The organism is Kitasatospora sp. HPM-01-4 (assembly GCF_051374625.1).
GTDB lineage: Bacteria > Actinomycetota > Actinomycetes > Streptomycetales > Streptomycetaceae > Kitasatospora.
The window spans coordinates 7,371,559-7,429,229 of record NZ_JBPQGP010000005.1; the positions used below are offsets into that span (position 1 = coordinate 7,371,559).

General features: G+C 72.0%; 35 protein-coding genes (2 of these 35 only partly in view). 22 read left to right on the forward strand and 13 right to left on the reverse strand.

Going from position 1 to position 57,671, the window contains the following annotated elements:
- Both ACSMTC_RS32180 and ACSMTC_RS32185 read right to left on the reverse strand, forming a co-directional pair.
- Positions 1 to 175, reverse strand: the 5' portion of a protein-coding gene (locus ACSMTC_RS32180; RefSeq protein WP_436563249.1) for a P-loop NTPase family protein. Its footprint begins 1,457 nt before the window's first position; the window shows 175 of its 1,632 coding nt (coding positions 1–175); the start codon lies at positions 173 to 175; the stop codon falls past the left edge of the window.
- A gap of 91 nt (positions 176 to 266) precedes the next feature.
- The gene (locus ACSMTC_RS32185; RefSeq protein ID WP_436563250.1) at positions 267 to 461 is read right to left on the reverse strand and encodes a hypothetical protein; all 195 of its coding nucleotides are present in this window, start codon (positions 459 to 461) and stop codon (positions 267 to 269) included.
- A gap of 310 nt (positions 462 to 771) precedes the next feature.
- Between ACSMTC_RS32185 and ACSMTC_RS32190 the strand changes: the two genes are divergently transcribed.
- A complete protein-coding gene (locus tag ACSMTC_RS32190; RefSeq protein WP_436563251.1) occupies positions 772 to 1,203 on the forward strand; it encodes an ankyrin repeat domain-containing protein in 432 nt (143 codons plus the stop codon).
- A gap of 44 nt (positions 1,204 to 1,247) precedes the next feature.
- Positions 1,248 to 1,733, forward strand: a complete 486-nt coding sequence (locus tag ACSMTC_RS32195; RefSeq protein WP_436563252.1) for a GNAT family N-acetyltransferase — start codon at positions 1,248 to 1,250, stop codon at positions 1,731 to 1,733.
- Between the two features lie 53 nt (positions 1,734 to 1,786).
- Here the strand turns inward: ACSMTC_RS32195 and aspS are convergent, their stop codons facing one another.
- From aspS to ACSMTC_RS32210, 3 genes are all read right to left on the reverse strand, one after another.
- The gene (aspS, locus tag ACSMTC_RS32200; protein ID WP_436563253.1) at positions 1,787 to 3,061 is read right to left on the reverse strand and encodes an aspartate--tRNA(Asn) ligase; all 1,275 of its coding nucleotides are present in this window, start codon (positions 3,059 to 3,061) and stop codon (positions 1,787 to 1,789) included.
- Positions 3,062 to 3,450: 389 nt separating this feature from the next.
- On the reverse strand, positions 3,451 to 4,269 hold the full coding sequence (locus ACSMTC_RS32205; protein ID WP_436563254.1) for a DsbA family protein: 819 nt from the start codon (positions 4,267 to 4,269) through the stop codon (positions 3,451 to 3,453).
- A 211-nt stretch (positions 4,270 to 4,480) separates the two neighbouring features.
- Positions 4,481 to 5,116, reverse strand: coding sequence for a hypothetical protein (locus ACSMTC_RS32210; RefSeq protein WP_436563255.1), 636 nt, complete (start codon positions 5,114 to 5,116; stop codon positions 4,481 to 4,483).
- Between the two features lie 330 nt (positions 5,117 to 5,446).
- Between ACSMTC_RS32210 and ACSMTC_RS32215 the strand changes: the two genes are divergently transcribed.
- Positions 5,447 to 6,304, forward strand: coding sequence for a hypothetical protein (locus tag ACSMTC_RS32215; RefSeq protein WP_436563256.1), 858 nt, complete (start codon positions 5,447 to 5,449; stop codon positions 6,302 to 6,304).
- A gap of 201 nt (positions 6,305 to 6,505) precedes the next feature.
- On the forward strand, positions 6,506 to 7,345 hold the full coding sequence (locus tag ACSMTC_RS32220; protein ID WP_436563257.1) for a CHAD domain-containing protein: 840 nt from the start codon (positions 6,506 to 6,508) through the stop codon (positions 7,343 to 7,345).
- A 61-nt stretch (positions 7,346 to 7,406) separates the two neighbouring features.
- Here the strand turns inward: ACSMTC_RS32220 and ACSMTC_RS32225 are convergent, their stop codons facing one another.
- Entirely contained in the window at positions 7,407 to 8,162 is a 756-nt protein-coding gene (locus ACSMTC_RS32225; RefSeq protein WP_436563258.1) for a uracil-DNA glycosylase, read from the reverse strand.
- Between the two features lie 114 nt (positions 8,163 to 8,276).
- Between ACSMTC_RS32225 and ACSMTC_RS32230 the strand changes: the two genes are divergently transcribed.
- Both ACSMTC_RS32230 and ACSMTC_RS32235 read left to right on the forward strand, forming a co-directional pair.
- Entirely contained in the window at positions 8,277 to 9,344 is a 1,068-nt protein-coding gene (locus ACSMTC_RS32230) for an SPFH domain-containing protein (RefSeq protein ID WP_436563259.1), read from the forward strand.
- 81 nt (positions 9,345 to 9,425) lie between these two features.
- A complete protein-coding gene (locus ACSMTC_RS32235; RefSeq protein WP_436563260.1) occupies positions 9,426 to 9,854 on the forward strand; it encodes a CBS domain-containing protein in 429 nt (142 codons plus the stop codon).
- Positions 9,855 to 9,958: 104 nt separating this feature from the next.
- Here the strand turns inward: ACSMTC_RS32235 and ACSMTC_RS32240 are convergent, their stop codons facing one another.
- Positions 9,959 to 10,714: a Mut7-C RNAse domain-containing protein gene (locus ACSMTC_RS32240; RefSeq protein ID WP_436563261.1), complete on the reverse strand. Its 756-nt coding sequence runs from the start codon at positions 10,712 to 10,714 to the stop codon at positions 9,959 to 9,961.
- A gap of 269 nt (positions 10,715 to 10,983) precedes the next feature.
- Here ACSMTC_RS32240 and ACSMTC_RS32245 point away from each other — a divergent pair, with 269 nt between their 5' ends.
- The gene (locus tag ACSMTC_RS32245) at positions 10,984 to 11,940 is read left to right on the forward strand and encodes an adenosine kinase (RefSeq protein WP_436563262.1); all 957 of its coding nucleotides are present in this window, start codon (positions 10,984 to 10,986) and stop codon (positions 11,938 to 11,940) included.
- A gap of 123 nt (positions 11,941 to 12,063) precedes the next feature.
- Here the strand turns inward: ACSMTC_RS32245 and ACSMTC_RS32250 are convergent, their stop codons facing one another.
- Complete coding sequence (locus ACSMTC_RS32250; protein ID WP_436563263.1) at positions 12,064 to 12,594, reverse strand: NTPase; 531 nt, start codon at positions 12,592 to 12,594, stop codon at positions 12,064 to 12,066.
- Positions 12,595 to 12,741: 147 nt separating this feature from the next.
- Positions 12,742 to 13,689, reverse strand: coding sequence for a formylglycine-generating enzyme family protein (locus ACSMTC_RS32255; RefSeq protein WP_436563264.1), 948 nt, complete (start codon positions 13,687 to 13,689; stop codon positions 12,742 to 12,744).
- Positions 13,690 to 14,182: 493 nt separating this feature from the next.
- Between ACSMTC_RS32255 and ACSMTC_RS32260 the strand changes: the two genes are divergently transcribed.
- The 6 genes from ACSMTC_RS32260 (at position 14,183) to ACSMTC_RS32285 (ending at position 20,439) form a co-directional block, all read left to right on the forward strand.
- Positions 14,183 to 16,540: an arylsulfatase gene (locus ACSMTC_RS32260; RefSeq protein ID WP_436563265.1), complete on the forward strand. Its 2,358-nt coding sequence runs from the start codon at positions 14,183 to 14,185 to the stop codon at positions 16,538 to 16,540.
- 355 nt (positions 16,541 to 16,895) lie between these two features.
- Positions 16,896 to 17,522 (forward strand): DUF6230 family protein, encoded by a 627-nt coding sequence (locus ACSMTC_RS32265; RefSeq protein WP_436563266.1) that lies wholly within the window; start codon positions 16,896 to 16,898, stop codon positions 17,520 to 17,522.
- A 45-nt stretch (positions 17,523 to 17,567) separates the two neighbouring features.
- Positions 17,568 to 18,089 carry a DUF6114 domain-containing protein gene (locus ACSMTC_RS32270; RefSeq protein ID WP_436563267.1) on the forward strand — a complete coding sequence of 174 codons (522 nt, stop codon included), beginning with the start codon at positions 17,568 to 17,570 and terminating at the stop codon, positions 18,087 to 18,089.
- Between the two features lie 703 nt (positions 18,090 to 18,792).
- The gene (locus tag ACSMTC_RS32275) at positions 18,793 to 19,194 is read left to right on the forward strand and encodes a hypothetical protein (protein WP_436563268.1); all 402 of its coding nucleotides are present in this window, start codon (positions 18,793 to 18,795) and stop codon (positions 19,192 to 19,194) included.
- Between the two features lie 69 nt (positions 19,195 to 19,263).
- Positions 19,264 to 19,935 (forward strand): hypothetical protein, encoded by a 672-nt coding sequence (locus ACSMTC_RS32280; RefSeq protein ID WP_436563269.1) that lies wholly within the window; start codon positions 19,264 to 19,266, stop codon positions 19,933 to 19,935.
- A 138-nt stretch (positions 19,936 to 20,073) separates the two neighbouring features.
- Positions 20,074 to 20,439, forward strand: a complete 366-nt coding sequence (locus ACSMTC_RS32285; protein WP_436563270.1) for a YidH family protein — start codon at positions 20,074 to 20,076, stop codon at positions 20,437 to 20,439.
- A 16-nt stretch (positions 20,440 to 20,455) separates the two neighbouring features.
- Here the strand turns inward: ACSMTC_RS32285 and ACSMTC_RS32290 are convergent, their stop codons facing one another.
- Positions 20,456 to 21,013, reverse strand: a complete 558-nt coding sequence (locus ACSMTC_RS32290; protein ID WP_436563271.1) for a hypothetical protein — start codon at positions 21,011 to 21,013, stop codon at positions 20,456 to 20,458.
- Positions 21,014 to 21,380: 367 nt separating this feature from the next.
- Here ACSMTC_RS32290 and ACSMTC_RS32295 point away from each other — a divergent pair, with 367 nt between their 5' ends.
- From ACSMTC_RS32295 to ACSMTC_RS32330, 8 genes are all read left to right on the forward strand, one after another.
- Positions 21,381 to 21,905, forward strand: coding sequence for an RICIN domain-containing protein (locus ACSMTC_RS32295; RefSeq protein WP_436563272.1), 525 nt, complete (start codon positions 21,381 to 21,383; stop codon positions 21,903 to 21,905).
- Positions 21,906 to 22,265: 360 nt separating this feature from the next.
- Positions 22,266 to 23,750 carry a Dyp-type peroxidase gene (locus ACSMTC_RS32300; RefSeq protein ID WP_436564878.1) on the forward strand — a complete coding sequence of 495 codons (1,485 nt, stop codon included), beginning with the start codon at positions 22,266 to 22,268 and terminating at the stop codon, positions 23,748 to 23,750.
- Between the two features lie 16 nt (positions 23,751 to 23,766).
- The gene (locus ACSMTC_RS32305; protein WP_436563273.1) at positions 23,767 to 25,878 is read left to right on the forward strand and encodes a flavin monoamine oxidase family protein; all 2,112 of its coding nucleotides are present in this window, start codon (positions 23,767 to 23,769) and stop codon (positions 25,876 to 25,878) included.
- Positions 25,875 to 27,707, forward strand: coding sequence for an alpha-keto acid decarboxylase family protein (locus ACSMTC_RS32310; RefSeq protein WP_436563274.1), 1,833 nt, complete (start codon positions 25,875 to 25,877; stop codon positions 27,705 to 27,707). The genes ACSMTC_RS32305 and ACSMTC_RS32310 overlap by 4 nt, the downstream gene beginning before the upstream one ends.
- A 325-nt stretch (positions 27,708 to 28,032) precedes the next feature.
- A complete protein-coding gene (locus tag ACSMTC_RS32315) occupies positions 28,033 to 29,658 on the forward strand; it encodes an alpha/beta hydrolase (RefSeq protein WP_436563275.1) in 1,626 nt (541 codons plus the stop codon).
- 86 nt (positions 29,659 to 29,744) lie between these two features.
- Positions 29,745 to 29,993, forward strand: a complete 249-nt coding sequence (locus ACSMTC_RS32320) for a hypothetical protein (protein WP_436563276.1) — start codon at positions 29,745 to 29,747, stop codon at positions 29,991 to 29,993.
- 42 nt (positions 29,994 to 30,035) lie between these two features.
- A complete protein-coding gene (locus ACSMTC_RS32325; RefSeq protein WP_436563277.1) occupies positions 30,036 to 31,496 on the forward strand; it encodes an MFS transporter in 1,461 nt (486 codons plus the stop codon).
- Positions 31,493 to 31,915 (forward strand): MarR family winged helix-turn-helix transcriptional regulator, encoded by a 423-nt coding sequence (locus ACSMTC_RS32330; RefSeq protein ID WP_436563278.1) that lies wholly within the window; start codon positions 31,493 to 31,495, stop codon positions 31,913 to 31,915. The genes ACSMTC_RS32325 and ACSMTC_RS32330 overlap by 4 nt, the downstream gene beginning before the upstream one ends.
- Before the next feature lie 230 nt (positions 31,916 to 32,145).
- Here the strand turns inward: ACSMTC_RS32330 and ACSMTC_RS32335 are convergent, their stop codons facing one another.
- The 3 genes from ACSMTC_RS32335 to ACSMTC_RS32345 all read right to left on the reverse strand — a co-directional run bounded on the left by ACSMTC_RS32335 (position 32,146) and on the right by ACSMTC_RS32345 (position 35,319).
- On the reverse strand, positions 32,146 to 32,922 hold the full coding sequence (locus tag ACSMTC_RS32335; RefSeq protein WP_436563279.1) for a DUF427 domain-containing protein: 777 nt from the start codon (positions 32,920 to 32,922) through the stop codon (positions 32,146 to 32,148).
- Positions 32,922 to 33,971, reverse strand: a complete 1,050-nt coding sequence (locus ACSMTC_RS32340; protein WP_436563280.1) for a PfkB family carbohydrate kinase — start codon at positions 33,969 to 33,971, stop codon at positions 32,922 to 32,924. Before ACSMTC_RS32340 ends, ACSMTC_RS32335 begins: the two co-directional genes overlap by 1 nt.
- Before the next feature lie 178 nt (positions 33,972 to 34,149).
- Positions 34,150 to 35,319, reverse strand: a complete 1,170-nt coding sequence (locus ACSMTC_RS32345; protein ID WP_436563281.1) for a cytochrome P450 family protein — start codon at positions 35,317 to 35,319, stop codon at positions 34,150 to 34,152.
- Between the two features lie 851 nt (positions 35,320 to 36,170).
- Between ACSMTC_RS32345 and ACSMTC_RS32350 the strand changes: the two genes are divergently transcribed.
- Positions 36,171 to 57,671, forward strand: partial view of an SDR family NAD(P)-dependent oxidoreductase gene (locus ACSMTC_RS32350; protein ID WP_436563282.1) — the 5' portion only. Its footprint extends 1,362 nt past the window's final position; 21,501 of the gene's 22,863 nt are visible here — the first part of the coding sequence; its start codon is at positions 36,171 to 36,173; its stop codon lies beyond the right edge, outside the window.

Consider the following 57,671-nt stretch of genomic DNA (forward strand, 5'->3'; position numbering starts at 1 on the left):
AGAGGGTGGGGCCCCGGTGGTCCTTCGGGGTGGCCGCCCACCGGCCCCTGGCCCAGTCGGCGTGGGCGCGCAGTCCGCGCCCGATCACGGTCAGCGGGGCGAACATGTCGGAGGCGAAGTCGCCTGCCGAGCGGGCGAGATCGCGGCCTCGGTTGAAATGGCGGGTGAGGGACATTCCTGACTCCCCGGGCGGATGGGACAAGCGGGACGGTGGCAGAAAGGCCCGGGGCGGTGGGATCCGCGCCCGGGCCGTGACTCGGGGCCGGTCAGAACTTGATGCCGCTCAGCAGGCTGGCCAGACTCGCGCCGCCCGCCGTGATGCTCGGGGCGATCGAGGAACCCGCGATGTAGAAGCCGAAGAGGGCGCAGACCAGGGCGTGCGAGATCTTGAGGCCATCCCGCCGGAAGAAGAGGAATGCGATGGTGCCGAACAGGACGATGCCGGAAATCGAGAGGATCACGTGCTCTGCTCCTCGGTGAGGGGGGACAGGGGACGGCGCGAAGGGCGTTACCGAAAGCGAACTAATCGTGACAAAAAGTAATAGATGATGGAACGAGGCAAACGGGTGTTGTTGGCGCTCGGGTGAGCATCGGATGTATACGACCGACCCGCTGCTCAGGCAGGGAACTCCGCTCTCTCGGGTCCCCAGCGCGCCCGGCCCCGCGCGCATCCGCCAGGAAAAATCCACTCGAACGGATGCGTTACATCCGCTCTGGCGTGCCATCCGCTACGGTGCCGTACGACACTGCACCGGATCCGAAAGGGACGTCATGACCGACTCCGCTTCGCAGACTCCGCAGGACCCGCAGGCCGGCCAGGCGCCGGACGACGAGGTGATCGAGCTCGCGCGCAGGCTGTTCGACGCCGCCCGTACCGGCGACACGGCGCTGCTCGCCGGATACCTGGATGCCGGCGCCCCCGCCGACCTCACCAACGACCGGGGCGACACCCTGATCATGCTCGCCGCCTACCACGGCCACGCGGAGACCGTCGAGACCCTGCTGGCCCACGGCGGCGACCCGAACCGGATCAACGACCGGGGCCAGAGCCCGCTGGCCGGGGCCGTGTTCAAGGGCGAGGAGAAGGTGATCGCCGCACTGCTGGCCGGCGGCGCCGACCCGCGGGCCGGCGCTCCGTCCGCCGTGGACACCGCCCGGATGTTCGGCAAGGACGAGCTGGTGGCCCGCTTCGAGGGCCGCTGACCCCGGGCCCGAGCCGGGGCGGCGGCGACGTAGGCTTGCCGGTCATGGAGATACGCGCCACCGGTTACGGCCACCCTGACGCCGTACGGCTGTCCGAAGAGGTCCAGCAGGAGTACGTCCGCCGCTACGGCGACGTGGACGTGACCGTCATGCACCCGGACCACTTCGAGCCGCCGGCCGGGATCTTCGTGGTCGGCTACCTCGACGGGGAGCCGGTCGCCTGCGGCGGCTGGCGGGCCAAGGAGGAGGACGGCGCCGGGGTGTGCCGCGGCGACGCGGAACTCAAGCGGATGTACGTCGCGCCGTCCGCCCGCGGCCGGGGCCTGGCCCGCGCGGTGCTGCGCCACCTGGAGCGGGCCGCCGTCGAGGCCGGCCGCACCCGGCTGATCCTGGAGAGCGGCACCGAGCAGCCCGAGGCGCTGGCGCTGTACGCCTCCGAGGGGTACGAGACGATCACCAAGTTCGGTGTCTACAAGGACCATCCGCAGAGCATCTGCATGGGCAAGTCGCTTGTGGGCGCCGAGGTCTGACGCTCCGTCATGGAGGTGCGGGCCCGGGGGCGTCCGGGCCCGCACCTCCGTGATCAGGGTGTCAGGCGGTGCAGGTCGCGCGGGAAGAGCGTGGCGCGCCGCACGTTGTCGGCCCCGGTGAGCCGGGCCGTCCAGCGTTCGAGGCCGAGGGCGAAGCCGCCGTGCGGGGGCATCCCGTGGGCGAAGGCCTGGAGGTAGCTCTCGTACGGCTCGGCGGGTTCGCCGCGTGCCGCCAGGGCGGCCAGGTAGTCCTCGTGGCGGTGCAGCCGCTGGCCGCCGGTGACCAGTTCCAGGCCGCGGAAGAGCAGGTCGAAGCTGTTGGAGTAGGCCGGTCTGGCCGGGTCCGGGTGGGTGTAGAACGGGCGCTTCGCCATCGGGTAGCCGACCACGAAGAGGAACTCGCTGCCGTGCTCCCGCAGTGCCCACTCGCTGAGCCGGCGTTCGTGGGCGGGCGCGAGGTCCGGTTCGTCCGCGCCCAGCATCCGCATCGCCTCCGCGAAGTGGACGCTGGGGATCTCGGCGGGTACCTCGGGCAGCTTCACCGGCAGCGACTCCACCGCCTCGGAGGCGCGTTCGGCGACCGAGGCGGTCATCCCGGCAACCGCCTCGCGCACCACGGCCATCACGTCGCGGTGGTCGGTGATGAAGCCCAACTCGGCGTCCAGGCTGGTGTACTGGGCGAGGTGGCGGGCGGTGTCGTGCGGCTCGGCGCGGAACACCGGGCCGGTCTCGTAGACCCGCTCGAAGACACCGACCATGGTCTGCTTGAAGAACTGCGGGGACTGCGCCAGATACGCCGTGCTGCCGAACCAGTCCAGCCTGAAGACGTTCGCGCCGGACTCGGTGGCCGAGGAGACCACCTTGGGAGTCTGGATCTCGGTGAACCCGAGGCCGTCGAGGGCCGCCCGGAAGCCGGCCACCGAGGCGGCGGAGATCCGGTGGACGGCGGCCAGCCTCGGATGCCGCAGGGTGACGGGAGCGGTGTCCAGGATCACCGGCAGGGCGGCCGGGACCACCGGCCGGAACAGGCTGACCGGCGGCGGGGCGGCGAGGCCGGACAGTAGGGTGATCTCGGGTGCGGTGAGCTCCACACCGCCGGGGGCCTGGGAGTTGGCGGTGACCGTGGCCCGGATGCGGAGCACGGTCTCCTCGGGGAAGTCCACGCCGGTTCCGGCCACCACCTGGGCCAGCCCGGAGCGGTCCCGGATCACCAGGAAGGTCACGGACTTCAGTCCCCGGCGGCGGTGCAGCCAGCCGGAGATCTCGACGGTTTCGCCCACGTGGCCGGGGAGTTCGGCGGCCAGTACGCGGGTGGTTCGGTGGATCATCGCTGCCCTCCAGGGGCGTCGTCATGATCCCTTCGGAGTGCGGGCGAGAAGGGGAACTCGCGGTGCCACCGCACTTGCGCCGCCGCCGGGGCCGCGGCCTCATCGCGGCCCGGTGACGGGGGCCGGCCGGCGAGGCATTTCCTCCTCGCACTCAGGAGTGTCTTCCCGCCGGGACGTGAGGCCGCCTTCCCAGCTGCCGGCGGCTCTCTGTGCTCACGTGGATCCCGGAGGTACTCGTCTCCCTCAACGTGTTGCCGGAGAGGCTACGGCTGACGTCCGTGGACCGCAACAGGGTTCATCCGGACGTCAGCCGTACGGCGGGCGGGCGGCCGTGCCGGGACCGTTCGGGCGCCGGCAGGGCGGAGCCGGGCTCCCGGAGGGCCGTCGCCTCAGCCCCCGACGGTCTGGCGGACCACGGCGGTGAACTGCTCGCCGGTGATCGGGGCGCCCTGGGAGTCGAAGAGCTCCAGCGGCTTGCCGTCGAGCCTGACCGTCGGGGTGCCGGTCACCCCGCTGTTGTTGAAGGCGGTGGCGACCTTGACCGCCCAGGGGCGGTAGGTGCCCTCGGTGACGGCCTTGGTGAACGCGTCGGTCTTCAGGCCCGGAACCTTGTCGGCCAGTTCGAGGATGTGGTTCACGTCGCCGAAGCCGTCCACCTTCTCCTCGGGCTGGTTGGCGTACAGCACGTCGTGGAACTGCTTGAACTTCTCGGGGCCGCCCTCGTTGAGGGCCGCGCCGACGGCGGCCAGCGCGGTCTTGGAGCCCTGCCCGCCGAGGTTGTCGTCGAGGAAGGCCGCCAGGTGGTACTCGATCTTGTACGTGCCGTCGTCGGCCAGCTGCTGGACGGCCTTGCCCGCAGAGCCCTCGAAGATCCTGCAGACCGGGCAGCGGAAGTCCTCGAACACCTGGAGAGTGTGCGGGGCGTCGGCCTTGCCGTAGACGATCACGGTGCCGTTCTGGCCCGAGGTGTTGGCCGGGGTGGTCACCGCGGCGGAGGCCGAGGCGGTGTCGGAGGCGGTGGCGTGGCTGCCGCCGTCGCTCGAGGCGGTGAGGATGAGGGCGGTCGCGGCGGCGGCCAGGGCGAGGACGCCGACGGCCGAGCCGGCGACTATGGCCCGGCGGCGGACGGTGGCGGTGCGGGCCTCGCGCAGCTGGGCCTCGCGCAGGCGCTCGCGGGGGGTGGGCCGGTGGGGCTGCTGGGTGCTCATGGTGATCGTCGACTCCTGGGAGCGGGGCAGGGCGCGGTGCCGATCGGGCGGGGCGCCGGACCGGTGTCGCGGGTGTGGCCTGACGGGCCTGCCCGATGGGGTGGGTGAGGAAGGAAGCTGACGGACTGTCAGTTTTGGCGCGCGCCGGGTGAGTCGGGGACGGCGGCCCGGGTGGGCCGCGGTCCCGGCGGGATCCGGGTGGCGGACGCCGTCAGCTGGTGAGGGCGAACACCGGGGCCGGCGGGCCGCGCCGGGGCGCGGGGGTGAGCACCACATCCGCGCGGCGGGGGCGGGAGTTCTCGGCTCCGGGGCCCGGTGCGAGCGAGGCCGGGCAGTTCGGCAGCGGCGCGGACGCCAGCAGCGCTTGCAGCCGGGTGGTGAGCAGTTCGCCGAGCGCGCGTTTGGCCTCGGCCAGATCGTGCAGCGCCGCCTCGCCGAGCCGGAGCCAGAGCGCGGCGGCGAAGGCGAGCAGCACGTGCACCATCAGTACCAGCGCCTGGGCCGTGCCCGGGGCGCTCGCGGTGAGGAAGGACTCCTTGACCGAACTCCCGCCGCAGACCAGCAGGTCGACCCCGCGCGAGGGCGCGGAGCAGGCGTCCTGGCCGAGGTTGAAGGCGGTGTTCAGCAGCAGTTCGACCGGTACCAGGACCGCCGAGATGTGCAGGAAGCGCCGCTCGCCGCCGCAGGCGGGCAGTGCGACCAGGAAGACGGCCGCCGTTGCGACCGCCACCAGGCTGAGCGGCAACGGCTGTCCGGTGATCATGACTTGGCCGAGTGCGGACAGCGGAACGGCGAGCGCGGTGAACACCGCCGCTCGCAGAGCCCTGGTCGCCTGGCCGTCAGTCATGGTGCTTCGGAGTATGTCACGGGGGTGTCGCTTCGCACGAAGACGGTTCGGGAGGGTGCGGGGTCCGGAGTTCGACGGTGACGGCCGGCCCGGTGGGAGAGGGGTGCGGTCGAACGTTCTTTGCAGGTCAAGCCCCTTGGTTCGCAGATGAGTTCGGATGCGATCACTCACGAGGGCGACCGTGCGGCAGCGGACGGGTGATCCGCTGCCGGGCCGCTGCGGCCGGATGGACAATCGGCCGATGGACGATCCTCCCGACTGTCCGCCCGACATTCCGTGGCCGCCCTACATCCCATGGCCACCTGACATCCCGTGGCCGCCCCTGCTCGTATGCCCGACGCCCGAGCCGCCGTGCCCGCACCCTCCGCATCCCTCGCCACCGCCGACACCGATGCCGACACCGACACCGACACCGACACCGACACCGACACCGACAACACCGCCGCCACCGTCGCCGACGCCCTCCCCGGTGCCTTCGCCGTCCGTGTCGCCGAGTCCGGTGCGGCCGCATCCCTCGCCCACGCCCGCCCCGACGGCCGCCAGGAGCTCGGCGGCGGCCGTACCGCACGCGAAGAAGCCCTCCGCGCCACCCAGGGCGGAACCGAGCCCCGTCCACAGCGTTCTGCCGACACCGTCACCGGTGGTGACCTCCGCCGTGGCCGTGCCGCCACCGCCACCCCCACCGGCGGCCGCACCGCACCTCGATCCGGTGGTGTGGACGGCGGTCGTCCTGGTCACCGTCCTGCTCCCGGCCGCGCTGGCCGCCATCGGACACTCGTTCCCCGTCATCCGGAGCCGCAGTTGAACCCCATCCCGATCATCGGCGCCGCCGCGGCCGCCACCGTCGCGCTCGGCAGCCTCGCCGTCGCCCAGCGCCTGCGTCCCGAACCGTCCCCGGGCGGAGAGGAGGACTCGCCGCACCCCGCGCTCTCCAGCATCGGCGCGGGCCTGCTCTCCGGTTTCGTGCTGCTCACCGGCTTCCTGGTGGCCTCCGGCTGGGCCGCGCGCACCACCGACGTGGTCCCGCCGACCGGGCTGTACGTCGCCGACGGCGCCGCCGCGATCGCCGTACTGCTCTATCCGTCGCTCGCCGCCCTGCCGTTCACCGCCCGGCACGCCACCGCCGTGGCCTTCTTCGGCGCACTCGTCGGCTACACGCTCTCGCTGGCGGTGCAGCTGCGGCCGTAGCCCCGGCATCTGGCGCACCCGCACGCGACGGGGTCCCGGTCTTCGGGCCGGGACCCCGTCGCGTGCGGCCGCGCCGGTGGGCGAGGGCCACCGGCTGTGGCGGCCGGTGCACGCTGAAGTCGCTGCCCGCGAGCCGAGGCGACGGTCGGTCTTAACCTGGAAGCCCAGCAGGAGCTGGCAGCCCGGGAGAAGGCGGAGCGCATGCCGCACACGGCAGTTCGGACGGCGGGGCCCCTGCTGCAGGCCCGGATCGCCGAGCAGGCCGAGGTCCTGGCCGGCCTGGAACCGGAGGTCCGGGCCGACGCGCCGGACGCGGTGCACCGGATGAGGGTCGCCAGTCGCCGGCTGCGCGCCGCACTGCGCCCGTACGGCCGTCCGCTCGCCGGCACCGGAGACGAACTGCGCTGGCTCGCCGGCTGCCTCGGGCAGGCCAGGGACACCGAGGTGCTCGGTGAACTGCTGATCGCCCAGGCCCGCGGACTTCCCGCCGAGTGCGGGCCCGAGGCCCTGGTGGCGGCGCTTGAGAGCTGGTGGCGGGAGAGGTACCGGCGCGCCTGGCCCGCGGTGCCGGCCGCTCTCGACAGCCCCCGTTACGCCGCGCTGCTCGATGCGCTGCGGGAGTTGGCGGCGGGGCCGCCTGCCGCCGGGCTGCCCACCATCGGGGAGGTGGCGAGGCGGGAGCAGCGCCGGACCGCGTCCAGGCTCGAGGCGGCCCGGCAGGCGGCCCCCGGGGAGGAGACCGACCTGGCGCTGCACGAGGCGCGGAAGGCCGCGAAGTGGGCCAGGTACGCGGGGGAGACGGCCGGTGGCCAGGGGGAGCGGTTCACGGCACGGATGAAGGCGCTGCAGGAGGTGCTGGGGGAGCACCAGGACAGCGTGGTGGCGCGGGCCGCCCTGCGGGAGCTGGCCTCAGGGGCCGGGGCGGGGCAGGGGTTCGGGTACGGGGTGTTGTACGGCGGGCAACTGGCCGTGGCCGAACGGGCGCTGGAGCGGTTGCCGGAGGTGTGGCGCCAGGCGCGGAAGCCGCCGGGGTTCGAGTAGGAGCGGCTCGGCGGCCTGGACGGCCGTCCGCCGCTGTCGCCTCCGTGCCCGCGCCGATCCGCTAGCGGGTCCGCAGACCGGCGGCGTGCGCGGCGTCCGCGAGGAGCCGGCGCAGCATGGCGGTGGTCAGGCGGCCGGTGTTGGTGTTGCGCGGGCTCACGTGGTAGCAGCCGAAGAGCTCCACGGACGGGCCGCCGTCGGTGGCCGGGAGCAGTACGCGGGCGCCGTGGCCGAACACCGGGCGAGGCCGGGGCACCTCCCAGCCGGCGGCGGACAGCGCGGGCAGCAGCGACTGCCAGGCGAAGCCGCCGAGGGCGACCACGGATCGTATCGTCGGCCGCATGAAGGCCAACTCGCGGGCCAGCCAAGGCCCGCAGGTGTCCCGTTCGGTGACGGACGGCTTGTTGTCGGGCGGTGCGCAGCGGACCGGGTCGGTGATCCGGACGCCGTAGAGCTCCAGGCCGTCGTCGCGGCTGACGGAGGTCGGCTGGGAGGCCAGGCCGATGTCGTACAGGGCGGCGTAGAGCAGGTCTCCGGAGGGGTCGCCGGTGAAGATCCGGCCGGTCCGGTTGCCGCCGTGGGCGGCCGGGGCGAGGCCGACCAGGACGAGGGCGGCGTCACGCGGGCCGAAGCCGGGGACCGGGCGGCCCCAGTACTCCCAGTCCTGGTAAGCGCGGCGCTTGACCCGGGCCGCCTCCTCGCGCCAGCCGACCAGCCGCGGGCAGGCCCGGCAGTGGGTGACCGCTTCGTCCAGCTCGGCGAGGGAGTGCACGGAGTCGGCCGGATGCCGTGACGGCGGGAGCGCGGCGGCGGTCATGCGGCGAATCCTATGCGGAGCGCGGGGCGCTGCGGGCTGCGGTGATCGCCCCGGGCCCGGGCGGAGTAGCGTGGTACGGGTCAGCGCTAAATCGGGTAGGCCGAGGTGACGGCGATGCTCATCGTTGACGCGATACTGGCTGCGGCCGGTGTGCTGGGTGTGTGGGCGGGGCTCAGCATCCGGGTGGTGCAGCAGTTCCAGCGCGGCGTGGTGTTCCGGTTCGGCCGGGTGCGACAGCACATCAGGCAGCCGGGCCTGGTGATGCTGATGCCGGTGGCGGACCGGATGACCAAGGTGAACGTGCAGATCGTCACCATGCCGATCCCGGCGCAGGAGGGCATCACCCGGGACAACGTCACGGTGCGGGTGGACGCCGTCGTCTACTTCAACGTGGAGGACCCGGTTCGGGCCGCGGTCAATGTGCAGGACTACAAGTTCGCGATCTCCCAGGTCGCGCAGACCTCACTGCGTTCGATCATCGGCAAGAGCGAGCTGGACGACCTGCTGGCCAACCGCGAGCCGATCAACCAGGGTCTGGAGCTGATGCTGGACAGTCCGGCGCTGGGCTGGGGCATCCACATCGACCGGGTGGAGATCAAGGACGTCGCCCTGCCGGAGTCGATGAAGCGCTCGATCGCCCGGCAGGCGGAGGCCGAGCGCGAGCGGCGGGCGCGGATCATCACGGCGGACGGCGAGTACCAGGCCTCGACACGGTTGTCCGAGGCGGCCACGATCATGAGCGAGGCACCGGCCGCGCTGGAACTGCGGCTGCTGCAGACGGTGGTGGAGGTCGCGGCGGAGAAGAACTCGACGCTGGTCCTGCCCTTCCCGGTGGAACTGCTGCGTTTCCTGGACAACGCGAGCAGGATCAGGGACAGGACCTCGACAGGGGGCGGGGAGGAGAAGAAGGGCGGTGGCGCGGCGGCCGCCGGGCCCGAGCTGCCGGCGCCGCCGCCCACGGCGCGCGAGGTGGAACAGCTGGAACTGCCTTCGCTGGACGAGGTGCTCGCGGACTCCCCACCGCCTGAGGCCGTCTCGCCCGAGGCCGTCTCGCCCGAGGCCGTCTCCCTCGACCGGCTGTCCGCCGAAGCCGTCGAACCCTCCGAGGGGCCCGCCGGACCCGACGGCTCGGTGCCGTCCGCCGATCCGGGGCAGGCCGGCGAGGAGCGGGCGGCGAAGTAGGACCGACCCCGGTGGCGGCGTCAGGGGGCCCGGACCACGATGGAGTAACAGGGCTCTGCACTCACGGCAGGAGGCCGGACAATGACCACCGCAAAAGACATCATGCACTCCGGTGCCGAGTGCGTCCGGGAGCACGAGACCCTCGCCGAGGCGGCCCGGATCATGAAGGAACGCGATGTCGGCGCACTGCCGATCTGCGGGGAGAACCAGAAGCTGCTGGGCATCATCACCGACCGGGACATCGTGCTGAGGTGCGTCGCCGACGGCCTGGACCCGGAGCGCACCACCGCGGGTCAACTCGCCCTGGGGCGGCCGCTGGTGGTGGAGGCGGACGAGGACGTCGAACAGGTGCTGGAGGTCATGGAGGAACACCGGATCCGCCGGCTACCGGTGATCAACCACCCCGAGCACAAGCTGGTCGGCATGATCAGTGAGGCCGACATCGCCCGTGGCCTGCCGCAGGAGCGGGTGGCCGAGTTCGTCACGGCGGTGTGCGGGGAGAAGGTGTGAGGGGAATGGCCTGACGGGGCGGGGCGGCAGGAGGAGCCGGGGACGGCGACCGCTCCGTCCCGCCTGCCCGGCCCGGTCCGGGTGGTGGTGCCTGCGGGGCCGGGTCAGCTCAGGGCCGTGGTGGGCCGCGGCGGGGGCGGTGCGCCGAACTCGTTCAGGGCCTCGTCGACGATCGCGTTCAGCCGGGCGTGGTGCGCACCCCGCCAGTACGCCTGTCCGCAGTCGGTGCACTGCGCGAACGTGTCGTAGGAGCGCTCGGTGCCGTCCTTCAGCTGTCCGTACACCGACTCCTTGGCAGCCGTTCGGAGCGTTCCGTTGCAGGCGGTGCACCTGGTCCAGGGCGCGAGCGTGGGGGCGAACCGGGAGAGCACGTCCCGCAGTTGGTCGGCGGGGCGGTGGCTGTAGATGTACGCGCCGGCCCAGATCTCGCGCCGCCTCAGCAGGCCCCGGTCGCGCGAGAGCAGTACCCGCTGCTCCGCGGCGGACCGCGCGGCCAGCGCCGCGTCACCGATGTCGGGATTCTCGTAGGCGGCGTCGATGCCGAGCAGCCGCAGCCGCCTGGCGAGTGTCCCGAGGTGGACGTCGAGCAGGTACCGGGCCGGGCCCGCGAGCTGCTGCGGCCTGGCCACGGCCCGTACCGAGATCTCCTGCCCGCCCCTGGGGACGTGCGAGGCGCGCACCGGCCGGCCGTCCGCGAGCAGCGCGCCGACCTCGGTGAGGGGGACCCCGAGCGACTCCACGACGTGCCCGAGGGTCGAGGCGCCGTCGGTGCGTACCGCCGATCGCCCCGCCCGTTGCGCGGCGGCGAGGAACACGTGCAGCTCAGGAGCGAAACTGAGCCAGATCTCCGGTCTGTCCACGCGGCCAGCATGCCAGCGGACCACCGGCCGCTGCCAGCGTTTTCCCGCCGGGCCGCAGCTCGCGGGCGGGCTGTGCCCGGCACCCGGCCCCACGGCGTCGGCGGGGACGGGCGGCTCTCCCCTGAGCCCTTTCCGCAAAGAGTTGCGGAATGATTCTGCAAATTCTTGCCAGTCATCGGTTCGGCTGCTTGACTCACCTGTCATCAACCGCAGTTGACGGTTGGTCCGACGGGATGGGCCGGTCCGATCAGGGCCGGAGAGGAGCACCGATGAGCACCGAGACCGACGTCCTCGTCCTGGGAGGGGCCGGCGTCGACACGGTCGTGTACGTACCCGAGCTGCCGGTTCCGTTCGCCGACAGCCACATGGTGCCCGGGATCGAGATGCGGGCGGGCCAGACCGGGGACTTCGTGGCCCTGGGTGTGAGCGCGCTCGGGCTGCGCACGCACCATCTCGACATGATCGGCGACGATCCCCAGGGTGAGCTGGTCCGGGCGCTGCACCGCGACCGGGGCATCGCGCTCACCGAGGTCCCCCTGCCCGGCGGCACCAGGCGCGCGGTGAACCTCGTCGGTCCCGACGGGCGCCGGCTGTCGCTGTACGACGACAGCCGCTCGCAGCCGGCGGACCGGCTGCCCGAGGCGACGGTCCGGGCGCTGGCCTCGGTGAGCCGGCACGCCCACGTCTCCATCACCCACCCCTGTGCCCACGCCCTCCCGGTGCTGCGCGAGGCGGGGGTGACCATCTCGACCGACCTGCACAACTGGGACGGCGACAACGCCTACCACGAGCCCTTCGCCTACCAGGCCGACCTGGTCTTCGTGTCCACCACCGCCCTGGCGGACCCGGAGCGGACCATGCGGCGGATCGCCGAGCGGGGCCGGGCCCGGGTGGTGGTGGCGACCGCCGGAGCCGAAGGCGCGTTCCTGCTGGCCGACGGCGAACTGACGCATGTACCGGCCGTGACGCCGCCCGCGCCGGTGGTGGACTCCAACGGCGCCGGCGACGCCTTCGCCTCGGGCTTCCTGTTCGGCTGGCTGGCCGGGGAGCCGCTGCGGCGCTGCGGCCGGTACGGAGCGATCGCCGGAGCCTTCGCCTGCGCCGTGCCGGGGACCCGGACCGATGTCATCAGTCGGAGCGAACTCCTCGCCCGGGCAGCCGAGTTGGAGTCGGAACCGGTGGCCGGTCGGTCCGGTGGCACCGAGCCGGTCGGGGAGCCCGTATAGCGGGCGGCGGCCACGACGTCGTCCTCGGCGGGGAAGCGGCGGGCCCCGCACCGGCGGAGGCGGCCCCGGCCGTCGTAGCCGCCGAACGGCCGTGCCCGCGCTCCGCCGCGACCGGGGCCGCTCTCACCGGTCGGAGAGGACTGCCGCCAGCTCCTGCGCGAGGCGTTCCCGGTTCGCCGGGGTCACCTGGATGAGCTCGACGTCGGCACGTCGCCTGAGGGCGTCGGTGAACGGGTCGTGGTGCGCGTGGACGGTGGCCACCACATCGGCGTCGGCTTCGAACAGGGCCCGTACGGCGTCCCGGAACGCGACGCTGCTCAGCTCCATCCGGCCGAGCTCGTCGACGAGTACGAGCGGCCGGGGAGAGCGGGCCTTCGACGCCTGCTCCAGACACGGTACGGCGAGCCGTTCCATGACGTCCGTGTCGACGCCGTAGCGCCCGACCCGCGGCGGCCCGGGGAAGTCGACGTGAGCGAGCACCTCTCGCTCGCCCGTCAGCGTCTCCAGCGTGAAACCGACCCGGGTGCCGCCCTGCCGGATCTCCTCGGTGGTGAAGCCGACGGCACCACGGGGACCGAGCAGCGCGGCGAGGCGGCGCAGCACGGTCGTCTTGCCGACGCCGGGGCGCCCTTCCAGCAGGATCCTCATCGGCATCTCGGGCTCCGCATCTACGGTCCGCCGTGAGCCCCTCGGCCACACGCCACAGCGCGGCCGGCCCGTCCCGGCCGGCGGTGCGGACCTTCTCGTCCCAGGTTCGCACCGCGGGGCCACGGCGGCGAGGGGGCCGCACCGGAGCGCGGTTCAGGCCCGCGCCGCGCAGCGGAAGCCGATGTTGCCGGTGGAGGTCTCCGGGGTGTTGGGCATCCTGGCACTGACCCGGTAGCGACGGCAGTAGGAGGCGTGGCACAGGTAGGAACCGCCGCGCAGGGCCCGGGCGGTGCCGGTGGGCGGGCCGGCCGGGTTCGCCCGGGGGCCGCTCGCGTGCCAGGTGGGGTGGAACCAGTCGGCGGTCCACTCCCAGACGTTCCCGGTCATGTTGTACAGGCCGTAGCCGTTCGGCGGGAACGCGTCCACCGGGCAGGTGCCGAGGTAGCCGTCCGCCAGGGTGTTGAGGGTGGGGAACTCGCCGTTCCAGACGTTCATCCGGTGCCGGCCGCCCGGCCGCAGGTCCCCGCCCCAGGGGAAGGGCTCGCCGTCCAGTCCGCCGCGCGCGGCGTACTCCCACTCGGCCTCGGTGGGCAGCCGCAGGCCGGCCCACGCGCAGTACGCGGCGGCGTCGTTCCAGGAGACGTGCACCACCGGGTGGTCCTCACGCCGCGCCAGGTGGGACTGCGGGCCCTCGGGGTGGCGCCAGTCGGCTCCGGGGACCTCCCGCCACCACGGTGCGGCCGCCACCGCCCTGGTGGGCGGGAAGTCGTCGGGCAGCAGCCCGCCGAAGACGAAGGAGGCCCCGTACCGCTCGGCGTCACTGACGTGCCCGGTGGCATCGGCGAAGGAGCGGAACTGCGCGTTGGTCACACACCGCGCCGCGATGGCGAACGGGTCGACGCGGACCCGCCGTACCGGCCCCTCACCGTCCTGCGGGTAGGCCGACGCGTCCTCGCTGCCCATGGTGAACCAGCCGCCGTCCAGCCGGACCGTCTCCTGCCGGGTGCGGGCACCGGGCGCACCCGCCGTGGACGCGGGGAGCGGCCGGGGCGGGTCGCCGCCGCGGCCCGGCGTGCAGCAGGCAGGGGTGTCGGATGTCATGGCGCGCTCCGCCCTTCTCCGGGTCTCGGGCCGTCACCTCCCGCCGGGGAGCCGACTGCCGGTTCACCCACCGGTCTGCCGCCCCCGGACGCGCGCCGCAACCCGGGCGCGCCGGTCCGGGTGAGGCCAGCCGTTGCCGACACCTCCTCAGGCCCATACGCTGGAATCCGGTCCACCGCACATCGGACACGGGTGCTACGCCGCCGGTCGGCGCACCGACGCGGCCCGGACGATCCGGTGCTGCCCGCGGCGGGCTCTGACGGGTACGCCCGTACCGGGTCGGCGGCTGCGGAGTCGCGGCGGTACTCGTCGGAACCGGATCAGGCCGTCCGTGATCACCCTCAACCATGCCGCCGGTCAAGTGACATTTCCCAACTCGACCGCCCGGGTGAGTCGTTGAGCAGCGGCCGCCGGTGTCCTGACTACGCGTGAGGTGCCTCGGCCGCGCGGTCGGCGAGGCCCGAAACCGGACGGTGCGTGAGGAGGCAACCCCATGCCCAAGCCATTCCGAGGTGTCGTCAACCTCGACATCCGCGACTCCGTCCCGGACTGGGGCCCCTACGAGCAGCCGAAGGCCAGAGGCGGGACACCGAACGTCCTCTACATCGTGCTCGACGACGTGGGCTACGGCGCCATGAGCTGCTACGGCGGTCCGATCGAGACACCGAACATCGACAGGATCGCCGCGAAGGGCCTTCGCTACGCGCAGTGGCACACCACCGCGCTCTGTTCGCCCACCCGCTCCTGCCTGCTGACCGGCCGCAACCACACGGTCAACGGCATGGCGTGCATCAGCGAGGCCGCGGTCGGCTTCCCGGGTGCGAACGGCCATGTCCCCCCGCAGTGCGCCACCCTCGCCGAGATGCTGGTCGACCAGGGCTTCAGCACCGCGATGGTCGGCAAGTGGCACCTGTGCGCCGAGGACGAGATGAACCTGGCCTCCACCAAGCGGGACTGGCCGCTCGGCCGCGGTTTCGAGCGCTTCTACGGCTTCCTGGGCGCCGAGACCAGCCAGTACTACCCCAACCTCGTCCATGACAACCACCCCGTCGAGCAGCCCGCCACGCCCGAGGAGGGCTACCACTTCAGCGTCGACATCACCGACAAGGCCATCCAGTACATCGACGACGTCAAGGCCATCACCCCCGACCGGCCGGTCTTCCTGTACTACGCTCCCGGCTGCGCCCATGCCCCGCACCAGGTGCCCAGGGAGTGGGTCGAGCGCTACCGGGGGCGCTTCGACGCCGGGTACGAGGAGATCCGCCGCCAGACCCTGGAACGGCAGAAGCGGCTGGGCCTGCTCCCGCAGAACACCGAGATGCCGCCCGTCAACCCGATCGGCACCCCAGAGACCCGCAGCGGCCCGGAGGGACAGCCCTTCCCGGCCCTGGACTACACCCGGCCGTGGGACACCCTGAACGACGACGAGAAGCGGCTGTTCGCCCGGATGGCCGAGACCTACGCGGGCTTCCTCACCCACTGCGACGACCAGATCGGCCGGCTGCTCGCCTACCTGGAGGAGATCGAGCAGCTGGACAACACCATCATCGTGGTGGTCTCCGACAACGGCGCCAGCGGCGAGGGCGGCCCCAACGGCTCGGTCAACGAGAACAACATCGCCAACAGCATGCCCGACGACCTGGCCCAGAACATGGCCCTGCTGGACGACCTGGGCAGCACCAGGACCTACAACCACTACCCGAACGGCTGGGCGATGGCCTTCAACGCCCCGTTCAAGATGTGGAAGCGCTACTCCTTCAACGGCGGCATCTGCGACCCGTGCGTCATCTCCTGGCCGAACGGCATCAAGGCCCACGGTGAGCTCCGCGAGCAGTACCACCACGCGATCGACATCGTGCCGACCCTGCTGGACTGCCTGGGAGTCGAACAGCCCGACACGGTCAAGGGCTACACCCAGCACCCCATCCAGGGCATCAGCATGCGCTACAGCTTCGACACCGGAACCATCCCGACCGCCAAGCACACCCAGTTCTACTCGATGCTCGGCACCCGGGGTATCTGGCACGACGGGTGGAAGGCCGTCACCACCCACCCCGCCATCAGCGGCTGGGGCCGGTTCAGCGAGGACACCTGGGAGCTCTACCACACCGACCAGGACCGCTCCGAGATGCACGACCTCGCCGAGCAGGAGCCCGGCAAGCTCGCCGAGCTCATCGGCCTGTGGTACCACGAGGCCGGCGCCAACCAGGCGTACCCGCTCGACGACCGCTCCGCCGTCGAGATCCTCACCACCCCGCGCCCGCAGATGACGGCGCCGCGCAACCGCTATGTGTACCGCCCCGGCGGCTCCGAGGTGTCGGAGTCGGCCAGCCCGAGCGTCCGCAACCGTTCGTACGTGGTCGGAGCCGCGGTCGACCTGCCGGAACCGGGCGCGTCCGGGGTGCTGTTCGCGCAGGGCAGCCGGTTCGGCGGCCACGCGCTGTACGTCAAGGACAACCGGCTGCACTACGTCTACAACTTCCTCGGCAGGGAGATACAGCACCTCAGTGCCACCGAGGACCTGCCGACCGGTCAGAACCTGATTCTGGCGGCCTCGTTCGACCGGGAGGGGGAGGACGGCCCCGGTATCGCCCGCGGCACCCTCAGCCTCTACTACGGCGCGCGCAAGGTCGGCGAGCGGAGCATCAGGACCCAGCCCGGCAAGTTCGGCATCGCGGGTGAGGGCCTCAACGTCGGCTGCGACCGGGGCGATCCCGTCACCGACGACTACCCCGGCACCGCCCCCTGGGCCTTCACCGGAGGAACCCTCAAGCGGGTCGCGGTCGACCTCAGCGGCGAACCGTACGTCGACCTGGAACGCGAAGCCGCCGCCATGCTCTCCCGGGACTGACACGCGTACGACGCACCGCGGACCGGGCCGGAACGCCGGCTCCGCGGTGCGAGCGCGCCGTGGGCCGGTCGGACTGGGCCGACCGAGTGGCAGGGAGCACCGGCCCGGCGCCACCGCTTGCGTGGCCGGACGGGGTAACCCATGATCGGCCGTGACGGACCGTCGTCAACCGACGACGCCGGTATTCACCCTCCCGGTCATTCCAGGCCCCCGTAGTGCCACGGGCGTCGGCCCGCCCCCGGGAGCGGCCACCGGACTGAGGCCCTCCGCACGGATGCGAACGACCGGCAGGTACACCCGCCGGCGGTGGTTCCGAGCCGAGCGGGTGCCTGGGTACGAGAGGAGAAGAGAAGGCATGCCCGGAGACTTCGGCAGAACCCGGTGGAAGCGTTTCGCCTGCGTGCTGGCACCGAGCATGGTCGCCGCCGCGGCGGTCACGGTCAGCCTGGCCCAGGGAGCGCTGGCGGCCTCGTTCTTCATCTCCGGCCAGGAGTTCAAGATCTTCGCGAGGTCGCTGACCGGTGAGGGCCTGAGCCTGTACGGCATGGTGGACACGACCCGCAGCGGGGAGCACATCCCGGTCCTGGTCACGGGGGTCGAGCGGGCGTCGATCAAAGGGCTGTGCCAGTCCCTGGTCGTTCCGATCCCGCTCCTCGGCCCGTTCACGCTCAGGCTCACCTCGGCCGAGGACGGCACCCCGGCCAGGGCGAAGGACCTCTTCCTGGACATCACGGTCCTGAGTGCCGGCCAGGCCTCCCTCCACAACGTCGACATCGGCATCGCGGCGGGCTCACTCACCACCGGTGACGTCAACCCGGGCGACCGGCGCTCGCCGTTCTTCGACCCCAACGGCTTCGCGGCGCAGTCCACCGCCGCGACGCTGACCGACGTACGTGCGACCGGGGTGGCCGGTTCGGCCGCCACCCTGGACCTGCCCGGGACACGCCTGACGCTCAAACCAGGCACGCACGAGTGCTTCTGAGACTGCGGCGGAGAAGTGGGCACGGCGCGGAACAGGAGCTGCCACGTGACGAACACGACCACCCATGACCTGTCCGGGCCGCTCGGCCGAGCCGCCGGAGTGCGGCGAAGGTTCCGGATCTGGCGCGGCACCCGCCCCTTCTGGGCCGGAGCGCTGACCATCTCGGCGAGCGCCCCGATCATCTACTTCCCCTACACCCACCTCTCGCTGGGCGGACTGCCGCTGGCACTGTCCACCACCGCCGGAGCCGGAGCACTGCTCATCGGGATCCTGCTCATCGTGCTGGGCGTCACGCTCTGGCTGCAGCAGCAGTCGCGGGTCTTCGCCGGAGCCGCGGCGATCGTGCTCTCACTGGTCTCCGTCCCGGTCGCCAACTTCGGCGGTTTCCTGCTGGGCATGCTCCCCGGGCTCGTCGGCGGCTCGCTCGCCTGCGCGTGGTCTCCGCCGGACGAGGCGTGGTGGGCCGCCGAAGCGCCGACCCTGGTGGAGCGGTTCGCGGGCTCCGAGGCCCAGAGCCCGGGCATGGCTTCCGTGAACCACGCGGGAGGGGGGCACGGTGGGGAGTGACCGCGCCCGGGACAGCCGGACCGACGCGGTGCCGGGCGCGCGGCGCGCCGGTGGAGCCGCCCCGCAGCCGGTGGCCCCTCCACCCGTCCGGCCGCGGCGACCGATGGGGAGCGTGCTGGCACTGACCGCCGTGCCGGCGGCGCTGCTGATGGCCGCGATGGCCCCGCCCGAGGCACCGTCCGGGGCCGGGCAGCCGGCCCCGAGCGGTACGGTCACGGCCAGGTCCGGTCCAGCCGACGGGTACCACGGGGACGGCTGCGCCCCTGGCCCCGCGGTGCCCTCGCAGCGCGGGGCCCGGCCGACGGCGGAGGGATCACCGGAGCCGACGGTCTCCTCGGCACCGGGCACTCCCAGGGCGGGTGCACCGGCACCGGGTGCCCTGCCGCACCAGGAGAAGCCACAGGCCGGGGTCTTGGGCCCGGGCGCCGCGGGCGGCCAGGGCCCGGGTACGGCCGCCGCGAGTCCCGCGTGCGGTCCGCCCGCGCCGACCGGTACCGCGCCGACCGGTAGCGCCCCGACCGGTACCGCCCCGAGCGCGACCGCCGGCCGGAGCCCCGTCCCCGCGGCACGGCCGGAGACCGCCGACCCCGGGAAGGGCGTCAGACCCGTCGCATCGAAGGACGGAGGGCCTACCGGGACGCCGGGAGCCCGGTGGAACCTGAGGTCGCGCAGGCTGGTGCTCCACGAGGGCGTTCTCAGCGTGGTGACCGAGGGAACCCCGGCCGGGCCCAGGCGGGTGCTGAGGTTCACCGCCCGTTCCATGGACGTCGGCGACCTCGATCTCGCCATCGACGGCGACGGGGTGACCCGGCATCTTCGGGCCGAGCCCGGCTCCACCGCCACCCTCGCCGGCGGTTCGGTGACGCTCTACGCGGAGAGCCTGTCCGGCCGTGTCACCGGCCTCGGCGACGGCCCGCTCCCCGGCGACCGTTCCGCCGTGATCACCCCGGACGCCGTCCCGCAGTGGCTCTACGGTGCGGACGTCGCGGCGCCGCACTCACCCGAACGAACCCTCACCTTCGAGGACGTGACCGTCTTCCGGGCACGTCTGGTCGCCACGGACCTGTCCGTTCCGGGCATGCGGCTGAGCGAGGTCCGGACCTGATGCGGATTCCGGACGAAGCACCCCCGACGGCCGGGTGAGGCCATGGGGCGCCCGGCAGAGGAGGACGTCATGCGAACCGCCGAGGACCCGCCGGAAGCGGTACTGCGGACACCCCGTGCCGCCGGGATCGCGGGAGTCCTCTGCGCACTGGTGCTGGGTGCCGTCATCGTGCTGATCCGCACCACGCTCCCGGCCGGCCCGGCCGCGGGCGCCGGCCGGCTTGCCAGCCCCTCCCACCAGGACACCCTGCGTGTGGTGCTGAGCCTGGTGCCGTTCGCCGGAGTGCTCTTCCTCTGGTTCATGGGCGTCGTACGGGACCGCGTCGGCAAGGCGGAGGACCGGTTCTTCGCCACCCTCTTCCTGGGGAGCGGGCTGCTGTTCGTGGCGATGCTCTTCGTCCTCGCCGCGGCCGCCGACAGCGTACTGGCCTCCTACCAGTCCCGGGGGGCCGCGCAGCCCCCCTCCTGGGGGTACGGGCGCCACCTCGCGCTGGCCGTGCTCTCGGGCTACTCCACCCGGATGGCGGCCGTGTTCGCGGTGTCCACCACGTCGATCGGCCGGAAACTGGGTATCTTCCCGCGCTGGCTGGCCTGGCTGGGCTACCTCGCCGCGTTCTACCTGCTGTTCATCGCCGGTTTCGTCCCCTGGTCGGAGCTGGTGTTCCCGGTCTGGATCCTGGCCGTCAGCGGTTTCCTGCTCCTGGCCGACCGCCTTCACCGGCGTGCGCCAGGCGCTCCGTGAGTGCCCGTCGACGGGCCGGGTGAGGCCGGCGGCCGCCGCCGGTGGGCCCGGATCCCCCTCCGCATGGCTGCCGTCGCGAGCGGGAGCGCACCGCTATCCTCACACTCCGTCAGGCTCTCGGTCCCGAGAGTCACCGCCGTGGGACAGGAGCGACAGATGGGCCGCGAGCTCCCCGAGGGTGCCCCTCCCAACACCGGCAGCCGGGCCCGGGACCACCTGGCCAACGAGCGGACCTACCTGGCGTGGCTTCGCACCGGCATCAGCGTGGCCGCACTGGGTGTCGCCGTCGCCAAGTTCGCGCCGCACCGGGGGCTCCACGCGGTGATCTCGGGGGCGATCCTGATCCTGGCCGGGCTGCTGGTGAGCGCGTACGGCACGGTGCGTTTCCGATCGGTGGGCACACAGCTGGAGGCCGGAGTCTTCGCCCCGGCGCGGTCCGGGGTGGTCACCGCCGCGACGGTGGTGACCCTGATGGCGCTGATCGCCGTCCTGGTCCTGGTCTGACCCTCCGAAGCCCGGCTCAGCCTGCCGCCAGCACCGTCACTCCGACGAGGACGAGTACCGCGGAGGAGAGCCACGGGCGGCACCTGCGGACCAGCCGGCTCCGGTCGCAGCAGGTACGGACACCGGCCGCGACCCTGATCAGCAGTGGGGCCAGGACGAGTTGCACTCCCGCCAGAACGGTGCCTTCACCGAGCGTCAACCGCGAGAAGGCCACCGCGAACACGCTCACGTTGTCGCCGCCGGTGGCCAGGAACAGCAGGAAGTACCACCCCAGATCGCGACAGCCCGTCGCCATGGGCCAGGGCAGGCCGGAACCACCCCCGCTGAACAGGCCGTACAGGCCCAGCAGCACCGGAACGACGCCCAGCAGTCTGAGGTACGAGGGCGTCAGCAACCGGCCCAGCAGGCCGCCCAGCGCCCCGAGGACCAGCATCACGACCAGAGCCGTGAGCAGCGCCGTCGTCAGCAGGCCGGTGCGGAGACGGCGATCGCCCAGGAAGAGCGCGACCAGCAGCCCCCAGGTGTCGATGTTCGTGGCGCAGAAGACCATGACCCCCAGGGCGATTGCGTACATGGCCTGGTGCAGCATGCGGGAACCCGGTGGTGGCACACGGACGAGCGGTGGACGGTCGCGGCCGGCTCCGAGCCGGGGCACACCGTCCACCCGGTTGCCTCACTCCCATCAGGTTTCCACGGCCTGCCCGCGCACGCGACTTGTGACGAGGGATCCGGGGTTGAGGGGATCGGTCCTCGGGGGAAGGTCGCCGTGGTGGCTGGCAGGGCATGGCGTGCGGTGGCGTCAACGGGATTCGGTCGGCTCACTCGTTGGTGGGTTTGTGCTGCTGCAACAGGGTGAGGCCTGGCTGTTCGCGTGACTGCAGGGCGTTGGGGCAGTCGACGCTGGGGCGGACAGGTAGACCTCCCACGAAAGAGGTGGCTTCGTGCGTTTCTCCTCGAAGGCATGGCGCGTTCCGACCGTTCTGGGCATGGCCGCCGCCGCGCTGGCGCCGCTCGCTGCGGCTCAGGCATCCCCGGCCGTCGACAGGCGGCAGGGCGGTGAGTTCGAGATCCGGACGTTCGCCGACAAGTGCTTCGACGTGAAGGACCGCAGCCCGGTGGACGGTACCCCGATCATCCAGTACGGCTGCGACGGTGCGTTCAACCAGCAGTTCAGGTTCAGGGCACTCGGCAGTGGCCGGTATGAGATCCGGACGTTCGCCGACAAGTGCCTCGACGTGAAGGACCGTAGCCCGGTGGACGGTACCCCGATCATCCAGTACGGCTGCGACGGTGCGTTCAACCAGCAGTTCAGGATCATGGCGGTCGGCAGTGGCCGGTATGAGATCCGGACGTTCGCCGACAAGTGCCTTGACGTGAAGGGCCGTAGCCCGGTGGACGGCACCCCGATCATCCAGTACGACTGCGACGGTGCGTTCAACCAGCAGTTCAGGATCGTGGAGCGGTAGCCGCTCACCCGTTTCCGACTCGCACTGCCCTTGCGGGCAGTGCGAGTTCGGTTTGCCGGGGCTGTCGGGGCTTCTGACCCGGCAGAGGGGACGAGCGGCGCCGGCTGCGGGCCTTCGCCGAAGGTCACCGACGCACTCCGGCGCCGCCCGGTCGGTCTTGCGGTGGCAGGCCGGGCGGCTGTGATCGACCTGCTGGTACGCCGGCGCCGAGGGGTTGACCTCCGTTTGACAGGGCCCAGGGCCACAGCGAACCTACGTTAGGTATCCAATTCGTCACGTTTTGTGATCGATGGCGATCATGCCGTCCGTGTACGAATCTGCCGCCGCCCGCCATCCCATGCGAGGAGCCCCACCGTGACCATGACCCCCATCCGTCCCACGGCCGTCCCGTCCGTCGAGCAGTTGCCCCAGCCGGAGCTGCGTGGGTCCACCGACATCCAGGGCAACATCCTGGCCGCGTTCAACAAGGACTTCATGGACTTCCGCTACCTGCACTTCCCGGACGCCACCAGGGGCCGGGGCTGGCTCTCCGCGATCCTCAACACCGTCGCGACGACCAATGAGACGGAGGACTTCAACGAGCAGTTCTCGCTGGCCCGCCGGGCCTTCGGCCGCGACCCGTCGATCACCACCGTCCGCTGCGGGGTCTCCCTCACCTTCGAGGGCCTCGTGACGGTCGCCAACAAGCCCGATCAGATCAAGAAGGACCTCAGCACCTTCACGTCGTTCTGCGCGGGCGCGGCCGCGCGGGCCCAGGACCTCGGGGACACCGGCGAGAGCGACCCCAAGACCTGGCTGTTCGGGGCCGGGACCGGCGACAAGGCGGTGCACGCGGTCCTCATCGTCGCCGCGGACACCGAGGAACTGCTGAAGGAGAAGCTGAAGAACCTCGACACGGTCGAGCAGACCCACCAGATCACGCGCGTCCATGTGGACGAGGGCCGCACCCTGACGGGTGATCTGAAGGGGCACGAGCAGTTCGGCTACAAGGACGGCATCTCCCAGCCCGGTGTCAAGGACTTCCACCGCGAGGACGCCAGCCGCAAGGGTTTCCGCGACAACCACGCCGGGGCCGAGCTGATCGAACCCGGCGAGTTCGTCTTCGGCTACAAGAGCGAGACGGGCGACCGGAAGGCGCCGGCCTGGATGAAGAACGGCTCCCTCCAGGTGGTGCGCCGCCTCCGCCAGGACGTCGCCGGCTGGAACAAGGCGGTGGTGGACGGCGTCAAGAACTTCACCGGGAACATGGATGCCAACCGGCTCGGTGCCTGTCTGGTCGGCCGCGCGAAGGACGGCACTCCGCTCGCCCCGCCGTGCAGCGCCGTGACCGGCCTCGGCTCGGACCGCAACGACTTCGACTACGCGAACGACCCCGTCGGCCGGCACACCCCCTGGGTCGCGCACATCCGCCGCACCCATCCGCGTGTCTTCGCCGGCATCGTCGACAAGAAGCCGAAGAGCCACCGCCTGATGCGCCGGGGCATCCCGTACGGCCCGCAGTTCAAGGGCGGCCCGGACGACGGCAAGGACCGCGGGCTGATGTTCGTCTGTTACGGCACCTCGCTGGAGGAGCAGTTCGAACTGGTCCAGCAGCACTGGTCCAACTCCGACACGTTCCCTCCCGGGGAGAGCCAGCCGGACCAGGTGGTCGCCAACGGCTTCGACAAGGTCACCGGCCTCGCCGGCAATGCCTCGATCGAGCTGGCGGACGGCACCTCCGGCACGGTCGACATGAAGCGCTTCGTCCGCACCACGGGCGCGCTCTACGCCTTCACCCCCTCGATCAGCACGCTGCGGCTGCTCGCCGAGGGCAACGACCTCCCCAACAAGTCGATCAGCTCCTGAGCGGCGAGGAGAGGTCATGAGCGAGAACCCCACCGTCGAGGGCACGGCCAACGACCGCGCCCACTGGCGGACCTGCCGACAGCTGGCGCGCGAGCTGCTGCTGGTCGGTCCGGACGACAGGGACCTGAAGCTGCGCTACCTCGACGTCCTGATCAAGGACGGCATCCCGGAGACGGACAGGCCCAAGGACGTGCTGATCGTCGGCGCCGGGATCGCCGGTCTGGTCGCCGGGAAGCTGCTCAAGGACGCCGGGCACAACGTCACCATCCTGGAGGCCAACGCCAACCGGGTGGGCGGCCGGATCAAGACCTTCCGCGCCACCGGCCACGAGGAGGACGGCCCGTTCTACGACCCGGAGCAGTACGCCGAGGCCGGAGCGATGCGGCTGCCCAGCTTCCACCCGCTCACCCTGGCGCTCGTCGACAGACTCGGCCTGAGCCGGCAGCTGTTCTTCAACGTCGACGTCGATCCGGACACCGGCAACCAGAACGCGCCCGTCCCGCCGGTGGTCTACGAGTCCTTCGAGCCCGGCAGGATCTGGAAGTACGGCGCGGACAGCCCGGACTTCCGCGAACCGGTCAAGCGCTTCAACTCCTGGATCCGCGCCAACCGGATCCAGGCCCGCCGCAGTGAGTACGCCGCCGACCCCAGCTGTATCAACGAGGGCTTCCACCTCACCGGCGGCGAGGTGCGGATCACCGCCGCCGACATGGTCAACCAGGCACTGGAGCCGGTCCGCGACTACTACTCGGTGATCAAGGACGGCAAGCGGGTGAACAAGCCGTTCGCCGAGTGGCTGGACGGCTGGGCCCGGGTGATCCGCGACTTCGACGGCTACTCGATGGGCCGCTTCCTGCGCGAGCACGCGGGCTTCAGTGACGAGGCCGTCGAGGCGATCGGCACGATCGAGAACATGACCTCGCGGCTGCACCTGTCCTTCTTCCACACCTTCCTGGGCCGCAGCGACATCAACCCGACGGCCACCTACTGGGAGATCTCGGGCGGCAGCTGGAAGCTGCCCCACGTGCTCGCCGAGGAGCTCCGGGAAGAGCTGCGGATGGGCGAGCGGATGATCCGGATCGAGTACTGGGACCCGCGCCGCGACGGCGGGGCCGGCCGCGACGTCGGCCCCAACGGGCCGCAGGTCGCGGTCCAGACCGTCCCCGAGGACGACCCCGAAGCCGAACCCGACGTCTGGAAGGGCGACTTCGCGATCGTCACGGTCCCGTTCTCCGCCCTGCGGTTCGTCCAGGTGACGCCCCCGTTCTCGTACAAGAAACGCCGGGCGATCATCGAGACCCACTACGACCAGGCCACCAAGGTGCTGCTGGAGTTCTCCCGCCGCTGGTGGGAGTTGACCGAGGCGGACTGGAAGACCGAACTCGACTCCATCGCACCCGGCCTGTACGAGTACTACCAGCGGGCCGGCGAGGAGGACGCCGAGGCGGCCGTCGCCGTCGCCCACAACGGCCACCGGCCCCCGCCCAACCTGCCGAACGTGCTGCTCGGCGCGCACGCGAGCGTGGACGAGCGCCGGATCAGCCAGGCCCAGCGCGAGGTCTACCAGCACACCCCGCTGCTCCGGGCGAACGTGCGCCCCGCCACCAACTGCTTCGGCGGCGGCTCGACCACCGACAACCCGAACCGCTTCATGTACTACCCCTCGCACCCGGTGCCCGACAGCGACGGCGGCGGCGTGGTGCTGGCCGGCTACAGCTGGTCGGACGACGCGGTGCGCTGGGACTCCATGGAGGACGACGAGCGGTACGTCTACGCGCTGCGCAACCTTCAGTCGGTGCACGGCCGGCGGATCGAGGTGTTCTACACCGGCTACGGGAAGACCCAGAGCTGGCTGCGCGACCCGTACGCCTTCGGCGAGGCGGCGGTGTACACCCCGCACCAGATGACCAGCTTCCACCTCGACGCGGTCAAGCCCGAGGGCCCGGTGCACTTCGCCGGCGAGCACGTCTCGCTCAAGCACGCCTGGATCGAGGGCGCGGTGGAAACCGCCGTCCGGGCGGCCATCGCCGTCCACGAGGCACCACCTCCGCCGCCCCCGGCGGAACCGGAGATCCGGCCCGAGGTACAGGCCCGCCGGGAACGCCGACAGGAGGCGCTGAGCAGATGAGCGGCAACCACGATTGGACGGTGGGCCGATACCTGGCCACCAGGCTGGAGCAGTTGGGCATCCGGTACCTGTTCGGGGTGCCGGGCGACTTCCTCGGCCCGTTCCTGACGACCATGCAGGCCACCACCAGCGTGCGCTGGATCGGCACCCCGACCGAGATGGGCGGCGGCTACGCCGCGGACGCCTACGCCCGGGTGCGGGCCGCCGACGCCGACCCGGACAAGGGCGAGCAGGGCATCGGCGCCGTCGCGGTGACCTACGGAGTGGGCGCGTTCAGCCTGCTCAACACGGTCGGCGGCGCGTACGTCGAGGACGTGCCGCTGATCGCGATCAACGCGGCGCCCTCGTACGAGCAGTGGCTCAACCAGCAGGCGGTCGGCCTGCTCACCTCGCACATGAGCCCGCGCCGGGAGAGCAACCTGAACGTCTACCGGCAGGTCACGGTGGACGCGCAGGTGCTCTCCAACCCGGGGCTCGCGCCCTGGCAGATCGACAGCGCGATCACCGCGTGCCTGACCGAGCGCAAGCCGGTCTACCTGGAGGTGATGGAGGACCTCTGGCACGCGCCGTGCGATCCCCCGCAGGGTGAACTCCGGGCTCACGAGCGGACGTTCACCAAGCGGAACGAGGAGATGCTGGCCAAGGCGGTCACGGCGGCGGTGGAGCTGATCGGCGAGTTCGGCACACCGATCGTCTGGGCCGGCGAGGAACTGGTCCGCCAGCGGCTGGAGGACGAACTGCTGGAGTTCGTCCAGAGCACCCGAATGCAGTTCTGCACCACGGTCGGCGCGAAGTCCGTGGTCTCCGAACGGCATCCGCTGTTCGCCGGCGTCTACAACGGCAAGGCGAGCCTGCCGGAGATCCGGAAGACCTTCAAGAACGCCGGATGCCGGATCGGCCTGGGAACCTGGTCCACGTCCAAGAACCTCGGCGGCGAGCAGTCGATCGGCGACGACTGGATCGTGGCGGCCCGCGACGGTGTCAGCGTCGGCGCCAACTACTTCCCCGAGGTCCAACTGGGGCGGTTCATCCCGGCGTTGCGCAAAGCACTGGCGGGACAGACCTTCCCGGCGGACCACTTCGCGCTGGCGCACGCGGCGGGCCTGGACGTCCCCGCCAGCACGTCCGACTACCTGGACTCGCTGAGCGCCGACCAGTACCCGGAGGAGCTGACCTACGACAGCTTCTTCCAGCACATCAACTTCTTCCTGGAGCACCAGGCCACCGGCGGGGACCCGCAGGCCCCCTCACCGTTCACGGTGGTCTCGGACGCGGCGTTCGCACTGCTCGGATCGATGAACCTGCGGATCACCGAGCGGGCCGGCTTCCTGGCACAGAACAGCTGGCTGTCCATCGGCTACTCGGTCGGCGCGGCCACCGGCGTTGCGCTGGGCCGACAGCAGCCCATGAAGCGGCCGCTGGTGTTCGTCGGGGACGGCTCGTTCCAGGAGATCTGCCAGGAGCTGTCCACCCAGGTGCGCCACCACCTGCGGCCGGTGGTCTTCGTACTGGACAACGAGGGCTTCTACGGCATCGAACAAATGCTGGTCAGCCCCTGCTACTACAAGGAGAAGCCGTCCGACGGGGCCGACTTCTACAACGTGCTCCACCCGTGGCGGTACGAGAAACTGGCCGAGGTCTTCGGCACGGAAAAGGACCGGATGCACGGGTACGAGCTCACCACCCACGCCGAGCTCGACTCACTCCTGCTCGACATCGCCGATCCCGGCAACGACGTCAACCACGCGCCGATCCTGGTCCGCGTCCGGCTCAGCCGGCACGACTACCCGCGGGCACTCCAGTACAAGATCGACGAGAAGTGCAAGTAACCGCCGTACGGCGCACCGGCCCCAGTCCGAGACCGGGGCCGGTGCGCGCCGCACCCGTGCTCAGTGTGCGACAGCCCACGAATTCTTCCTGAGCCCCGCTGAGTATCCGAGGTCGTGGCCAGGGGCTTCTTCCTTCTGGGGTTCGGTGCCACCTCCACATCGCGATTCCGACCCCCAGCCACCAACTGATCATCCGGTAGCGCCAGGCCTGCAACCCGGAGGTCACCGACACCGACTGCGCAGCCTCAACTCCACTGCAGTAACACCTTGGTAACGTCAGGTCGACACTCTAGATGTGACATTGCACATATCACATCATGCTCCCATGAGAAGAGTCATCGCCCTACTGTCGGCCGCCACGGCCGTCGCCGCTCTCAGTGGAGTCTCTGCCAGTGCCGCGCCCGGTGCCGCCGCGCCCGAGGACACCGGGCAGGGGAAGCTCGTCTGGAGTTCCTGCAACGACACCACCACACCCGCACTGCAGTGCGCGATGCTCGACGTGCCGGTGGACTACGCCGACCCGAACGGCCGGAAGATCAAGATCAAGGTGAACAGGCTTCCCGCCACCGCGCCCAAGGACAGGCAGCAGGGCCCGATCCTGCTCAACCCCGGTGGCCCCGGGGACTCCGGGCTCTGGATGCCCGCCTACATCTCCGGGCAGATTCCGAAGGACGTCGCCTCGACCTACGACTGGATCGGCTTCGACCCGCGCGGCACCAACGGCAGCGAGCCCCATGTCGTCTGCGACGCCCACTACTTCGACGCCGGGCGGCCCGACTACCAGATGAGCCAGGGCACTTCGAAGGCCTGGCTGGCGAAGTCGGCCGGGTATGCCGCCGACTGCGCCGCCGACTGGTCCTGGCTTCTGCCGCACATGACCACCGTCGACAACGCGCGCGACATGGACAGCATCCGGCGGGCACTCGGTGTACCGAAGATCAACTTCTACGGCGGCTCCTGGGGTACCTCGCTGGGCTCCACGTACGGCCAGCTCTTCCCCTCGCATGTCCGGCGGATGGTGCTGGACAGCATCGTCGGCCCGACCGTCAGCTGGTACGACCACAACATCCTGCAGGACAAGGAGCACCAGCGCCGCTTCGACGCCTTCGCGGCCTGGACGGCCAAGGCCGACTCGGTCTACCACCTGGGCACGGACGCCGCCACGGTCGAGAAGGCGTACTACCAGGTCGAGGCCGCCCTGCGGACCAGCCCGGTGGAGGCGGCCCCGGCCCCCGGCAAGATCGGCCCGGCCGAGTTCGAGGACACCTTCTACGGCGGTGGTTACAACTTCCTGCGCTGGCCCAGGATGGCCACCGTGCTCTCGGCCTACCTCACCCGGCACGACACCCAGCCGCTGACCATCGCCTACAACCGCTACGCGGCGCCCGGCGCCGACGACGGCGCCTTCCCGGCGTACAACGCGCTGCAGTGCACCGAGAACGCCTGGCCGCGTGACTGGGAGTTCTGGAAGAAGGATCAGGCCAAGGTCAACACCACCGCGCCCTTCTACACCTACGACAACATGTGGTACAATGCCGCCTGCATGTTCTGGCCCTACCAGGGCAACCCCGCCGGCCGGACGAAGATCACCGGCAAGGGCCTGCCACCCGTCCTGCTCTTCCAGGCCACCGAGGACGCCGCCACCCCGTACGAGGGCGGGCTCGCCATGCACGACGCACTGCCCGGCTCGAAGCTGGTCGTCCAGACCGGCGGCAGCTTCCACGAAATCCTCTTCCACGGCAACGCCTGTCTCGACGACACCTTCACCGCCTACCTCCGCGACGGCAGCCTCCCCAAGGGCGGCGGCCGCATCGCCAAGACCTGCGCCCCCGAACCCGAGCCCACCCCCGTCTACGTGACCCCGTCCCCGACCCTCACCGCCAGGACCACCACCGTCGCCACCCCCCTCCCGCCCGCCGACCCCGAGGCCGTCCACGGCGTCCTCCGATAGCCAACCAGCCACAACCCGGCGGCCGTTGGCACCCAGCCGGCGGCCGCCGGGCGAGTTCGTCATCGGCTGCGAGGGCCCAGACGGTCATGCTGGAGCAGGCCGGTATCCAGCCCGGCACGCGCGTGCCGGAGATCGGCTCCGGCGGCCTGGACGCGGAGATGATCGCCGAACTCGTCGGCGAGGTCGGTGAGTTGACGACGATCGAGATCGACCCCGACGTCACCGGCAGGGCAGTCCCGGGGTGCGGTCAGCCTTCGGCGGAGCTGGCCGAGCCCCGGAACGCGCCCTGGTGCCGACCGGACCTCGGCCTTTCCGGCCTCCGAAGATGGTTGTAGAGTCATAACTATTGTGAATCTATAACCAATGGGGGAGGGTTCGTGCCAGAGCCCAACGCACAACGGCGGACGCTGATCCTGGCGATCTGCTGCATGAGTCTGTTCGTCGTCGGCATCGACAACACCATCGTCAACGTCGCACTTCCCGCCATCCAGCACGACCTGAACGCCTCCGTGGCGGGGCTGCAGTGGGTGATCAGTGCCTACACCGTGGTGATCGCCGCCCTGCTGCTGCTCGCCGGCTCGACCGGTGACCGGTTCGGGCGGCGGCGCACCTTCCAGGCCGGCCTGGCGCTCTTCACTCTGGGCTCGCTGCTCTGCAGCCTGGCGCCCGGGCTCGGCTGGCTGATCGCGGCCCGGGTGGTGCAGGCCGCCGGCGGCTCGATGCTCAATCCGGTGGCGATGGGCATCATCACCAACACTTTCACCGAGCCGCGCGAGCGGGCCCGGGCGATCGGCGTCTGGGGCGCGGTCGCCGGGGTGAGCATGGCGCTCGGTCCGGTCGCCGGCGGTCTGCTGGTCGGCAGCGTCGGCTGGCGGGCGATCTTCTGGATCAACCTGCCGGTGGGCCTGGCCGCGATGGCGCTCGCCCAGCGCTTCGTGCCCGAGTCGCGGGCCGCCAAGCCGCGCAGACCCGACCCGCTGGGCCAGGTGCTGATGGTACTGCTGCTCGGCCTGCTCACCTTCACCCTGATCGAGGCGCCTGACGTGGGCTGGGCCGCACCTCGGACCGTCGCCGGTTTCCTGATCGCCGCGCTGGCGGGGGTGGTCTTCGTGGTCTGGGAGTCGCGCTGCGCCGAGCCGCTGATCGATCCGCGGTTCTTCCGCAGCGTGCCGCTCGTAGGTGCCACGGTGATCGCGGTGAGCGGCTTCGCCTCGCTGGCCGGCTTCCTCTTCCTGAACACCCTCTACCTGCAGGACGTGCTCGGGTACAGCGCGATGAAGGCAGGCTTCTACGTGCTGCCGATGGCCGTGATGGCGATGGTCTTCTCGCCGGTCTCCGGACGGCTGGTCGGCGGCCGGGGCCCGCGTCCGCCGCTGCTGGTGGCCGGGGTGGCGATGGCGGTCAGCGGACTGCTGCTCACCGGGCTCTCCGACCACACACCGGTGGCGCAGCTGATGGCGGCTTACGTGGTGTTCGGGATCGGCTTCGGCATGATCAACGCGCCGATCACCAACACCGCCGTCTCCGGCATGCCGCGCAGTCAGGCCGGTGTCGCGGCGGCCGTCGCCTCGACCAGTCGGCAGACCGGGCAGTCACTCGGGGTCGCGGTGATCGTCTCGGTGGTGGTCTCCAGCGTGCACGGACCGCTGCGGTCCGGTTTCGCGACGGCCAGTCATGCCGGCTGGTGGATCATCGTGGGCTTCGGCCTGTTGGTGGTGGTGCTCGGTATCCTGTCCACCAGTGCGCGGGCGGTGCAGACTGCCACCTGGGTCGCCGAATCCCTCGAACCGACGGACCGTAGGACGCCGAGCTCCCCCATCATGAACAACACCGCATGAACGACGACGCTCACCGTGCCACCGCCGTCCGGATCTACCAGCGGATGGCGCACCTCGTGCTGGAGTCCGACAACCGCCGGCGCGAGGTGGTGGAAGCCACCGGGCTGAGCTTCGCCCGGATCAAGGCGCTGCGACGGCTGGCCGAGCGGCCGATGCGGATGAGCGAGCTGGCGGCCGAGCTGCTGGTGGACAAGCCGTACACCACGGTGATCGTGGACGAGCTGGAGCGGCGCGGCCTGGTGGTCCGTTCCACGGCGCCGGACGACCGGCGGGCGAAGGTGGTCACCGTGACCGACCAGGGCCGCGAGACGGCCCGGTTGGCGAACGAGATCCTGGCCCGGCCGCCGCAGGCGCTGGTCGCGCTGCCGGCGGCCGAGATGGCGGAGCTGGACGCGCTGCTGGCCAAGCTGGCGCCATGAGCTGACGCCGGCTGATGCTGACTTTTGCCGACCGGATCTGATGGTCCGTCATGCGGGCGGGGGTGGGGTCCGCGCCTGTGGGCACAGGAGAAGACGAAGATCTCCCCCTCGACCTCGCCGACCAGATCAAGGAGGACAACTACCGGCGCCACCGCGACTGCCCGGGGCCCGGACCTACACCTTCTACGACGATGTCACCGTTCCGTGCCCCCGCCTCGCCGACTCACCGGCTATGAAGGGTTCTTCGGGCGGTCGAGCTGCTTGCCGTCGACGAACAGGTCGACACGTTCGTTGTAGAAGGCGATCAGGCCGGCGATGGGCTGCACGCCGCGCGTGGGGAAGTCGTAGCACCAGGCGAGGTCGGGGTGTAGCCGGTCGCCGATCCGGGCCGACCAGTACCCGCTGGTAGTGCCCTTGTACGGGCAGGCGGTCACGGTGTCGCTCGGCTCGAGTTTTGTGAAGTCGACGTCGGTGCGGTTGAGGTAGTACCGGATCGGCAACCCGGTCTCGAAGACCAGCACCGGCGACGAGGACTCGGCCAGCACGGTGCCGTCGCGCTCCACCCTCACCGTGCGCGTGGAGCGCAGCGCGTCCACCCGGACGTAGGGACTGCGGGGGTGCACGAAGACCCGCTCGTCCTCCTCATACCAGGCGTCCAGCGCCGCCCACTCGAACCGCACCGTGCCGCTCAGCCCGGGGACCGGCGACTCGGCCAGCACCCGCGCGGCGCGCGGCCGCAGCGTCTCGCCCGCCCGAAGTTGGAACCACTGCGCCGTCCCACGTGAACTCTCCTCCGAGCCAGCCTGCTCGTCCGGCGTCAGCAGCTCCGTCCGCACGTCGTCCAACGGGATATAGAACTGGGGAAAGAACGGCTTCTCCCAGACATAACGCGCTTGCACGGTGTCGAGCACGGTTTCACCGCCCAGCACCGCGCGGATCCGCCGCGGCACCGGCTCAACATGGTTGACCGGCACAGTCAGCGGCGGCAGTTTCGGCTGATTGTCCATCAGAGTCCCGCCTCCTCAACGGTGGGCGCAACGCGGACGGCCGTGCGCCTCAGTCGACAGTCAACCACGTCGCTGCAGTCCCACGCCGGTGAGATGGTGCCCTGCCGGTCGGCGCGTCGTCGGCCGACTGACGCTGTCGAGGATCTTGGAAATCGAGTATCCGAAGGTAGATCAGATCGCCGATCATCTCGATGGGGTGCGGGCCTGACCCGAAACGGCCTCCGTGGGTGGCGTGAGAGCGCCGGGCTGTCAGGTTGTGCTCTCACTGGAGGACTGACACCGTCGTCGAGACTCGGGCCGTGGAGGAGGGCGACCATCGCGTCGGGCCGGCCGAGGCGTTCTCGGTCCAGCTCGAACAGGCGCTGCTCTTTGACCTCGGCGACCAAGTCCTCCTCGTCGGTGTCGCAGAAGGGCAGGAAGACGCGTTCCGTGCCGACCTTCGCGGCGAGCCGGTCGGCGAGGGCGGCGGCGAGGGCGCGGTCATGAGCGGCGAAGAGCCGGTGGGCTACATGCCGGTGGGCTACATAGAAGAGGGACACCAGCAGGAACCCCCCAGTCGTGGGTCGGATACGGCGTTGTGCCGGGATGCGAAGGGCCGGGGTCGTGACGAAGCGGGCTGCCGCCTCCACCGCTTCGGCGAGAGCCCGAGCGGGCGTGGCGCCTTGCGACCGACGGGCGAGGAAAGTACCGGCCGGGGTGTCGCCCGCCCCGGACACTTCGTTCGGCGGTCGGGACGGAGGAGCCACCCTGGCGATCCGTCGGCCGAGGGTCCACACCTGGGCTGGGCGGGGACCATCGGTCACGACGACTTCCGGCAGGACCGTCGCGTCGGTGATGGCTTGGAGGAGGCGGTACTCGGCCGCGTTGACGAACACCGTGCTCGCCCGGTCGAGCCGGGGGACGACGGCCCGGATCATGTCCTCCGCGCTGGGCAGGGAGAAGTCGACGCTGAAGCCGGCGCCGCGCTCCGCGAGCCGGTCGAGGACAGCCGCCGCGTCGAGAGGCCGGCGGCAGCACACGTGGTACCGGTGGTCAGGGTGCTGGTACACGTGGGCGAGAGCGTGGGCCGTCAACCGCTCGGCGGCCCCGTAGACCGCATGGACGCCGACGAGTTCGCCGTGCCGGTCGTACCGCAGGTCGAAGGTGGTGGAAGGGCCATCGGTCGTGTCGTGCCCCGACCAGTCGATCGCGTCCGATTCCCGCGCCTGCGGTATGAGAGACCACGGATCACCAAGTGACCGGCAACGCCTGCAGGCCGCGGAAGACCAGTTCCGGCACGTAGGTGAGCTCGGACTCGTCAACGGCGAGGCGCAGTCCCGGATACCGTTTCACCACGGACCCGATCGCCACCCGCATCTCCCGGCGGGCCAGTATCGCGCCGAGGCAGAAGTGCGGCCCGTGCCCGAAGGCGAGGTGCGCTGCCGGTCCTTCGCGCGTGATGTCGAAGCGGCCGGGATCCGGGTACACACCGGGGTCGCGGTTGGCCGCGACGATGACCGGCAACACCGGTTCGCCCGCCCCCAGTTCGACGCCCTCCAGAACGACGGGCTCGGTCGTGACCCGGACCTCAGCCGAGGTGAAAAGCCTGCTGTAGCGCAGTAGTTCGTCGACCGCCGGTCCGATCAGGTCCGGTGACGACCGCAGCAGCGCGAGTTGGTCCGGGTGGCGCAGCAGGGTCAGCAACGAGTTGCCCAGCTGGTTGACAGTCGTCTCGTGGCCGGCGATCAGCAGGCCCTCGAGGTTGGCCAGCAGCTCGGGTTCGGTGAGGTGGTCGCCCTCGTCGTTGGCGGCGACCATCGCCGAGATCAACCCGTTGTCCGGCTGCGCCCGCTTCTGACGCACCAGATCGGCGAGCCAGTCCTGCATCTCGCTCTGTGCGGCCCGCAGTTCGTCCGGAGTGATGTCCGTGACGAACAGCCGCCTGGTCCACCTGCGGATGGCCTCCGCCTCGGAGTAGGGCACGCCGAGCAGCTCGCAGATGACCATCAACGGCAGTGGAGCGCAGAGACCTGCCACAAGATCCGCGGTTGGATCGAGGGAGTCGAGCAAGGAGTCCACAATGGACTGCACGCGTGGCTCGAGCTGATCGACCATGCGTGGGCTGAACGCCTGCGACATCAGCTTGCGCAGGCGGGCGTGGCGCTCGCCGTCCAGGCTGGAGACCAGTAACGGGTCGGCGGCGACGGACAGTTTCAGCGGGCCGCCCGGAAGTGTGGCCGCCTCCCGGCTGAACCGGCTGTCGCTCAGAACCTGGCGCACCGCCTTGTAGGAAAGGGCGAGCCAGACGTCTGCCGTACCCATCGTCGCGAGGACGACCGGAGCCTGCGCGAGCAGCGCCTCGGCTTCGGGCTCGTTGTCGAGCTGGTGTGGTGTGGTGAGGGGAAACGTGGCTCGCATCACTGCCTCCTGACTGGATGTCACCAGGCCCGGGCACCGGGTTCCGGGCGCGAACGGCCGGGACCGATGCACGGATCGGTGACAGCTGGGTTGTGTGCCGCCGAGGGCGGTGGCGCTTCGCGATCGTCTCGAAGTCGATGGGGTCAACGGTTCAGCCGGAGCTGTCGGCGGCGCCGGTGGTCGGTTCGCTCGATCCGGGTAGTGATCGCCGTGCGGAGGTCTTCCCCGGTGGCCGGATGACTGTCGAGGACGTTCTTCTGCGCGAGTGCGAATGGGATTCTAGGGCGTTGTCACCGGCGGCGTCGACGGTTCCCATGAACCCGGCCCGGCCGTGGTGGTGCAGGGCGTGGACGAACTACCGTGACCGCACCGGCAGGTTCACCGGCAGATTCGCCAGCAGGTCCGCCGGCGGACACTGCGACGGGCCGTCGGTTGAGAAACGACGCGTTTCACGGGGCACGGGACGGATCTCGCCACGGTGCCTTGGCCACGCAGGCATATGACGTTGTGATGTGCCTCGTTTGAGACAGCCTTCGCCTGGCCTATGGCGATGGCGTGATGTTGCTGCCATGCTCGTTCGCGCGGCGGGACGATCATCGCCTCGGCCCCTACGCTCAGCTCACCAGTGCATCTTCCTCGAAGAGCGTCGCCAACGCTGTCGCTTTCGAGGACCGCTCCACTGATCCAGGCGCCCTAAGCGCGGTCGAGTCCGGGGTCTGATACCACCGGGTCGCCGGGCTGCCCGCGCGCTCGATGCTCCGGCCGCTCGCTCGGCCGGAGCCGCACCATCGGGACTGCTACGGAAACACCCCGCCTTCCTTCACCCCCCCAGCTCACGAGGTGTCGATGTGATGCGCTTCCCCCTGGATTCGGACGCTGATCGTGTCGCTGTCATCGGAATAGCGGGCAGGTTGCCGAAAGCCCCGGATCCGGAGGCGTTCTGGCGACTGCTGTGCGACGGGGCCGACGCGATCACCGCGCCGCCCGTGGGCCGGCAGGGCGTACGGCACGGCGGCTACCTGGACCGGGTGGACGGCTTCGACGCGGCGTTCTTCGGTGTGTCCCCCCGTGAGGCCGCCGGCATGGACCCGCAGCAGCGGCTCATGCTCGAACTCGCCTGGGAGGCCCTGGAGGACGCCCGGATCGTGCCGAGCACGCTGGCGGGCGGCCCGACGGGGGTGTTCGTCGGCTCGATGTGGGAGGACTACACGTCCCTGGCCTACCCCAGTCACATCACGCCGCACACGCTGACCGGCACCAGCCGGGGCGTCATCGCCAACCGCGTCTCGCACTTCCTCGGTGTGCGCGGACCGAGCATGACGGTCGACACAGCCCAGTCGTCGGCGCTGGTCGCGGTGCATCTGGCGGTCGAGAGCCTGCGCCGCGGCGAGTCGGCGCTCGCCCTGGCCGGCGGGGTGAACCTCAACCTGACCGCCGCCCGCGAGGAGGGAGCGGCGGAGTTCGGCGGCCTGTCCCCGGACGACCGCTGCTTCACCTTCGACGCCCGGGCCAACGGCTTCGTCCGCGGTGAGGGCGGCGCCTTCCTCGTCCTGAAACCGCTGGACCGGGCGCTGGCCGACGGGGACCGCGTCTACGGTGTCATCCGGGGCAGCGCGGTCAACAACGACGGCGCCACACGGAGCCTGACCGTGCCCAGCGCGCAGGCCCAGGAACAGGTCATCCGCGAGGCACTGGCCCGCGCCGGCGTGCGTCCCGCGGATGTGCAGTACGTGGAGCTGCACGGCACCGGCACCGCTGTCGGCGACCCCATCGAGGCCGCCGCCCTCGCGGCGGCCTACCGCGACCCGGCCGAGTCCGGCGACGCCGACAGCGCCCTGCGGGTCGGATCCGCCAAGACGAACGTCGGCCACCTGGAAGGCGCCGCGGGCATCGTCGGACTGCTCAAGGCTGTCCTCAGCGTGTACCACCGCGCACTGCCGCCGAGCCTGAACTACGAAACCCCCAACCCCGGCATCCCTCTCAACGCACTGGCGCTGCGGGTCCAGACCGCTCTGACCCCCTGGCCGCGGCCGGACGCGCCCCTGCTCGCCGGCGTGTCGTCGTTCGGCATGGGCGGCACCAACGCGCACGTGATCGTCGAGCAGGCGCCCGGTGCGGTCGCGCCGCCGGCCCGGCGGCCCGCCCCTGAGGCCCGGCCGGCGCCGTGGATCGTCACGGCGCGGACCAAGCAGGCGCTACGAGCGCAGATCGAGCGCCTGCGCGAACACGTGCGCAGCCACCCGGACCTGACCGGCGCCGAGGTCGCGCACGCGCTGGCCACCACCAGAACCCGCTTCGCGCACCGCGCGGTCCTGCTCGACTCCGCCCAGGTCGCCGCCGGCCGGGCCGGCACCCCGGGCCGTACCGTCTTCGTGTTCCCCGGCCAGGGCGCGCAGTGGGTCGGCATGGGCCGGGAGCTGTACGCCGCGTACCCCGCCTTCCGGGGCGCCATGGACGAGTGCGCCCAGGCCCTGGCCCCGTACACCGACTGGTCCCTGGTTGATGTCCTGGACGGCGCCCCGCTCGACCGCGTGGACATCGTGCAGCCCGCCCTGTTCGCGGTGATGGTGTCCCTGGCGGCACTGTGGCGCTCCTTCGGTGTCGAGCCCGACGCGGTGGTCGGGCACTCACAGGGCGAGATCGCCGCGGCATACGTCGCGGGCGCGCTGTCGCTGTCCGACGCGGCCCGGATCGTGGCACTGCGCAGCCGCGCGCTGGTGGCGCTGACCGGCCGGGGCGGCATGGTGTCCGTGGCCCTGTCCGCCGAGCGGGCCGAGGACTACGTGTCGCGCTGGGGCGGCGCGCTGACGGTCGCCGTGGTCAACGCCACCGGCTCGGTCGTGGTGTCCGGCGACACGCAGGCCCTGTCCGAACTGGTCGAGTCCTGCGCGGCGGACGGTGTCCGCGCAAGCGTCGTCCCGGTGGACTACGCCTCCCACTCCGCGCACGTCGAGGCGATCCGCGAGCGGCTGCACACCGAACTGGACGGTGTGCGGCCGCGGCAGGGCGCCATCCCGTACTACTCCGCGGTCACCGGCGGCCTCCTCGGCGACACCACGGAGCTCGACGCCGGCTACTGGTACCGCAACTTGCGCGAGCCGGTCCGCTTCGACCTGGCCACCGCCGCACTGCTGGCGGACGGGCACGACGTCGTGGTCGAGGTCAGCCCGCACCCGGTGCTGCTGCCCGCCGTCGAACAGATCCTGGAACAGGCCCACGAGCGGATCGGCGTGCCCGGCGTCGCCACCGGCACGCTGGGCCGTGACCGGGGCGGGCCGGACGTCTTCCTGACCGCGCTGTCCCGGCTGTTCGTGGCCGGCGTGCCGGTCGACTGGTCCCCGGCCGTCGCCGAGGCCGCGCCGGTCGACCTGCCCACGTACGCCTTCCAACGTCGTTCGTACTGGCTGCCCGAAGCGACAGCCGGGCAGAGCGGACGGACCCCGGCCGGCCCGGGGACGCACGCGGCGGATACCGCCGCGCCCGGCCGGCCGGACGGCGGCCCGGAGACCTGCGACACCGGGGCGGGCGGCACGGACACGGGCGACCCCGAGTCGGGCGGCACGGTCGACGCGGCCGCCGTGGTCACCGCGCAGATCGCGCTCGTGCTGGGCCACGAGAACCCCGCGGACATCGATCCCGCGCTCACCTTCAAGGACCTCGGCTTTGACTCGGTCACCGGGCTCGAACTGCGCAACCGCCTGGCCGACGCCCTGGATCGGCAACTCCCCTCCGGTCTCGTCTTCGACCACCCGACGCCCGCGGAGCTGATCGACTGGCTGCGCACCGGCCCCGGCGACCGGCCGGCCCCCGCCGCCCCGGCCGCCCACGACGACCCGGTCGTCATCGTGGGGATGGGCTGCCGCTTCCCCGGCGGGGTGGCTTCGCCGGACGACCTGTGGCGGCTCGTCACGGAGGGCGTGGACGCGATCGGCGACTTCCCGGACGACCGCGGCTGGGACCTGGGCGGCCTGTACGACCCGGAACTGCGCGGCGCGGGCACCACGTACACCACCCGGGGCGGGTTCCTGGAGGCGGTGGCCGGCTTCGACGCTCCGTTCTTCGGCATCTCGCCCCGCGAGGCGCTCGCCATGGACCCGCAGCAGCGGCTCGTGCTGGAGACGGCCTGGGAGACGTTCGAGCACGCCGGGATCGACCCGGCCTCGCTGCGCGGCAGCCACACCGGCGTGTTCACCGGCGTCTGGTCGTCCGGCTACGCGACCGGGCCGGGCCTGCCAGAGGACCTGGAGGGTTACCTGTTCACCGGCGTCGCGACCAGCGTCACGTCCGGCCGGGTCGCCTACCACCTCGGGCTGCGCGGTCCGGCGCTGTCCGTGGACACCGCCTGCTCGTCGTCCCTGGTCGCCGTCCACCTGGCCGCCCAGGCCCTGCGCGCGGGCGAGTGCTCGCTGGCGCTCGCCGGCGGTGTCACGATCATGGCGACACCGCTGGGCTTCACCGAGTTCTCCCGCCAGCACGGCCTCGCGGCGGACGGCCGCAGCAAGCCCTTCGCCGCCGCGGCCGACGGCACCAGCTGGGCCGAGGGCGCCGGCTTGGTGCTGCTGGAACGTCTGTCGGACGCCCGCCGCAACGGCCACCGTGTGCTGGCGGTCGTCGCGGGAAGCGCGGTCAACCAGGACGGGGCGTCCAATGGGTTGACCGCGCCGAACGGTCCGTCGCAGGAGCGGGTGATCCGGCAGGCGTTGGCGAATGCCGGGTTGGAGCCGTCCGAGGTGGACGCGGTGGAGGCCCACGGCACCGGGACCACCCTCGGCGACCCCATCGAGGCCCACGCCCTGCTGGCCGCCTACGGTCAGGACCGGGACGAGCCGTTGTGGCTGGGGTCGGTGAAGTCCAACATCGGCCACACCCAGGCCGCCGCCGGCGTCGCGGGCCTGATCAAGATGGTCATGGCGATGCGGCACGGCGAACTGCCGCGAACCCTGCACATAGACGCCCCCTCCCCGCACGTCGACTGGGCCTCCGGCGGCGTCCGGCTGCTGACCGAGGCCCGGCCGTGGCCGGAGCACGAGCACCTGCGCCGCGCCGCCATCTCGGCCTTCGGCATCAGCGGCACCAACGCCCACCTGATCATCGAGCAGTCCTTTGACCCGGACCCCGGCCACCTTCCCGAACCCGCCGGCCGGGCCACCCCCACCGCCTGGCTGCTGTCCGCGAAGACCGACGCCGCGCTGCGCGCCCAGGCCGAGCGGCTGCACGCGTACGTGGCCGCCCACCCCGACGTCCCGGCCGCCGCGATCAGCCGCGCACTGGCCGCCCGCACCCGGTTCGAGCACCGGGCCGCGGTGGTCGGCGCCGACCGGGACGACCTGCTGTCCGGCCTGGCCGCGCTCCCGCCAGGCCTGCCGGCCCGTACCGGCGGGACCGTGTTCGTCTTCCCCGGACAGGGGGCGCAGTGGGCGGGCATGGGCCGTGACCTGTACGAGCAGTCCGAGGTCTTCCGCGCCGGCATCGACGCCTGCGCCGCCGCCCTGGCCCCGTACACCGACTGGTCGCTGGTCGACGAACTGCGCCACGGCTCGCTGGACCGCGTCGACGTGGTGCAGCCGGCCCTGTTCGCCGTCATGGTGGCGCTGGCCGACCTGTGGCGGTCCTACGGCGTGCGGCCGGACGCCGTGGTCGGCCACTCCCAGGCGGAGATCGCCGCCGCGTACGTCGCCGGCGCGCTGTCGCTGCGGGACGCCGCCAAGGTCGTGGCGTTACGGTCCAGGGCACTGGCCGTCATCGCCGACCGGGGCGGCATGGTGTCCCTCGCGCTGTCCGTCGAACAGGCTGCCGGCTACCTGGCCCGTTGGGGCGAGCGGCTGACCACCGCCGTGGTGAACGGACCCGCGGCGGTCGTGGTGTCCGGTGGCCTCGACGTGCTGGACGAACTGCTGGCCGCCTGCGAGGCCGACGGCATCCGCGCCCGCCGCCTGCCCGTCGACTACGCCGCCCACTCCGCGCAGGTCGAGGCGATCCGCGAGCAACTGCTCAGCGAACTGGCCGACATCACGCCCCACTCGGCGGTGATCCCGTTCTACTCCACGGTGACCGGCGAGCCGGTCGACACCTCCGCCCTCGACGCCGGCTACTGGTACCGCAACCTCCGCGAACCCGTACGGTTCGACCTGGCCACCGCCCGGCTCACCGCCGACGGCCACGACCTGTTCCTGGAGGTCAGCCCGCACCCGGTGCTGGTGCCCGCGCTGGATGTCGCCGCCACCGGAACACTGCGCCGCGACCACGGCGGCCTCACCGAGTTCCTCGCCGCGGCGGGACGCCTCTACGCCGCCGGAGCCGACGTCGACTGGATTCCGGTCCTGCCCCGCACCGCACCCAGGGCGGACCTGCCCACGTACGCCTTCCAGCGCGAGCCCTACTGGGTGACCGCGACCCCGCCGGTGCCCCGTGACGACTGGCGGTACGAGGTGGCATGGGCGCCGACGAGCGGTACCGCGGCCCCGGTGGACCCGGAGCGCTGGTTCGTCCTGGCCACGACCGGGCACCCGTGGGCCGAGGCCCTGCGCGAACGGGGCTTCGCGGTGGCCGACACCTGGGACGTGGCCGACACCGGGGACGCCCGGCCCGGGCCGGACGGTGTGCTGTCGCTGCTGGCGCTGGACGAGGAGCCGCACCCCGACCACCCGGTGCTCCCGGCGGGCCTGGTCCGCACCCTGGATCTGGTCCGCACCCTGGACCCGGTGCGCAGCCTGGACCCGGTGAGGACGGCGGCCGTCCCGCTGTGGTGCGCGACCAGCGGCGCCGTGAGCACCTCGGGCACCGACCCGGTCACCAGCCCGGCCCAGGCCCTGGCGTGGGGCACCGGAGCGTCCGCGGCGCTGGAGTTCCCGCACGGCTGGGGCGGCCTGGTCGACCTTCCCGCCGTGCCCGACGAGGAGAGCGTGAACGCGCTGCTCGTCGTGCTCGCCGGCACGGGCGAGGACCAGGTGGCGATCCGCGGCACCCGGCGCTTCGCCAAGCGGCTGCGCCGCAAGGCCTCATCGGGCCCGGCCGCGCGGCCCTGGCGGCCGCGGGGCACGGTGCTGGTCACCGGCGGCACCGGCGCGCTCGGCGGACATGTGGCCCGCCGCCTCGCGCGGCAGGGCGCGGAGCACATCGTGCTGGCCTCCCGCCGCGGCCCCGACGCACCCGGCGCGGCCGAGCTGCGCGACGAACTGGAGGCAGCCGGGGCGCGGGTGACCGTGGCGGCGTGCGACGTGGCCGACCGGGACGCCCTGCGGGACCTCGTCGAGCGCGTCGGCGACATCCGCGCGATCTTCCACACCGCCGGCGTGATCAGGGCGACCAGGCTGGCCGACACGACACCGGCGGAGTTCGCCGAGGTCATCATGGCCAAGGTCGCCGGGGCGGCGAACCTGGCGGAACTCCTGCCGGACCTCGACGCCTTCGTCCTGTTCTCCTCCACCGCGGGCGTGTGGGGCGACGGCCACGGCGCGGCCTACGCCGCCGGCAACGCCTTCCTCGACGCGCTGGCCGCACAGCACCGCGCCCAGGGCCGCGCCACGACCTCCGTCGCGTGGGGCATCTGGGCCGAAGGCGGCATGGCGGCCCTGGAGCCCGTGCAGCGCCAGCGCACCCTGCTCGGCCTCGGCGAACTGGACCCGGGCCGGGCACTCGACGCGCTGCAGGACGTCCTCGACCACGACGAGGCCCTGGCGGTCGTCACCGAGGCCGACTGGGCACAGTTCGCCCGCGCCTACACCCACGCGCGGCCGAGCCGGCTGCTGCGGGACCTGCCCGAGTCCCACAGCCGGCCGCAGGCCCCCCGACCCGCACCCCCCGCCGGCGGCACCGACCTGCTGGAGTTGATCACCACCCACGTCGCCGGGGTGCTGGGACACGCCACCCCCGAACGGCTCGACCCCCGGCAGGCGTTCAAGGACCTGGGCTTCGACTCACTGACCGCGGTGGAACTGCGCAACCGCCTGACCGCCGCGCTCGGGGTGAAACTGCCCGCCACCCTCGTCTTCGACCACCCCACCCCGGCACGGCTGGCCGCCCACCTGTCCGGCGAGTCCGGCGAGCAGGACGCGCCGCAGACCCCGGCCGCGACGGACGAGCCGATCGCGGTCATCGGCATGGGCTGCCGCTACCCCGGAGGCGTCGGCACCCCCGAGGACCTGTGGCGGCTGGTCGCGGACGGCGTGGACGCGGTCGGCGACTTCCCGGCCGACCGGGGATGGGACATCGACCGCCTGTACGACCCGACGGGAAGCCGTCCCCGCACGTCGAGCACGTCCCAGGGCGGCTTCCTCGACGCCGCCGGCGACTTCGACGCGGCGTTCTTCGGGATATCGCCCCGCGAGGCGCTCGCCATGGACCCGCAGCAGCGCATCCTGCTGGAGACCGCGTGGGAGACCATCGAGTACGCCGGTATCGACCCGACCACGCTGGAGGGCACACCCACCGGCGTGTTCACCGGCATGTGGTCCACCGGCTACGCCGCCGGGCCGGTCCCCGACGACCTGGAGGGCTACCAGGTCACCGGCACCGCGTCGAGCGTGGGGTCCGGCCGGCTGGCGTACCAGCTGGGCCTGCTCGGCCCGGCACTGTCCCTGGACACCGGCTGCTCGTCGTCCCTGGTGGCCCTGCACCTGGCCGCTCAGGCGCTGCGCTCGGGAGAGTGCTCCTTGGCCCTGGTCGGCGGCGTCACCGTCAACGCGGCACCCACGCTGTTCACCGAGATGTCCCGGCAGGGGGCGAGCGCGCCCGACGGCCGCAGCAAGTCCTTCGCCGCCGGGGCCGACGGGGCGGGCTGGGCCGAGGGCGCCGGCCTGCTGCTGCTGGAACGCCTGTCCGACGCCCGCCGCAACGGCCACGAGGTGCTGGCGGTCGTCCGGGGCTCTGCCACCAACCAGGACGGCGCCTCCAACGGCCTGACCGCGCCCAACGGCCCCTCCCAGGAGCGGGTGATCCGTCAGGCCCTCGCCAATGCCGGGTTGGAGCCGTCCGAGGTGGACGCGGTGGAGGCCCACGGCACCGGCACCACCCTCGGCGATCCCATCGAGGCCCAGGCGCTGCTGGCGACGTACGGCCGGGACCGGGATGAGCCGTTGTGGCTGGGGTCGGTGAAGTCGAACATCGGCCACACCCAGGCAGCGGCCGGCGCGGCCGGCCTGATCAAGATGGTCATGGCGATGCGGCACGGCGAACTGCCGCGGACCCTCCACGTGGACGCGCCCACGCCGCACGTCGACTGGGCCTCCGGCGCGGTCCGCCTGCTCACCGAACCGGTCGCCTGGCCCGCGACCGGGCGGCCACGGCGGGCCGCCGTCTCCGCCTTCGGCATCAGCGGCACCAACGCCCACGTCATTATCGAGCAGAGCATCCTCGAACAGCCCGCCGAGGCCGACTCCGCCGCACCCTCTCCCCGGGGCCGCGCGGACGACCAGGTCCTCTGGCCGCTGTCGGCCAGGTCCGAGGTGGCGTTGCGGGAGCAGGCGCGCCGACTTGGCGCCTTCACCGCCGTACATCCCGAGGTGAGCCCGGCGGCGGTCGGGGGCGCTCTGGCCGCCCGCACCGTGTTCGAGCACCGGGCCGTGGTGGTGGGCACCGCCGCGGCCCTGGACGCCCTGGCGGAGGGCCGGTCGGCGCCGGGTCTGGTCACCGGGATCGCCCGGCCGGTGGGTCGGTCGGTGTTCGTGTTTCCGGGGCAGGGTGCGCAGTGGGTGGGTATGGGCGGGGAGTTGTACGGCTCGGAGCCGGTGTTCCGGGAGGCGATCGATGCGTGTGATGCGGCGCTGGCGCCGTACACCGATTGGTCGTTGGTGGAGGTGTTGGTCGGCGGTGGGTCGCTGGAGCGGGTGGATGTGGTGCAGCCCGCTCTGTTCGGGGTGATGGTGGCGCTGGCGGAACTGTGGCGTGCCCATGGTGTGGAACCTGATGCCGTCGTCGGGCATTCGCAGGGGGAGATCGCGGCGGCGTATGTGGCGGGGGCGTTGTCGTTGGAGGACGCCGCGAAGGTGGTCGCCCTGCGCAGCAAGGCCCTGGTCGCCCTGGCCGGACACGGCGGCATGGTCTCGGTCGCGCTGTCCGCGGACGACGCCGCCGGCTACCTGAGCCCCTGGGGCGACCGGATCACCGTCGCGGTGGTCAACTCCGCCTCGACCGTCGTCGTGTCCGGCGAACCCGGGGCCCTGGACGAACTGCTGGCCGCCTGCGAGGCCGACGGCATACGCGCCCGCGCCATCCCCGTCGACTACGCGGCGCACTCGGCGCAGGTCGAGGCGGTCCGCGAGCAACTGCTCAGCGAACTGGCCGACATCACGCCCCACTCGGCGGCGATCCCGTTCTACTCCACGGTCACCGGCGAGCCGGTCGACACCTCCGCCCTCGACGCCGATTACTGGTACCGCAACCTCCGCGAACCCGTACGCTTCGACCTGGCCACCGCCCGGCTCACCGCCGACGGCCACGAGGTGTTCGTGGAAGTCAGCCCGCACCCGGTGCTGGTGCAGGACCTGGACGGCGCGGCGACCGGCACCCTGCGCCGCGACCACGGCGCCATCGGGGAATTCCACACCGCCCTGGCCCGCCTCCACGTCCAGGGCGTCGCCGTGACCTGGCCGCAGAGGCGCCCGCACGGCGTCAGGCTGCCGCGCTACGCCTTCCAGCGCAGCACCTACTGGCTCACCCCCGCGGCCGGCGACCACGGCACCGGGCACCCGCTGGCGGGCACCACGGTCGAACTGCCCGACGGAAGCACCGTGCACAGTGGCCGCGTCTCCACCCGCACCCACCCCTGGCTGGCCGACCACGCCGTCGACGGCACGGTCCTGCTGCCGGGCACCGCCTTCCTCGAACTCGCCACCCTGGCCGGCGGGACCCTTGACGACCTCGTCCTGCACCTGCCCCTCGCGCTCTCGGACACACCCACGGACATCCAGGTCTCGGTCGGCGCCCCGGACGACGCCGGCCGCAGCCCGGTCACCGTGCACTCCAAGGGCCGCGACGGCTGGGTCCGCCACGCGTCCGGAACTCTCGGCGGCCAGGTGACGGCCGGTCGCCTCGACTGGCCCGCGAGGAACGCCGAACCCGTGGACCCTGAAGGGTTCTACGCCTTCCTCGCCGGACTCGGATACCAGTACGGACCCGCGTTCCGGGGCGTGCGGGAGTTGTGGCAGGGCGAGGACGAACTGTACGCCGAGGTGTCCGTCCCCGACAGCGCCCGCTTCGGCATCCACCCCGCGCTCCTGGACGCCGCACTCCAGCCGCTGATCCTGCTCAGCCCCGACACCCGGGTCCGGCTGCCGTTCTCCTTCTCCGGCGTCGCCGTGCACACCACCGGTGTGTCGTCCGCCCGGGTCCACCTGGCCCGCACGGGCACCGGCACCTACCGCGCGACACTGACCGACCTGTCCGGCAACCCGGTCGCGGACATCACCGGGCTGACCGTCCGTCCGGCCGCCGAGGCCCGGGCCGCGGTGCTGCACACCCAGTGGGTGCCCGTCACCGCGAGCACACCGACCGAGGTGGTGCCGAGCCCGGTACTCACCGCGGAAGCCGACGCGGACTCCGTGCACGCCCTCGTCCAGCGGGCCCGCGCGCTCGTCCAGGACTTCCTGGCCGAGCAGCCGGAGCGGGCGGCCGCACGCCTGGCCGTCCTGACCCGCGGCGTGGCCGGCGCGGCCGTACGCGGCCTGGTCCGCAGCGCCGCCGCCGAGCACCCCGGCCGGTTCGTCCTGGTCGACATGGGCGACGAGTCCGAGGAGGACGCGGTCCGGGCCGCCATGACAGCCGGCGACGAACCCGAACTGGCCCTGCGCCGGGAAGGCGTCCTCGTGCCGCGGCAGGCCAGGTACGCGCCGGAACTGACCGCCCCCGACGGCGCGTACCGGCTGAGCGAGTCCGGCACCGGGCAACTGGACGACCTGGCCCTGCTGCCCTGGCAAGAGGCCGCGCTGGAACCCGGACAGGTACGGGTCGCCGTACGCGCGGCCGGCCTGAACTTCCGCGACGTGCTCATCACCCTCGGCATGTACCCGGACCGGCCCCCGTTGGGCGGCGAAGGGGCCGGCACCGTCCTCGAGGTCGGCCCCGGCGTCACGGCCTGGCGGCCCGGCGACCGCGTCATGGGAATGGTGCCCGGCGCCTTCGGGCCGCGCGCGGTCGCCGACCACCGGCTCCTGACGGCGATCCCCGACGGCTGGAGCTTCACCGAGGCGGCGTCGGTGCCCATCGCGTTCACCACCGCCTGGTACGGGCTGTTCGACCTCGGCGAACTGCGCCCCGGCGACCGGGTCCTGGTCCACTCCGGCGCGGGCGGTGTGGGCATGGCCGCCATCCAGTTGGCCCTGAACAGCGGCGCGGAGGTCTTCGCCACCGCGAGCCCCGCCAAGTGGGACACCCTGCGGCGCCTCGGACTGGCGGACGACCACATCGGTTCGTCCCGCGACACTCGGTTCGCCGACCGGTTCCCGGCCATGGACGTCGTCCTCAACTCGCTCGCGGGAGAACTCACCGACGCCTCCCTGCGGCTGCTCGCCGACGGCGGACGGTTCGTCGAGCTGGGCAAGACGGACGTCCGCTCACCCGAGGGCCTGATCTACCGGGCCTTCGACCTCAACGACGTCGACCCCGCGCGGCAGGGCGACATCCTCTCCAGGGTCGTGGCGATGGTCGCCGACGGGACGCTGGAGCCGCTGCCGGTCACCGCCGCGGACCTCCGCCAGGCCGTCGCCTCCTTCCGGCTGATGAGCCAGGCCCGCCACATCGGCAAGATCGTCCTCACCGTCCCCCAGCCGATCGACCCCGACGGCACCGTGCTGATCACCGGCGGCACCGGTACCCTCGGCCAGGCCGTCGCCCGGCACCTGGTGTCCCGCTACGGGGTACGGCACCTGCTGCTCGTCAGCCGCGGCGGCGGCGCGGTGCCGCACCTGGAGCCGCAAGGCGACCTCGACGTGCGGGTCGTGGCCTGTGACGTCGCGGACCGGGACGCGCTGGCGGCCGTACTGGACTCGATCCCGGCCGAGCATCCGCTCACCGCCGTCGTCCACGCGGCCGGCGTGCTCGACGACACCGTTGTGGAACGGCTGACCGCAGAGCAACTCGACCGGGTGCTGCGTCCCAAGGTCGACGGCGCCTGGCACCTGCACGAGCTGACCCGCGAGCACCACCTCGCCGCCTTCGTGCTGTTCTCCGCGGCCGCGGGTGTACTCGGCAACGCCGGCCAGGCCGGCTACGCAGCCGCGAACTCCTACCTCGACGCGTTCGCCGCACACCGGCAGACCCTCGGACTGCCCGCCGTGTCGATGGCCTGGGGCTACTGGGAGCAGGAGAGCGGCATGACCGCCCACCTCACCGCGGCCGACCGCCAACGCCTCGCCCGCAAGGGCATCCGCCCCATCAGCACCGAACGCGCCCTGGCCATGTTCGACACCGCGCTGGCTGCCGGACGTCCCGCGCTGACCACGGCCGACCTCTCGATGCCGCAGTCCCTGCCGACGCCCAAGGCCCCCGCGTCGGACCTGCTGTCCCTGGTCGCCGCCCACACCGCTACCGTCCTCGGCCACTCCGACGCCGCCGCGATCACCCCCGGACTCGCCTTCCGCGACCTCGGCTTCGATTCCCTGACCTCCGTCGAACTGCGCAACCGCCTCGCCGGCGCCACCGGCCTGCGGCTGCCCGCGACCCTCGTCTTCGACCACCCCACCCCCGCCGACCTCGCCGACCACCTCACAGCCGAACTCTCCGGTGCGGGTGGGGGCGTGGTGCCGGTGGTGCCGGTGGTGTCGGCGGGTGGAGTGGATGGTGGGGCTGATCCGGTGGTGATCGTGGGCATGGGGTGCCGGTTGCCGGGTGGGGTGGGGTCGCCGGAGGAGCTGTGGGGTCTGGTGTCGGGTGGGGTGGATGCGATCGGGGAGTTCCCGGGTGATCGGGGGTGGGACGTCGAGGGGTTGTTCCATCCGGATGCGGATCATCCCGGGACGTCGTATACGCGGTCGGGTGGTTTTCTCGAGGACGCGGCGGGGTTCGATGCCGACTTCTTCGGGATCTCGCCGCGTGAGGCGTTGGCGATGGATCCGCAGCAGCGGGTGTTGCTGGAGACCGCGTGGGAGACGTTCGAGGATGCGGGGATCGATCCGACGTCGTTGCGGGGCAGCCAGACGGGCGTGTTCACCGGCATCTGGTCCTCCGGCTACGTCGGCAGCCCCGACCAGGCACCGCCCGACACCGAGGGCTACCTCGCCACCGGCATCGCGCCGAGCATCACCTCCGGCCGGGTCTCCTACCTGCTGGGCCTCCAAGGCCAGGCCGTGTCCGTCGACTCCGCCTGCTCCTCGTCACTGATGGCGATCCACCTCGCCGCGCAGGCACTGCGCTCGGGGGAGTGCACACTCGCCCTGGCCGGCGGGGTGACCGTGAGCGTGACCCCCCTGCAGTTCACGGAGTTCTCCCGCCAGCGTGCCCTGGCCCCTGACGGCCGGTGCAAGCCCTTCTCGTCGACGGCTGACGGTACGGCGTGGGGTGAGGGTGCGGGGTTGGTGCTGCTGGAGCGGTTGTCGGACGCCCGTCGCAACGGCCACCGGGTGCTGGCGGTGGTGCGGGGTTCGGCGGTGAACCAGGACGGGGCGTCCAATGGGTTGACCGCGCCCAACGGCCCCTCCCAGGAGCGGGTGATCCGTCAGGCGCTGGCGAACGCCGGGTTGGAGCCGTCGGAGGTGGACGCGGTGGAGGCGCACGGCACCGGCACCACCCTCGGTGACCCTATTGAGGCGCAGGCGCTGTTGGCGACGTACGGCCGGGACCGGGTGGAGCCGTTGTGGCTGGGGTCGGTGAAGTCGAACATCGGCCACACCCAGGCGGCGGCCGGTGTGGCTGGTGTGATCAAGATGGTGATGGCGATGCGGCACGCCGAACTGCCGCCGACGCTGCACGTCCAGGAGCCCACGCCGCATGTCGAGTGGGACACCGGTGACATCCGGCTGTTGACCGAGGCCCGGCCGTGGCCGGAGACGGGGCGTCCCCGCCGCGCGGGCATCTCGGCCTTCGGGGCCAGCGGCACCAACGCCCACGTCGTCATCGAACAGTTCCCGGAAGACACCTCCGAACAGAAAGAAATCCCCGAACAACCCGCCGCGGACGACTCCGCGGAGCCCACCGTGTGGCTGCTGTCCGGCAAGACGGACGACGCCCTCCGCGCCCAGGCCCGACGGCTCGCGGACCACATCACCGCTCACCCCGAACTCCGGTCGGCCGCGATCGGCCGGGCCCTCGCCACCACCCGCACCGTGCTCGCCCACCGGGCGGCCCTGGTGGGCAGCACCCGGACCGACCTCATGGCGGAACTGGCCGCCCTCGCCGACGGAGACCCCCGCGTCACCACGGGTGTGGCCGGTTCGCCGGGTCGGTCGGTGTTCGTGTTTCCGGGGCAGGGTGCGCAGTGGGTGGGTATGGGTGGGGAGTTGTACGGCTCGGAGCCGGTGTTCCGGGAGGCGATCGATGCGTGTGATGCGGCGCTGGCGCCGTACACCGATTGGTCGTTGGTGGAGGTGTTGGTCGGTGGTGGGTCGCTGGAGCGGGTGGATGTGGTGCAGCCCGCTCTGTTCGGGGTGATGGTGGCGTTGGCGGAGCTGTGGCGTGCCCATGGTGTGGAACCTGATGCCGTCGTCGGGCATTCGCAGGGGGAGATCGCGGCGGCGTATGTGGCGGGGGCGTTGTCGTTGGAGGACGCCGCGAAGGTGGTGGCGTTACGGAGCAGGGCGCTGGCGGTGTTGGCCGACCGGGGCGGCATGGTTTCCATAGGGCTCGGGCATGAGCGGGCCGCCGAGTTCGTGGCCCGTTGGGACGGCCGGCTGACGGTGGCGGTGGTCAATGCCCCCGGTTCGGTCGTCGTGTCGGGTGATCTGGACGCGCTGGACGAACTGCTGGCGGCCTGTGAGGCCGATGGCATCCGCGCCCGCCGCCTGCCCGTCGACTACGCCGCTCACTCCGTCCAGGTCGAGGCGATCCGCGAGCAACTGCTCACCGACCTCGCCGGCATCACACCGCACCCGGCGGTGATCCCGTTCTACTCCACGGTGACCGGCGAGCCGGTCGACACCTCCGCCCTCGACGCCGGCTACTGGTACCGCAACCTCCGCGAACCCGTACGCTTCGACCTCGCCGTCGAGGCCCTTACGCAGGACCGGCACGGCGTGTTCGTGGAGGTCAGCCCGCACCCCGTACTGGTGCCGGTGATGGACGGCGTTGTGACCGGCACGCTGCGCCGCGGCAGAGGCAGGCAGGAATTCCACCTCGCCCTGGCGCGCCTGCACACGCAAGGCGTGGCCGTCGACTGGACGCCGGTCCTCCCCGGCGAGCCCCACCATGTCCCGCTGCCGACGTACGCCTTCCAGCACCGGCCGTACTGGTTGAACCCCGTCGCCGCGAAGGGCGACGTGTCGGCGGCGGGACTGGACTCGGCCGGGCACCCGCTGCTCGGGGCCGTCGTCGAACTGGCCGGGGACCAGAGCGTCCTGCTCACGGGGCGGCTCTCGACGGCTACCCGGCCATGGCTCGCCGACCACGTCGTCCTGGGCTCCGTGCTGCTGCCCGGCACCGTGTTCGTCGAACTCGCCATGCACGCCGGACGGCAGGCCGGCTGCGACGTCCTGGACGAACTGGTGCTGGAAGCCCCCATGATCCTGCCGGACGACGGTTCCGTGCCGGTCCAGGTCGTCGTCGGCGCACCGGACGGGACGGGCCGACGCCCCGTCACCGTGCACTCCCGGACGGCCGGCACCTGGCTGCGGCACGCCACCGGCATGCTGGCGACCGGCGGCCGCCCCCACCCGTACGACACCGGCGAGCCCTGGCAGCCGGCCGGTGAGCCCGTCGACCTGACCGACTTCTACGACACCCTCGCCGCCCAGGGCTACGAGTACGGGCCGGTGTTCGCGGGCGTACGCGAGATCCGGCGGCAGGGCGACGAGCTCTATGCCGAGGTAGCGCTGCCCGCCGACACCCGCGACCGCTTCGGTCTCCACCCCGCGCTGCTCGACGCCGCACTCCAGCCGCTGACCCTGCTGGCGGCCGGCCGCCTGCCGTTCTCCTTCGCCGGGGTGTCGATGCGGAAAGCCGGCTCCACGGCCCGGGTCCGCCTCACACCCACCGGCCCCGACACCTTCCGGGTCGCGCTCGCCGACGAATCCGGGCCGCTGGCGGTGATCGACGCGCTGACCGTGCGCCACCGGCCGCCGGGCATGCCGGTCGCCGGGACCAACCAGCTCTTCCGCCTCGACTGGGTGCCCGTCGAGAGCACCGGCGAACCCCCGGCCGTCCACCACGTCACGCCCCCGGCGGGAGACCCCGTGGCGGCCGCGCACACCGTCGCCGCCGAGACGCTGGGCGTGCTCCAGGCCTTCCTGCGCGACGGGGACGGCCGGCTGGCCGTCGTGACCCGCGGGGCGGTCGGGCCGGACCCCGTCGACCTGCCGTCCAGCGTCGTCTGGGGCCTGGTCCGCGCGGCCCAGGCGGAACACCCCGACCGGTTCGTGCTCGTCGACACCGACGACCGCGTCCTCGTCGCGGGGGACGAACCGCAGCTTGTCGTCCGTGACGGCGCCGCCCACGCCGCCCGCCTGGTACGGGCCGAAGCGGCCTCGGCACCCGGCCCGCTCGACCCGAACGGTACGGTGCTGATCACCGGAGGCACCGGAACACTGGGCCGCCTGGTCGCCCGGCACCTGCGCGACCGGCACGGCATCCGGCACCTGCTCCTGCTCAGCAGGACCGCGGCGGAGGTGGACTTCGACGCCGAGGTGGTGGCCTGCGACGTGGCCGACCGGGACGCGCTGGCGGCCGTACTGGACTCGATCCCGGCCGCGCACCCGCTGACCGCGGTCGTGCACGCGGCCGGCGTGCTCGACGACGGAGTCGTCGAATCCCTCACACCCGGCCGGATCGACCAGGTGCTGCGGCCCAAGGCCGACGCCGCCTGGCACCTGCACGAGCTGACGAAAGACCTCGGCCTGAGCGCATTCGTGCTCTTCTCGTCCGCCGCCGGTGTGCTGGGCGGCCCGGGCCAGGCGAACTATGCCGCCGCGAACGCCTTCCTGGACGCCCTCGCCGTGCACCGGCGTGCCCTGGGTCTGCCGGGCGTGTCGCTGGCCTGGGGACAATGGGCCGAGGACAGCGGGCTGACCGAACACCTCACCGACACCGACCGCAAGCGCCTCGCCCGCGCCGGCGTGCTGCCGATGCCCACGAACCAGGCGCTGGCACTGTTCGACCTGGCCTTGGGCGCCGCCGATCCCGCGCTGGTCCCCGCACACCTCGACCTGTCGGCGGCGTCCACCCGTCCCCTGCTCAGCCGCCTCACCCGTACCAGGCCCGCCCGGCGCACGGACCCGCCGGGCCTGGGCAGGGAACTGGCGGCCCTGCCCGAGACCGAGCAGCACAGCCGCGTCCTGGAACTGGTCACCGGCCAGACGGCCGCGGTCCTCGGCCACACCGACACCGCGGCCGTCAGCGCCGAGCGGGCCTTCAAGGACCTGGGCTTCGATTCGCTCACCGCGGTGGAACTGCGCAACCGCCTGTCCGCGGTCGCCGGGGTACGGCTGCCCGCGACGCTGACCTTCGACTACCCGACCCCCGACGCGCTGGCCGGCCACCTGCGTGACCTCCTGGTCGGCGCCCGGCGCCAGGCCCCTGCCTCACCCGTGCCGGTCGGGGTTCCGGTGTCGGGTGATCCGGTGGTGGTGGTGGGGTTGGGGGCCCGGTATCCGGGTGGGGTGGGGTCGGCGCAGGAGTTGTGGGGTCTGGTGTCGGGTGGGGTGGATGCGGTGGGGGATTTCCCGTCGGATCGCGGGTGGGATGTGGGTCGTATCTATGATCCGGCCGGTGGTCCGGGGAGGTCGTATACGCGGTGGGGCGGCTTCCTCGACGCCGCCGGCGACTTCGACGCGGCGTTCTTCGGGATTTCGCCGCGTGAGGCGTTGGCGATGGATCCGCAGCAGCGGGTGCTGCTGGAGACGGTGTGGGAGACGTTCGAGGACGCGGGGATCGATCCGACGTCGTTGCGTGGCAGCCAGACGGGCGTCTTCACCGGCATCTGGTCCTCGGGCTATGGCGCCGGGGCACAGCCGCCCGACCTGGAGGGCTACCTCTCGACGGGCACGGCGACGAGTGTGACCTCCGGGCGGGTGTCGTATCTGCTGGGGCTGGAGGGTCCGGCGGTGTCGGTGGACACGGCGTGTTCGTCGTCGCTGGTGGCGATCCATCTGGCGGCGCAGGCGCTGCGCTCGGGGGAGTGCTCACTTGCCCTGGCCGGTGGTGTGACGGTGATGGCGACGCCGGCGGGGTTTGTCGAGTTCTCGCGGCAGCGGGGGCTTGCGGCCGATGGGCGGGTGAAGGCGTTCGCCGAGGCTGCTGATGGTACGGCGTGGGGTGAGGGCGCGGGTGTCGTGCTCTTGGAGCGGTTGTCGGACGCCCGCCGTAACGGTCACCGGGTGCTGGCGGTGGTGCGGGGTTCGGCGGTGAACCAGGACGGGGCGTCCAATGGGTTGACCGCGCCGAATGGTCCGTCGCAGGAGCGGGTGATCCGTCAGGCGTTGGCGAATGCGGGACTGTCGACGGCGGACGTGGATGCGGTGGAGGCGCACGGTACGGGGACGACGCTCGGCGATCCCATTGAGGCGCAGGCGCTGTTGGCGACGTACGGCCGGGACCGGGTGGAGCCGTTGTGGCTGGGGTCGGTGAAGTCGAACATCGGCCACACGCAGGCGGCGGCCGGTGTGGCGGGTGTGATCAAGATGGTGATGGCGATGCGGCACGGGCAGTTGCCGCCGACGCTGCATGTCGATGCGCCGACCTCACACGTCGACTGGGAGTCCGGAAACATCCGGCTGCTCACCGAGGCCCGGCCCTGGCCCGACAACGGCCACCTGCGTCGCGCGGGCATCTCGGCGTTCGGCATCAGCGGTACCAACGCGCACGTGATCCTGGAGGCACCGGCCCCGGGCCCGGCCGGGGAGACGTCGCCCGAGTCCCGTGCTTACGATCCCGAGTCTCCTGCCGCTTCCACGCCCGCGCCCGCAGCCGTCGTGCCGGTGCCGTGGCTGCTGTCGGCCAAGTCGGACGCGGCCCTGCGCGACCAGGCCCGGAGGCTGCGCGGGTTCCTCGCCGAGCACCCCGAGGTCACACCGGCCGAGGTGGCCGCGGACCTGGCCGCGCGGGCTCGGTTCCCGCACCGCGCCGTGCTGACGGACCCGGCCGGCCTGGACGCGCTGATCGGCGGACAACCCGGAATCGTCACGGGCACTGCCTCCCCGGGCAGGTCGGCGTTCGTGTTCTCCGGTCAGGGTGGTCAGTGGGCGGGGATGGGGCGGGGTCTGTACCGCGAGTTCCCGGTGTTCGCGCGGGTGTTGGACGAGGTGTGTGGGTTGTTGGGGTTGCCGGTGGGGGTGTTGTTCGAGGACGGGGAGGGGGTGCTGGGGGAGACGCTGTTCACGCAGGCCGGGGTGTTCGCGCTGGAGGTGGCGTTGTTCCGGTTGGTGGAGTGGTTGGGTGTGCGGCCGGATTTCGTGGTGGGGCATTCGGTGGGTGAGGTGGCGGCGGCTCATGTGGCGGGGGTTCTGGGCCTGGAGGACGCGTGTGTGCTGGTGGGGGCGCGGGGCCGGTTGATGCAGGGGTTGGCCGGTGGTGGGGCGATGGTGTCGGTTCAGGCGTCGGTGGAGGAGGTGACGGGATCGCTGGTGCCGGGTGTTGAGGTGGCGGCGGTCAACGGGGTGGATGCGGTGGTGGTGTCGGGGGACGAGGCGGCGGTGGCGGCGGTGGGTGAGGTGTGGCGCGGTCGTGGGCGTCGGGTGCGGCGGCTGGCGGTCAGTCACGCGTTTCATTCGGCGCGGATGGATCCGGTGCTGGAGGAGCTGGGTCGGGTGGCGGCGGGTTTGTCGTTCGGTGAGCCGGTGATTCCGGTGGTTTCGACGGTGGCCGGGCGTCCGGTGGACCTGGGGGAGCCTGGGTACTGGGTGCGGCAGGTGCGGGAGCCGGTGCGGTTCGCCGAGGCGATGGAGTGGTTGGCGGGTCAGGGTGTTACGGGGTTCGTGGAGGTGGGTCCGCATCCGTTGCTGGTGGGGAACGGGTTGATGCGGCGTGGTGGTGATTCCGCGGAGCGGTTGTTCGCGGGGTTGGGGCGGTTGTGGGCGGACGGCGCGGTGCGCTGGATGCCGCCTGTGACCACGACGGCGGGGACGTCGGGCGGGCGTGTGCCTTCGTACCCGTTCCAGCACCAGCACTACTGGCTCCAGCCCACCACCCCGGCACCGACCGGTGACGGCGGGATCGACCACCCGCTGCTGCGGGACGCCATGGAACTCCCCGACGACAACGGCGTGGTGCTGACGGGACAGCTCGCCACCGCCGCGCAGCCGTGGCTCACCGAACACGTCATCTCGGGCTCGCCCCTGCTGCCCGCCGCGGCGTTCGTGGACCTGGCGCTCCGGGCCGGCGAACACGTCGGCTGCCCGGCGGTCGAGGACCTGACGCTGGAGACACCGCTGGTGGTCGCGGACGGCGTGCGGGTGTCCGTGACCGTCGGCCCCGACCGGGCGGGCCGGCGCGGCGTCTCGATCCACTCGCGCGCGGACGGCGAGTGGGTACGGCACGCCACCGGGACCCTGGGCGCCGTACCCGTCGCACCACGGGAGCCCTGGGCACGGCAGTGGCCGCCGCACGCCGAAGCCGTCGACCTCGACGCCTTCTACGACAACCTGGCCGACGCCGGATTCGCCTACGGCACGGCCTTCCAAGGTCTGCGAGCGGCCTGGCGCGACGGCGACACCCTCTACGCGGAGGTGGCCGTACCCCCCGGCGACACCCGGTTCGCCCTGCACCCCGCCCTGCTCGACGCCGCGATCCAGATCGTGACCGTCGCCGACGACCGGCCGAAGATGCCGTTCTCCTTCGCCGGGATCTCCTGGTGGCGCGGCGCCGAGCACGCCAGGGTCCGGCTGACCGTGACCGGCCAGGACACCTGCGCGATCGGCCTCGCCGACCAGTCGGGCGCGCCGGTCGCCGAGATCGCCTCGTTGACCCTGCGCCGGCCGGCCGGGGCCACCACGCAGGACGTGCCGTACCAGGTGGCGTGGCCGGTCCTGGAAGCGGCGACCACCGAACCGGACATCCCGGTCCACCACGCCACATCGCCCGTCGAGACCCTGCGGGTGATCCAGGACTTCCTCACCACGGACACCCCGCGCATGGTGGTCGCCACGCGCAACGCCGTGCCGGTTCGGCCGGGCGAGGACGTCGATCCGCAGGCCACCGCCGTCTGGGGCCTGGTCCGGTCGGCCGCCACCGAGCACCCCGGCCGGTTCGTGCTGGTCGACGGTGACGACGGCGACGAG

What these genes read in the sequence shown, in the direction of transcription:
- ACSMTC_RS32290 (WP_436563271.1), bottom strand. Translation starts at nt 21,013, where the DNA reads ATGTACGCAATCGCCCTGGGGGTCATGGTCTTCTGCGCCACGAACATC.
- ACSMTC_RS32260 (WP_436563265.1), top strand. Translation starts at nt 14,183, where the DNA reads ATGCCCAAGCCATTCCGAGGTGTCGTCAACCTCGACATCCGCGACTCC.
- ACSMTC_RS32300 (WP_436564878.1), top strand. Translation starts at nt 22,266, where the DNA reads ATGACCCCCATCCGTCCCACGGCCGTCCCGTCCGTCGAGCAGTTGCCC.
- ACSMTC_RS32335 (WP_436563279.1), bottom strand. Translation starts at nt 32,922, where the DNA reads ATGGACAATCAGCCGAAACTGCCGCCGCTGACTGTGCCGGTCAACCAT.
- ACSMTC_RS32265 (WP_436563266.1), top strand. Translation starts at nt 16,896, where the DNA reads ATGCCCGGAGACTTCGGCAGAACCCGGTGGAAGCGTTTCGCCTGCGTG.
- ACSMTC_RS32210 (WP_436563255.1), bottom strand. Translation starts at nt 5,116, where the DNA reads ATGACTGACGGCCAGGCGACCAGGGCTCTGCGAGCGGCGGTGTTCACC.
- ACSMTC_RS32315 (WP_436563275.1), top strand. Translation starts at nt 28,033, where the DNA reads ATGAGAAGAGTCATCGCCCTACTGTCGGCCGCCACGGCCGTCGCCGCT.
- ACSMTC_RS32235 (WP_436563260.1), top strand. Translation starts at nt 9,426, where the DNA reads ATGACCACCGCAAAAGACATCATGCACTCCGGTGCCGAGTGCGTCCGG.
- ACSMTC_RS32225 (WP_436563258.1), bottom strand. Translation starts at nt 8,162, where the DNA reads ATGACCGCCGCCGCGCTCCCGCCGTCACGGCATCCGGCCGACTCCGTG.
- ACSMTC_RS32220 (WP_436563257.1), top strand. Translation starts at nt 6,506, where the DNA reads ATGCCGCACACGGCAGTTCGGACGGCGGGGCCCCTGCTGCAGGCCCGG.
- ACSMTC_RS32255 (WP_436563264.1), bottom strand. Translation starts at nt 13,689, where the DNA reads ATGACATCCGACACCCCTGCCTGCTGCACGCCGGGCCGCGGCGGCGAC.
- ACSMTC_RS32280 (WP_436563269.1), top strand. Translation starts at nt 19,264, where the DNA reads ATGCGAACCGCCGAGGACCCGCCGGAAGCGGTACTGCGGACACCCCGT.
- ACSMTC_RS32205 (WP_436563254.1), bottom strand. Translation starts at nt 4,269, where the DNA reads ATGAGCACCCAGCAGCCCCACCGGCCCACCCCCCGCGAGCGCCTGCGC.
- aspS (WP_436563253.1), bottom strand. Translation starts at nt 3,061, where the DNA reads ATGATCCACCGAACCACCCGCGTACTGGCCGCCGAACTCCCCGGCCAC.
- ACSMTC_RS32345 (WP_436563281.1), bottom strand. Translation starts at nt 35,319, where the DNA reads ATGCGAGCCACGTTTCCCCTCACCACACCACACCAGCTCGACAACGAG.
- ACSMTC_RS32310 (WP_436563274.1), top strand. Translation starts at nt 25,875, where the DNA reads ATGAGCGGCAACCACGATTGGACGGTGGGCCGATACCTGGCCACCAGG.
- ACSMTC_RS32305 (WP_436563273.1), top strand. Translation starts at nt 23,767, where the DNA reads ATGAGCGAGAACCCCACCGTCGAGGGCACGGCCAACGACCGCGCCCAC.
- ACSMTC_RS32250 (WP_436563263.1), bottom strand. Translation starts at nt 12,594, where the DNA reads ATGCCGATGAGGATCCTGCTGGAAGGGCGCCCCGGCGTCGGCAAGACG.
- ACSMTC_RS32190 (WP_436563251.1), top strand. Translation starts at nt 772, where the DNA reads ATGACCGACTCCGCTTCGCAGACTCCGCAGGACCCGCAGGCCGGCCAG.
- ACSMTC_RS32330 (WP_436563278.1), top strand. Translation starts at nt 31,493, where the DNA reads ATGAACGACGACGCTCACCGTGCCACCGCCGTCCGGATCTACCAGCGG.
- ACSMTC_RS32230 (WP_436563259.1), top strand. Translation starts at nt 8,277, where the DNA reads ATGCTCATCGTTGACGCGATACTGGCTGCGGCCGGTGTGCTGGGTGTG.
- ACSMTC_RS32245 (WP_436563262.1), top strand. Translation starts at nt 10,984, where the DNA reads ATGAGCACCGAGACCGACGTCCTCGTCCTGGGAGGGGCCGGCGTCGAC.
- ACSMTC_RS32320 (WP_436563276.1), top strand. Translation starts at nt 29,745, where the DNA reads ATGCTGGAGCAGGCCGGTATCCAGCCCGGCACGCGCGTGCCGGAGATC.
- ACSMTC_RS32215 (WP_436563256.1), top strand. Translation starts at nt 5,447, where the DNA reads ATGCCCGACGCCCGAGCCGCCGTGCCCGCACCCTCCGCATCCCTCGCC.
- ACSMTC_RS32195 (WP_436563252.1), top strand. Translation starts at nt 1,248, where the DNA reads ATGGAGATACGCGCCACCGGTTACGGCCACCCTGACGCCGTACGGCTG.